General features: G+C 64.3%; 51 protein-coding genes (2 of these 51 only partly in view). 21 read left to right on the top strand and 30 right to left on the bottom strand.

Annotated elements, in window-relative coordinates; translation table 11 throughout:
* The 5 genes from SKZ59_RS12550 to SKZ59_RS12530 all read left to right on the top strand — a co-directional run.
* Positions 1–359, top strand: partial view of a hypothetical protein gene (locus SKZ59_RS12550; RefSeq protein WP_319991966.1) — the 3' portion only. 109 nt of this gene lie to the left of the window's left edge; only the last 359 of its 468 coding nucleotides appear in the window; its start codon lies beyond the left edge, outside the window; its stop codon occupies positions 357–359.
* 107 nt (positions 360–466) lie between these two features.
* Positions 467–823: a hypothetical protein gene (locus tag SKZ59_RS12545; RefSeq protein WP_319991965.1), complete on the top strand. Its 357-nt coding sequence runs from the start codon at positions 467–469 to the stop codon at positions 821–823.
* Between the two features lie 29 nt (positions 824–852).
* Positions 853–1,761, top strand: a complete 909-nt coding sequence (locus SKZ59_RS12540) for a manganese catalase family protein (RefSeq protein WP_034752585.1) — start codon at positions 853–855, stop codon at positions 1,759–1,761.
* Between the two features lie 24 nt (positions 1,762–1,785).
* Positions 1,786–2,682 (top strand): ZIP family metal transporter, encoded by an 897-nt coding sequence (locus SKZ59_RS12535; RefSeq protein WP_319991964.1) that lies wholly within the window; start codon positions 1,786–1,788, stop codon positions 2,680–2,682.
* Between the two features lie 36 nt (positions 2,683–2,718).
* A complete protein-coding gene (locus SKZ59_RS12530) occupies positions 2,719–3,174 on the top strand; it encodes a hypothetical protein (RefSeq protein WP_319991963.1) in 456 nt (151 codons plus the stop codon).
* A 22-nt stretch (positions 3,175–3,196) separates the two neighbouring features.
* Here the strand turns inward: SKZ59_RS12530 and SKZ59_RS12525 are convergent, their stop codons facing one another.
* Genes SKZ59_RS12525 through SKZ59_RS12505 form a run of 5 tightly spaced genes read right to left on the bottom strand, consistent with a single transcriptional unit; the run spans position 3,197 to position 9,919 of the window.
* Positions 3,197–3,772, bottom strand: coding sequence for a DUF1349 domain-containing protein (locus SKZ59_RS12525; RefSeq protein ID WP_319991962.1), 576 nt, complete (start codon positions 3,770–3,772; stop codon positions 3,197–3,199).
* Between the two features lie 24 nt (positions 3,773–3,796).
* Entirely contained in the window at positions 3,797–5,185 is a 1,389-nt protein-coding gene (locus SKZ59_RS12520; RefSeq protein WP_319991961.1) for a TolC family protein, read from the bottom strand.
* Positions 5,182–8,274, bottom strand: coding sequence for a MexW/MexI family multidrug efflux RND transporter permease subunit (locus SKZ59_RS12515; RefSeq protein ID WP_319991960.1), 3,093 nt, complete (start codon positions 8,272–8,274; stop codon positions 5,182–5,184). The genes SKZ59_RS12520 and SKZ59_RS12515 overlap by 4 nt, the downstream gene beginning before the upstream one ends.
* Before the next feature lie 15 nt (positions 8,275–8,289).
* Complete coding sequence (locus SKZ59_RS12510) at positions 8,290–9,390, bottom strand: efflux RND transporter periplasmic adaptor subunit (RefSeq protein ID WP_319991959.1); 1,101 nt, start codon at positions 9,388–9,390, stop codon at positions 8,290–8,292.
* A 46-nt stretch (positions 9,391–9,436) separates the two neighbouring features.
* Complete coding sequence (locus tag SKZ59_RS12505; RefSeq protein WP_070303193.1) at positions 9,437–9,919, bottom strand: DUF2165 family protein; 483 nt, start codon at positions 9,917–9,919, stop codon at positions 9,437–9,439.
* Positions 9,920–10,042: 123 nt separating this feature from the next.
* Between SKZ59_RS12505 and SKZ59_RS12500 the strand changes: the two genes are divergently transcribed.
* Positions 10,043–10,702: a helix-turn-helix transcriptional regulator gene (locus SKZ59_RS12500; protein WP_319991958.1), complete on the top strand. Its 660-nt coding sequence runs from the start codon at positions 10,043–10,045 to the stop codon at positions 10,700–10,702.
* On the opposite strand, the gene SKZ59_RS12495 is transcribed toward SKZ59_RS12500, so the two are convergent.
* Complete coding sequence (locus tag SKZ59_RS12495) at positions 10,699–11,964, bottom strand: MFS transporter (RefSeq protein WP_319991957.1); 1,266 nt, start codon at positions 11,962–11,964, stop codon at positions 10,699–10,701. The genes SKZ59_RS12500 and SKZ59_RS12495 overlap by 4 nt on opposite strands.
* A gap of 111 nt (positions 11,965–12,075) precedes the next feature.
* On the opposite strand from SKZ59_RS12495, the gene SKZ59_RS12490 reads away from it, so the two are divergent.
* Positions 12,076–12,975, top strand: coding sequence for a LysR substrate-binding domain-containing protein (locus tag SKZ59_RS12490; RefSeq protein WP_319991956.1), 900 nt, complete (start codon positions 12,076–12,078; stop codon positions 12,973–12,975).
* On the opposite strand, the gene SKZ59_RS12485 is transcribed toward SKZ59_RS12490, so the two are convergent.
* Together SKZ59_RS12485 and SKZ59_RS12480 are read right to left on the bottom strand one after the other, a co-directional pair.
* Positions 12,972–13,724 carry an SDR family oxidoreductase gene (locus tag SKZ59_RS12485; protein ID WP_319991955.1) on the bottom strand — a complete coding sequence of 251 codons (753 nt, stop codon included), beginning with the start codon at positions 13,722–13,724 and terminating at the stop codon, positions 12,972–12,974. The genes SKZ59_RS12490 and SKZ59_RS12485 overlap by 4 nt on opposite strands.
* Before the next feature lie 117 nt (positions 13,725–13,841).
* The gene (locus SKZ59_RS12480) at positions 13,842–14,873 is read right to left on the bottom strand and encodes a methyltransferase domain-containing protein (RefSeq protein WP_319991954.1); all 1,032 of its coding nucleotides are present in this window, start codon (positions 14,871–14,873) and stop codon (positions 13,842–13,844) included.
* Between the two features lie 128 nt (positions 14,874–15,001).
* On the opposite strand from SKZ59_RS12480, the gene SKZ59_RS12475 reads away from it, so the two are divergent.
* Positions 15,002–15,892, top strand: coding sequence for an AraC family transcriptional regulator (locus SKZ59_RS12475; protein ID WP_319991953.1), 891 nt, complete (start codon positions 15,002–15,004; stop codon positions 15,890–15,892).
* 57 nt (positions 15,893–15,949) lie between these two features.
* A complete protein-coding gene (locus SKZ59_RS12470; protein ID WP_319992287.1) occupies positions 15,950–16,354 on the top strand; it encodes a VOC family protein in 405 nt (134 codons plus the stop codon).
* Between the two features lie 63 nt (positions 16,355–16,417).
* Here the strand turns inward: SKZ59_RS12470 and SKZ59_RS12465 are convergent, their stop codons facing one another.
* Positions 16,418–19,288 (bottom strand): insulinase family protein, encoded by a 2,871-nt coding sequence (locus SKZ59_RS12465; protein WP_319991952.1) that lies wholly within the window; start codon positions 19,286–19,288, stop codon positions 16,418–16,420.
* A gap of 283 nt (positions 19,289–19,571) precedes the next feature.
* Here SKZ59_RS12465 and SKZ59_RS12460 point away from each other — a divergent pair, with 283 nt between their 5' ends.
* From SKZ59_RS12460 to SKZ59_RS12445, 4 genes are all read left to right on the top strand, one after another.
* Positions 19,572–20,984, top strand: coding sequence for an ATP-binding protein (locus SKZ59_RS12460; protein WP_070303184.1), 1,413 nt, complete (start codon positions 19,572–19,574; stop codon positions 20,982–20,984).
* On the top strand, positions 20,981–21,523 hold the full coding sequence (locus SKZ59_RS12455; protein ID WP_070303183.1) for a hypothetical protein: 543 nt from the start codon (positions 20,981–20,983) through the stop codon (positions 21,521–21,523). The genes SKZ59_RS12460 and SKZ59_RS12455 overlap by 4 nt, the downstream gene beginning before the upstream one ends.
* A complete protein-coding gene (locus tag SKZ59_RS12450) occupies positions 21,520–22,887 on the top strand; it encodes a sigma 54-interacting transcriptional regulator (RefSeq protein ID WP_034752548.1) in 1,368 nt (455 codons plus the stop codon). The genes SKZ59_RS12455 and SKZ59_RS12450 overlap by 4 nt, the downstream gene beginning before the upstream one ends.
* A 267-nt stretch (positions 22,888–23,154) precedes the next feature.
* A complete protein-coding gene (locus tag SKZ59_RS12445) occupies positions 23,155–23,517 on the top strand; it encodes a BON domain-containing protein (protein WP_034752546.1) in 363 nt (120 codons plus the stop codon).
* A gap of 160 nt (positions 23,518–23,677) precedes the next feature.
* Here the strand turns inward: SKZ59_RS12445 and SKZ59_RS12440 are convergent, their stop codons facing one another.
* From SKZ59_RS12440 to SKZ59_RS12410, 7 genes are all read right to left on the bottom strand, one after another.
* Entirely contained in the window at positions 23,678–25,051 is a 1,374-nt protein-coding gene (locus SKZ59_RS12440) for an FGGY-family carbohydrate kinase (protein WP_319991951.1), read from the bottom strand.
* 8 nt (positions 25,052–25,059) lie between these two features.
* Positions 25,060–25,374, bottom strand: coding sequence for an L-rhamnose mutarotase (rhaM, locus tag SKZ59_RS12435; protein ID WP_319991950.1), 315 nt, complete (start codon positions 25,372–25,374; stop codon positions 25,060–25,062).
* 3 nt (positions 25,375–25,377) lie between these two features.
* Entirely contained in the window at positions 25,378–26,415 is a 1,038-nt protein-coding gene (locus SKZ59_RS12430) for an ABC transporter permease (RefSeq protein ID WP_319991949.1), read from the bottom strand.
* The gene (locus tag SKZ59_RS12425; protein ID WP_070303179.1) at positions 26,412–27,410 is read right to left on the bottom strand and encodes an ABC transporter permease; all 999 of its coding nucleotides are present in this window, start codon (positions 27,408–27,410) and stop codon (positions 26,412–26,414) included. The genes SKZ59_RS12430 and SKZ59_RS12425 overlap by 4 nt, the downstream gene beginning before the upstream one ends.
* The gene (locus SKZ59_RS12420; RefSeq protein WP_319991948.1) at positions 27,398–28,948 is read right to left on the bottom strand and encodes a sugar ABC transporter ATP-binding protein; all 1,551 of its coding nucleotides are present in this window, start codon (positions 28,946–28,948) and stop codon (positions 27,398–27,400) included. The genes SKZ59_RS12425 and SKZ59_RS12420 overlap by 13 nt, the downstream gene beginning before the upstream one ends.
* 141 nt (positions 28,949–29,089) lie before the next feature.
* The gene (gene rhaS, locus SKZ59_RS12415) at positions 29,090–30,076 is read right to left on the bottom strand and encodes a rhamnose ABC transporter substrate-binding protein (protein WP_413774557.1); all 987 of its coding nucleotides are present in this window, start codon (positions 30,074–30,076) and stop codon (positions 29,090–29,092) included.
* Between the two features lie 103 nt (positions 30,077–30,179).
* Entirely contained in the window at positions 30,180–31,010 is an 831-nt protein-coding gene (locus SKZ59_RS12410; protein WP_319991946.1) for a DeoR/GlpR family DNA-binding transcription regulator, read from the bottom strand.
* 313 nt (positions 31,011–31,323) lie between these two features.
* Between SKZ59_RS12410 and SKZ59_RS12405 the strand changes: the two genes are divergently transcribed.
* The 3 genes from SKZ59_RS12405 (at position 31,324) to SKZ59_RS12395 (ending at position 35,934) form a co-directional block, all read left to right on the top strand.
* Positions 31,324–33,432, top strand: coding sequence for a bifunctional rhamnulose-1-phosphate aldolase/short-chain dehydrogenase (locus tag SKZ59_RS12405; protein ID WP_083292709.1), 2,109 nt, complete (start codon positions 31,324–31,326; stop codon positions 33,430–33,432).
* 52 nt (positions 33,433–33,484) lie between these two features.
* Entirely contained in the window at positions 33,485–34,780 is a 1,296-nt protein-coding gene (gene rhaI / locus SKZ59_RS12400) for an L-rhamnose catabolism isomerase (RefSeq protein WP_319991945.1), read from the top strand.
* Between the two features lie 140 nt (positions 34,781–34,920).
* Positions 34,921–35,934 carry a bile acid:sodium symporter family protein gene (locus tag SKZ59_RS12395; protein ID WP_051991317.1) on the top strand — a complete coding sequence of 338 codons (1,014 nt, stop codon included), beginning with the start codon at positions 34,921–34,923 and terminating at the stop codon, positions 35,932–35,934.
* Here the strand turns inward: SKZ59_RS12395 and SKZ59_RS12390 are convergent.
* The gene (locus SKZ59_RS12390; protein WP_319991944.1) at positions 35,886–37,349 is read right to left on the bottom strand and encodes a UdgX family uracil-DNA binding protein; all 1,464 of its coding nucleotides are present in this window, start codon (positions 37,347–37,349) and stop codon (positions 35,886–35,888) included. The genes SKZ59_RS12395 and SKZ59_RS12390 overlap by 49 nt on opposite strands.
* Positions 37,346–38,578: a putative DNA modification/repair radical SAM protein gene (locus SKZ59_RS12385; RefSeq protein ID WP_070303174.1), complete on the bottom strand. Its 1,233-nt coding sequence runs from the start codon at positions 38,576–38,578 to the stop codon at positions 37,346–37,348. The genes SKZ59_RS12390 and SKZ59_RS12385 overlap by 4 nt, the downstream gene beginning before the upstream one ends.
* A gap of 137 nt (positions 38,579–38,715) precedes the next feature.
* Between SKZ59_RS12385 and modA the strand changes: the two genes are divergently transcribed.
* From modA to SKZ59_RS12365, 4 genes are read left to right on the top strand one after another with little or no spacing between them, the layout of a single operon-like run.
* Entirely contained in the window at positions 38,716–39,474 is a 759-nt protein-coding gene (gene modA, locus SKZ59_RS12380) for a molybdate ABC transporter substrate-binding protein (RefSeq protein WP_319991943.1), read from the top strand.
* Between the two features lie 15 nt (positions 39,475–39,489).
* Positions 39,490–40,167, top strand: a complete 678-nt coding sequence (gene modB, locus SKZ59_RS12375) for a molybdate ABC transporter permease subunit (protein WP_128140678.1) — start codon at positions 39,490–39,492, stop codon at positions 40,165–40,167.
* 11 nt (positions 40,168–40,178) lie between these two features.
* Positions 40,179–40,880: a sulfate/molybdate ABC transporter ATP-binding protein gene (locus SKZ59_RS12370; RefSeq protein WP_128140677.1), complete on the top strand. Its 702-nt coding sequence runs from the start codon at positions 40,179–40,181 to the stop codon at positions 40,878–40,880.
* A gap of 25 nt (positions 40,881–40,905) precedes the next feature.
* Positions 40,906–41,673, top strand: a complete 768-nt coding sequence (locus tag SKZ59_RS12365) for a TOBE domain-containing protein (protein ID WP_128140927.1) — start codon at positions 40,906–40,908, stop codon at positions 41,671–41,673.
* Between the two features lies 1 nt (position 41,674).
* Here SKZ59_RS12365 and SKZ59_RS12360 read toward each other — a convergent pair whose 3' ends face one another.
* On the bottom strand, positions 41,675–44,755 hold the full coding sequence (locus SKZ59_RS12360; RefSeq protein WP_319991941.1) for a response regulator: 3,081 nt from the start codon (positions 44,753–44,755) through the stop codon (positions 41,675–41,677).
* 239 nt (positions 44,756–44,994) lie between these two features.
* Between SKZ59_RS12360 and fnr the strand changes: the two genes are divergently transcribed.
* Entirely contained in the window at positions 44,995–45,753 is a 759-nt protein-coding gene (gene fnr / locus SKZ59_RS12355) for a fumarate/nitrate reduction transcriptional regulator Fnr (protein ID WP_034752524.1), read from the top strand.
* Between the two features lie 3 nt (positions 45,754–45,756).
* On the opposite strand, the gene SKZ59_RS12350 is transcribed toward fnr, so the two are convergent.
* The 11 genes from SKZ59_RS12350 to SKZ59_RS12300 all read right to left on the bottom strand — a co-directional run.
* Positions 45,757–46,281, bottom strand: a complete 525-nt coding sequence (locus SKZ59_RS12350) for a FixH family protein (RefSeq protein ID WP_034752521.1) — start codon at positions 46,279–46,281, stop codon at positions 45,757–45,759.
* Between the two features lie 54 nt (positions 46,282–46,335).
* Positions 46,336–47,718: a cytochrome c oxidase accessory protein CcoG gene (gene ccoG / locus SKZ59_RS12345; RefSeq protein ID WP_319991940.1), complete on the bottom strand. Its 1,383-nt coding sequence runs from the start codon at positions 47,716–47,718 to the stop codon at positions 46,336–46,338.
* A gap of 4 nt (positions 47,719–47,722) precedes the next feature.
* Positions 47,723–48,643, bottom strand: coding sequence for a cytochrome-c oxidase, cbb3-type subunit III (gene ccoP, locus SKZ59_RS12340; protein WP_034752517.1), 921 nt, complete (start codon positions 48,641–48,643; stop codon positions 47,723–47,725).
* Positions 48,636–48,839, bottom strand: coding sequence for a cbb3-type cytochrome oxidase subunit 3 (locus SKZ59_RS12335; protein ID WP_034752515.1), 204 nt, complete (start codon positions 48,837–48,839; stop codon positions 48,636–48,638). Before SKZ59_RS12335 ends, ccoP begins: the two co-directional genes overlap by 8 nt.
* A 1-nt stretch (position 48,840) precedes the next feature.
* Positions 48,841–49,455 (bottom strand): cytochrome-c oxidase, cbb3-type subunit II, encoded by a 615-nt coding sequence (gene ccoO / locus SKZ59_RS12330; protein ID WP_034752513.1) that lies wholly within the window; start codon positions 49,453–49,455, stop codon positions 48,841–48,843.
* A 15-nt stretch (positions 49,456–49,470) separates the two neighbouring features.
* Complete coding sequence (gene ccoN, locus SKZ59_RS12325) at positions 49,471–50,898, bottom strand: cytochrome-c oxidase, cbb3-type subunit I (protein WP_034752511.1); 1,428 nt, start codon at positions 50,896–50,898, stop codon at positions 49,471–49,473.
* Positions 50,899–51,120: 222 nt separating this feature from the next.
* A complete protein-coding gene (gene ccoS, locus SKZ59_RS12320; RefSeq protein ID WP_034752510.1) occupies positions 51,121–51,297 on the bottom strand; it encodes a cbb3-type cytochrome oxidase assembly protein CcoS in 177 nt (58 codons plus the stop codon).
* Between the two features lie 2 nt (positions 51,298–51,299).
* Positions 51,300–53,738 carry a heavy metal translocating P-type ATPase gene (locus SKZ59_RS12315; RefSeq protein WP_319991939.1) on the bottom strand — a complete coding sequence of 813 codons (2,439 nt, stop codon included), beginning with the start codon at positions 53,736–53,738 and terminating at the stop codon, positions 51,300–51,302.
* A gap of 22 nt (positions 53,739–53,760) precedes the next feature.
* Complete coding sequence (locus tag SKZ59_RS12310) at positions 53,761–54,528, bottom strand: sulfite exporter TauE/SafE family protein (RefSeq protein WP_319991938.1); 768 nt, start codon at positions 54,526–54,528, stop codon at positions 53,761–53,763.
* A gap of 9 nt (positions 54,529–54,537) precedes the next feature.
* Positions 54,538–55,986, bottom strand: a complete 1,449-nt coding sequence (gene hemN, locus SKZ59_RS12305; protein WP_319991937.1) for an oxygen-independent coproporphyrinogen III oxidase — start codon at positions 55,984–55,986, stop codon at positions 54,538–54,540.
* A 24-nt stretch (positions 55,987–56,010) separates the two neighbouring features.
* Positions 56,011–56,874, bottom strand: partial view of a methyl-accepting chemotaxis protein gene (locus SKZ59_RS12300; protein ID WP_319991936.1) — the 3' portion only. Its footprint extends 804 nt past the window's final position; only the last 864 of its 1,668 coding nucleotides appear in the window; the start codon falls outside the window, past its right edge; it ends in the stop codon at positions 56,011–56,013.

Below are 56,874 nucleotides of genomic sequence, written 5' to 3'. Positions count from 1 at the left end.
TGTTCGCCGCCGTCAACGCCGTCAGCCACTGGCTGTGGGGCGACGAGGCGGCGCGCTGCGACGACGCCTCGCTCAGGCACACCCTGGTCGGCTATGTCATCCACCATTGCAGCGCCATGTTCTGGGGCGTGCTGTTCGAGCGCTATGCGGCACGCATCCTCGACCGGCGCCGCGTGGCGTCCACCGTCGCGGCGGCGGCCGGCGCGACGGCCGTGGCCTGTTTCACTGATTACCAGCTGACGCCGCACCGTTTGCAGCCCGGCTACGAGATGCGCCTGTCGCGCCCCTCGCTGCTGCTGGTGTACGGCGCCTTCGGCATCGGCCTGGCCGCCGGCGCGCTGTGGCTGCGGCGGCGCTGAGGCGCTGCGCGAGTCACTTTCCTACACGCCGGCCCGCCGCGCGCCTATCTTGCCGGCCGCTGCGCGCCAGTAGCATGGAACTTCATCCACTACCCGAGGAGAAGCGCATGCAGGACGAACACGGCAACACCCCGCAGCACCCCGCCGACCAGGGCCGCAACACGCGCATGGACAAGACCGACGCCGATAAGGCCAAGGGCGATGCGTATGCGAACCAGGGCGGCGGCAAGCTGGCCAGTGGCAATGCCAACAGCGGCCACTGGGCCAATGACGTCATCACGCCGCAGGGCGGGCCCGACCTGGTGGAGCAGGAAAACCTGCCCACCCTGACGCAGCCCGATGGCAATGCCCACGTCAAGGGCGCGGCGCAGCGTCCGCAGAGCGAAGCGGGCAAGCTGGCCGACGACCGGCCGGGCCGCAACGAGTCGAAGGACATCCACAGATCACTGAATCAGCACGAGTAGGCCGGCGTGCTGCGAACGAGGAGAACCCCATGTTTGCACACAACAAGCGACTGCAATACACGGTCAGGGTGGAGCAGCCCAATCCCGGGCTGGCCAATCTGATGCTGGAACAATTCGGCGGCCCGCAGGGCGAGCTGGCCGCCGCCTGCCGCTATTTCACGCAAGCTTTGTCCGAGGACGATCCGGGCCGCAAGGACATGCTGTTCGATATCGCCACGGAAGAACTGAGCCACCTGGAAGTGATCGGCAATATCGTCGTCATGCTCAACAAGGGCGCCAAGGGGCGGCTGGCCGAGGGCGTCGACCAGGCGGCGGAGCTGTACCGCAATATCACGGGCGCGGGCAACGACAGCCATGTGACGCAGGTGCTGTACGGCGGCGGCGCGCCTCTGGTCAACTCGGCCGGCGTGCCGTGGACGGCCGCCTACATCGACACCATCGGCGAACCGACGGCCGACCTGCGCTCGAATATCGCCGCCGAGGCGCGCGCCAAGATCGTCTACGAGCGCCTGATCAACCTGACGGACGACCCGGGCGTGAAGGAAGCGCTGGGTTTCCTGATGACGCGCGAAGTGGCGCACCAGAAGTCGTTTGAAAAAGCCCTGTATTCGATCGAGCCCAATTTCCCGCCGGGCAAACTGCCGGGCGACCCGCAGTACGCGGACGTGTATTTCAATATGTCGCAGGGGCCGGGCGAGGAACGGGGACCGTGGAACCAGGGCGGCAAGTGGCAGTACATTTCCGACCCGCGCCAGCAGATGGCCGTCGATGGCGGCACTGGCGAAGCAGAAGTGAAATTGCCGCAGGACGAACTGGCCACCGTGCAGCAGATGGCTGCGCGCACGGCGTCGAATCCCGATGCCGACCCGCTGACGGGCGCGGAGCTGGGGATGCGGCCCAACGGGCGCGATGGCGGCACCTCGTCCATGCCCTTGTAGCGCAGCTGGCCGGGCACCACCAGCGTGAATACGCCGCGCGCGCTGCAGGCCCTGGCCAGACACTGGTCCTGGCCCCAGGCACTGGGCTTTGCCTTGTGCGGCGGTGGCGCGCTGTGGTTGCTGTACGCGCTGGCGACCGAGCTGGCGCTGCGCCATGCCCATCTGGAGCCGGCCCTGATCGGCGGCAGCATGGCGGCAGCCGCCACGGCGTTGGGGACCGTGCTGGTGCTGCTGTCGCACAAATTTTCGCAGCGCAACTACGACTGCTTCCTCGGTTTTGGCGCCGGCGTGATGCTGGCGGCCACCGCGTTTTCACTGGTGCTGCCGGCGCTGGCGGCGGCCAGGCAGCGCGTGGCAACGCCCATGCACGCCAGCCTGCTGGTGGCCTTTGCCATGGGCCTGGGCATGCTGCTGATCGTGGCGCTCAACCTGGTGGTGCGCGAACGCGTGCAGCACGGCGCGCCCGTCGCCGCCAGCAGCCTGAAAAGGGTGTGGATTTTTGTGCTGGCCGTCACCTTGCACAACCTGCCCGAGGGACTGGCGATCGGCGTCGGCTATGTCGGCGTGGAGTTGGAACGCGCCAATGCGCTGGCAGCCGGCATCGCTATCCAGGACGTGCCCGAAGGCCTGGTCGTGGCGCTGGCGCTGCGCAGCGTGGGTTACAGCCGGCGTCTGTCGGTGGCCATGGGCGCCGCCTCCGGCCTGGTTGAACCCGTGGCGGCGCTGGCGGGCCTGGCCCTGATCGGCCTCTCGTCCGCCCTGCTGCCGTGGGGACTGGCGGCGGCCGCCGGCGCCATGCTGTTCGTCATCGTGCACGACGCCATTCCCGAGGCGCAGCGCAGCGGCAATGGCGGTTTTTCCAGTATCGCGCTGGTGTTTGGTTTTCTCCTGATGATGGTGCTCGATACGGCCTTGAGCTGATGGCACTGTGCGTGTGTGCGCTGCCGGGAGGTCGATGTGCGTATCATGGGCTTCTTGCACTCGGAGAAAACAAAGATGCGCATTGATACGACATCGGACTCGCCAAGCTGGACCAAGGTTTTTGACATTGGTCATGAACTGCGGCAGCTTGGTCCCTTGATGGAAGAAAAATATCCTGCCCTCGACTGGGAATTGTTTGTGTGCCTGCGCTGCGTGCCGAAAGACTTGCAGAGAAAAACCTTTTGCCGTTACTACGCCAGCGACAATATGTTCGGCCTCGATATCGCCATGGACGAAGAAGACTTCGTGCCGGTGAAAAAAGACACACCGGGGCAACGCAAATTGATCGGCGCCGCTTTCTTCACTTTTTTTGCAGCCAGCATCCGGAAATACGAGAAAAAACTCCCGGAACTCCAGCCGGTTTCAGTACAACTGACCGCCGACGTGCGGCAATGGTGTGTCGAGAATCAGTGGCTCGATTCCGCCGCCTGATCCACCACGCACACACGGCCACTCAACTGAGATCGTGCAAGTCTTTTTGCAGCGCCGGGCCGGTGGAAAACTGCGAAAACACGACTTCAAGTCCAGCGCGTTCCGGCGTGCAGCACATGGGGCCGACGAGGTAGCGCGATGCCACGGGAAACGGCGCCAGGCGCAGCAGCGGCCACAGCTTGCCATCGGTCGAATACTGCACGCGGATGGCGCCTTTTTCCACCGTCACGCGCAGCCAGAAACCGTCCGGCATGGCGGGCGCCAGGCTGACGGCCCAATCGGATGTATCGACCGTCAGCACGGTGCTCAACAAGAGCTGACCGTCGGAAAATTCGACGCCGCACTTGATCCAGTTTTCCGCATCGATGCGCACCATCAGGCCCGCCTGGTCGTACAGCGCTGCGTACTGCGCCGACACATGCAGCTGCGCCGTGAAATCGCCCTCGATGCCGGTGCCGAAAAAGTGGCCGCTGTCGCGGATAAAACCATACGAGGTCTTGCGCCAGAAATCCGTGCTGGCGTCCGTCGTCACGCGCAATTGCGCGCCGTCGGCGGACCAGTTTTCCGGTGCATTGAGCCAGCTGCCTTGCGTGAACATCGTCTCTCCTTTTGATCGAAAATACTACATAGTTTGCCCCCATCCCAGCGCCTTGTACAGGGCAATCGCATCGATGTAGGACGCCGTTTCCGCCAGCAGCGCTTCGCGCCGGATATCGTACAAGGCGCGCTGGTTTTCCAGCACGGCCTGGTAGCTGCCGGAACCACCGTGATAGCGCGTGCTGGCGATGCCGAGGGCCGCGTTGCCATGGCGCGCCGACTGCAGCAGGGACGCCAATCGCGTCTGGTTTTCCGCCAGTTGCGTGACGGCGTTTTCCACGTCTTCCTGCGCCAATAACATCGTCTGCTCATAGCGCGCCAAGGCGCCTTGCGCTTCGGCCTGCGTGCCGCGCAAGCGTGCTTTGACGCTGCCCAGGCGGAAGGCCGGATAGCTGACCGATGGCGCCACCTCGAACGCGCGCGTGCCGCCGTCGAATACACCGCTGCCGCGCAGCGCAAAGAAGCCGAGGAAACCGCCCAGGCTCAGGCGCGGATACAGGTCGGCCGTGGCGGCCCCCACGTCTTCGCTGGAGGCGGCAAGCAGGCGCTCGGCGCGCACCACGTCGGGACGCTGCTTGATCAGGCGGTTCACGTCGCCGAGCGGCAGCTGGCCCGCCAGCGGCGCCTGTTGCCGCGGCGTGGTCGCCAGCGCGATGGCGCCCGGGGTTTGACCGCTCAAGACATCGAGCCGGTACTGCGCCTGGAGTAAACCCGCTTGCAAGGGCGGCAGCATCGCTTCGCTGCGCGCCAGGTTGGCCAGCGCGTTATGGCGCTCTTCCGGCAAGCCGCTGCCGGCGCGGATGCGCGCGTCGGTCAATGCCACCGTATCGCGCCAGCTGTGCACCTGCGCCTGCGTCAGCGCCAGGTTTTGCTGGTAGCCCAGCGCCTCGTAGTAATTGCGCGCCACTTCGGCGGCGATCGTCAGCTGCACTTGCCGCAAGTCCGCCTGCGCCGCGTCGGCGCGCGCCTGCGCCGAACGGCTCATGTGCCCGAGGCGGCCGAACAGGTCGATCTCCCATTGCGCGTCGAACCCTATGCGCGTGCTGGCGCTGGCGGCGCGGCTGTCTGGCGTGTCCTGCTTGACTGCGCGCTGCCATCCTGCCTGGCCCGTGACGGTGGGCAGTTCATCGAGCCGGCGTTCGTCGAAAACGGCACGCGCGGCCAGCAGATTCGCCTGCGCCTGGGCGATATCGAGGTTGTGTTCGAGCGCGCTGGTGATCAGCCGCGACAGGCGCGCATCGTCGAAAAACGTCCACCAGGCGGCCTCGCTGACGGCACTCGCGCCGGGTGCGAATTGCGCTTGCTGCGGACTGGCCAAATGGATGGCGGGCGTGCCCGGCGTGACATAGGCGGGGCTGACGGCGCAGCCGGCCAGCACGGGGAAAAGAGAGACAAGATAGCGGTAATTTTTCATGGGGATTCCTTCAGCGCCTGCGACAAATCGCGTGCACGCGGCGTGGCATGGTCGGCCGTGTGGCGGCGGGCCAAAAAGGTGTAGACAGTGGGCAGCACGAACAGGGTAAAGAAGGTGCCGATCAACATGCCCGAGACGATCACCACACCGAGGCCGAAGCGGCTGTTGGCGCCCGCGCCCGAGGCGAACAGCAGCGGCACCAGGCCCACCACCATGGCGGCCGTCGTCATCAAAATCGGGCGCAAGCGGATCTGCGCCGCCTTGCGAATGGCCGTGATGCGGTCGAGCCGTTCATGCACCTGCAATTCGTTGGCAAATTCCACCATCAGGATGCCGTGTTTGCTGATCAAGCCGATCAGGGTCACGAGGCCGATCTGCGTGTAGATGTTGACGGTGGCGTAGCCGAGGGCCAGCGGAATCAGCGCGCCGCAGATCGACAGCGGCACCGTGATCAGGATGATCAAAGGGTCCGTCAGGCTTTCATACTGCGCCGCCAGCACCAGGTAGATGACGACAACGGCCGCAAGGAACGCCAGCAGCAGCGCATTGCCTTCCGTGGCGAACTGGCGCGCATCGGACTGCCAGTCATAGCTGAAGCCCGGCGGCAGGGTCTTGGCCACGCCATCGAGGAAGGCGACGGCGTCGCCGAGGGTCACGCCGGGCGCCGGCACGCCCTGGAAGGTGGCCGCATTTTGCTGGTTGAATTGCGTCAGCATGTTCGGCTCGATCTGTTCCGTCACCGAGACAACGGCGGACAGGGGCAGCAGGCTGCCATCGTCAGCGCGCACGTACTGCTGCGTCAGGGCTTGCGCCGTGAGCCGCTGTTCGCGCGGGCTTTGCGCGATGACGTCATACGCGCGGCCATCCATGCCGAAGCGGTTCAGGTAATTTTCACCCACCAGCACGGCCAGCGATTCGCCGATATCCTGCATGCGGATGCCCAGGCTGTTCGCCTTGGAGCGGTCGACGCGCACTTTGACCACCGGGTTGTTGTAATCGAGGTCGCTGTCGACGACGGCAAACAGGCCGCTATCGCGCGCACGCTGCTTGACGTCTTCCATGGTGCGGAACAGGGTGGCGTAATCCTGCGCGCTGCGCAGCACCATCTGCACGGGCAAGCCGCCGCTCGATCCCGGCAAGGGCGCCAGCTGGAAGGCGAAGATGCTCGTGCCTTCCACGTCGCCCACGGCATGCTGCAATTCGGCCTGGATGACGGCCGCGTTGCGCGAACGTTCGGCCCACGGCGTGAGGTTGATGCCGCCGATGCTCGATGCCGGCCCTTCGCCGCCGTTGATGATCCAGCGCGAGTCCGTTTCCGGGATATTTTTGTAGATGGCATCGAGCTTGTAGGAAAAGCGCTCCACGTAATCGAGGTTGGCGTGCTGCGGCGCCTTGATCGCCGTCAGCACGCTGGCCTGGTCTTCCGCCGGCGCCAGTTCGCGCTGCGGCAGCAGGTATAAAAACGGCAAACTGACCATCACCAGCGCGGCGAAACCGGCACTGAGCCAGCGGTGGTGCAGCGAGCGGTCCAGCAGGCGCGCATAGCGGCTGGTGAGACCTTCGAAGAAATGCTCGGCGGCGCGCGCCATGCGTCCTTCCGATTGTTTGGGCTGCAGCAGCAATGAGCTCATCACGGGCGACAAGGTCAAGGCCACCACGCCCGACACCACCACGGAGCCGGCCAGCGTGAGCGCGAATTCCTTGAACAGCGCACCCGTGAGTCCCCCCATCATGCCGATCGGCGCATACACGGCGGCCAGGGTGATCGTCATGGCGATCACGGGGCCGGCCACTTCGCGCGCGCCGACGAGGGCGGCCGCCACGGGCGTCTTGCCTTCCTCGATATGCCTATGGACGTTTTCCACCACGACGATGGCATCATCGACCACCAGGCCCACGGCCAGCACCATGGCCAGCAGGGTCAATAAATTGATGCTGAAGCCGAAGGCCAGCATCAGCGCCGCCGCGCCCAGCATCGACAACGGGATCGTCACGACGGGTATCAGCACGGAGCGCAAGGAACCCATGCACAGGTAGATGACGATGACGACGATCAGCAGCGCTTCGAGCAGGGTGTGCGCCACCTCGTCGATGGACGACTGGATGAAGCGCGCCGTCTCGAACGCCAGTTCGACTTTCACGCCCGGTGGCAGGGTTTTCTGGATTTCGGGCAGCAGCTTCTTGATACCGTCGACGATCACCAGCGGATTGCCGCCCGGGGTGGGCGACAGGCCCAGGTACACGGCCGGCACGCCGTCCATGATGCCGCTCGTCTCCGTGGCGGCCGCGCCCAGTTCCACCGTGCCCACGTCTTTCAGACGCACGAGTGACGCGCTGTCATCGCCGCCCTTGCGTATGACCATGTCGCGGAACTCCGCCACGCTGGTCAGATCCGTGTTGACGCTGATGTTCGAGACGACGAATTGTCCTTTGACTTTGCCGGGCGCCGCCTGGTAGTTATTGCGCCGCACGGCGTCGGCCACGTCGGCCGCCGTCAATCCGCGCGCCGCCAGTTTCGCCGGGTCGATCCACAAACGCATGGCCAGTTGCTGGCCGCCATACACGTCGACCTTGGCCACCCCGTCGATGGTGGCGAACATCGGTTGCACGACGCGCGCCAGGTAATCCGTCAGCGCGGGCGCGGACACGCTCTCGCTGGCAAAGCCGACATAGGCGACGGCCGAGGAATCGCCGGCCGAGCGCTCGATGACGGGGTCAAAAGCGCCTTCGGGCAGCTTGTAGCGCACCTGGTTGACCTTGGCCATCACTTCCGTCAACGCCTGCGTGGAATCGCGGTTCAGTTCCATGCGCACGGTCACCGTGCTGCTGCCCTGCACCGACGACGAAGTGAGGTAATCGATGCCTTCCACCGACGATACGGCTTGCGCGATCGGCTGCGTGACAAAGCCCTGCATCAGTTCCGCCGAAGCGCCCGGATACGTGGTTTTCACCGTGATGGTCGACGATTCGAGCATCGGGTATTGACGGATCGGCAGCTGCAGGATGGCGATCACGCCCAGCATCAGTATCAAGGTGCTGATCACCAGCGCCAGCACGGGGCGGCGTACGAATAAATCGGTAAATTTCATGGTGATGTCTTTCCTTTACGAGCCGGCTTTGGGCGCGGCGCGTTTTACTTCGTCCAGGGTATTGGCGACCGCTTGCACGGCCATGCCATCGGCCAGTTTCAGCTGGCCCGAAGCGACCACGCGCTGGCCCTCGCGCAAGCCGTCGAGGATGGCGATCCGGCCCCCTGCCCGCTCGCCCAGTTTCACGCCCACGCGCTTGACGGTGAGCGGCTGTTTTCCCTCCTGCTGCGCGACAAAGACCGTGTCGCCATACGCGCTGTAGGTCACGGCCGTTTCCGGTACCGTCAGCTGCTGGCCCGCCTCGCGCGCCACGCGCACGTTCGCGTACATTCCCGCCTTGAGCGCGCCGCGCGGATTGGCGAGCGCCGCTTGCACCTGCACCATGCGCGAACGGGCGATCAGCGGATCGATGGCGTTGATCTTGGCCGTGAAGATGTCATCGGGATAGGCGTCCACCAGCACTTGCACGGCCTGGCCTGGCGCCAGTTTCGCGCTGCTCTGTTCATCGAGGGCGAAGTTCACCATCAGCGACTGCGTGTCGATCAGGCTGGCCACCGTGTCGGCCGCGTTCAGGTACTGGCCCGCGTGCACCTTGCGGATGCCCAGCTGTCCGGCGAACGGCGCGCGGATGGTCTTTTGCGCGATCAGCGCCTCCGTCTGGCGCACGTCGCCCAGCGCCGCATCGCGCGCGGCCAGCGCACTATCGAGCTGTTCCTGCGTGGCTGCCTTTTCCTTGACCATCTGCGCGGTGCGCGCATGGCTGCTTTCCGCATTCTTCAGCTGCGCGCGCTGGCGCAGCAGGGCTGCCTGTTCCGGCGCATCATTGAGCTGCACCAGCACGGCGCCGGCCGCCACGCTTTGCCCCGATGCGAAGCGGATCTGCGTGATGCGCCCGCCCGTTTCGGCCGCCACCTGCACCTGGCGCGCCGCTTCCAGTTCGCCTACGCCAGCGAAGTAGCGCTCCTGCGTGCCCAGCACGACGGGCACCAGCGCCACCTTGGTGGCGGGGTAGGCGGCGGCATCGGCCGCATGCGAGTCCGCGCGCGGGGTCAGCGCGGCGCCCGCGACGGCCAGGGCGATGGCCAGCGCGCAGGCGCCGACGATTTTCGTATTCATGATGAAGTCCTTTACAACTGGGAAGAAGAGGCGCAGCGGAGGCTGATCAGGTCCGCTGCGCGTTGAAAAGAAAGAACAGGCCGATGGTCCACAGCAGCAGCACCAGGTGCGTCGTCTGCAAGCCTTCCTGTGCGATCCAGTAGCCGAACCACAGGCCGCCCAGGTGCATCAGCAGCAAAAAGGCGGCCATGGCGCACAGGGCCAGGTTCAGCCAGGGCAGCGCCTGCGTCAGCGAGGCGCCGAAGAACAGCGCCACGCCCGTCCAGGCGGCGATGGCGGCCAGCAGTTGCAAGGTCAGCACCACGCCCAGCGACAGCCGGTGCAAGGTCAAGGACGTGAGCGCGCGGCGCAGCAGCGGCGTCTGGATGGTCGGGTCCTGGCGCAGCGGGTCCATGCGCATGGTGTTGCCGATGGCCCAGACGGAGCCGTGGAAGGCGTGCAGGTTGTTGATGGCGGCCAAGGTCAGCCAGATGGCCAGGCCGGTAGCGAGAATGGCGTGAAACAGCCAGATCGAGTGCTGCAGCTGCATGGGATTCCCGTCCAAAGAGTGTCTTGCCGGCATACGGACGTGGAAACTCCTCGACAGCGGGGAGCTACCGGCCTATTATGCAAGCAATTAGTTGGTTAACTGGCCCCATGATAGTTGAGTGAAATGAATTACACAAGTAAACGTTTGGATAATAGCGAAGCGCCGCAAACGACGGAGCGCATCCTGTATTTCATCAAGACCAAGGGACCCGTCTCCACGGCGACCCTGGCCAAGACCCTGGACATGACGGGCGAGGCGGCGCGCCAGCAAGTGCAAAAGCTGGTGGCGGCGGGCTTGATCGAGGGGCGCCAGGAAGCGCAGGCGGGTGCCGGCCGGCCGCGCCAGAACTGGGTCTTGACGGAAGCGGGCAATGCGCGCTTTCCCGACACGCATGCGCAGCTGACGATCAAGCTGATCGGATCCGTGCGCCAGCTGTTTGGCGAGGCGGGGCTGGACAAATTAATTACCCAGCGTGAAGAGGAAAGCCGCGGCGCATATGCGCTGGCGTGCTCGGCGCCGGACTTGTCCACGCGGCTGCGGCAACTGGCGGCCGTGCGCGACGAAGAGGGTTATATGGCGCGCGTGGAGGCGGACGGCGACGACTGGCTGCTGATCGAAGACCACTGCCCCATCTGCGCCGCCGCGCGCACCTGCCAGGGCTTTTGCCGCTCCGAATTGCAGCTGTTCCAGGAAGTGGTGGGACCGCACGCCAGCATCGTGCGCGAGCAGCACGTGCTGGCCAATGCGATGCGCTGCGTGTACCGGATCCGGGCGCTGCCCTAGGCTTTCGGAAACAGCGGGCGGGCCAGCAGCGCCACCAGCCCCGCCAGCCACCACACGACGGGCCAGTTGCTGGCCGCCAGCAAATGCGGGATGGCAATTGGCGTGAGGAACAAGCCCACGTAGACGGCCGTGTTCGCCATGCCCAGCGCCGTGCCCGCGTTGGCGCCGCCCGCTTCCGTGGCCAGCTCCGTGTAGGCCACGCCATGCCAGGCGGACACGGCGATGCCGGCCAGCACCACGGCGGCCATCAACAGCCAGCCCGGCGCATCGCACGCGGCGGCCATGCCCAGCAGCATGAACGTGGCCAGCGCCACCAGGGCCGAGCCGCGCAGGTAGGCGGGCCGGTTCGCGTGGCGGTCCGTGTGGCGTCCGCTCCAGATGCGCATCACCATGGCGCCCACTTGCAAGGCCACCATCACGGCCGTGATTCCCGCCAGGCCCAGGTGGCCATGGTCGTGCAGGAACACGGTGGCATAGCTGAGCACGGCAAACTGCGGCACGCACAGCAAGCCGATGGCGGCCACCATGCGCCAGACCTTGCGGTTTTTCAGGGGCGATGTTGCCTGGTCTTTCATCAGGCCCGTGGGTGCGTTGTGCGGCCCCGTGGCGGCCTCGGCAGAGAAATCGGGCTCATGCATCCAGCGCCACGTAAAAAACGCCGACAGGCCGCATACGAGGGCCAGGGCGCCAAACACGGGCATGAAGCCATAGCGTGAAGCCAGGCTGGGCAGGACGAGGGCGCCGAGGCCACCGCCGAACGGCACGGCCGTCTGGCGGATGCTCATGGCGAAACCCCGTTCGCCGGGGCCGAACCAGCGCATCACGGCGCGGCCGCTGGCGCCATTCACGCTGCCGCCCAGCACGCCGACCAGGGCCAGCCCGGCCGCCAGCGCCCATAGGGGCGGCACGGCGCCGTCAGCAGGCGTGATCCACAGCAGCAAGGACAACAGCGCCAGCATGGTGCCCAGCAAGCCGGTCAGCAGCACGGGCCGGTCGCCCCAGCGGTCGGTGGCCATGCCCCACGGCAATTCGGTCAGGGCCACACCCAAGCCCATGGCGCCCAGCGCCACCCCCAGTTCCGTATTGCTCAGGTGATAGCCGCTGCGCAGCCAGATGGCCGTGGTGGGCATGCCGTTGGCGGCGGCGGAAAAGCTGGCATTGGCCGCCACGCCGACGGCCAGTACTTTCCAGCGGTGGGCGTCGCCCGGCGCGGGCACGGTGGCGGAGACAGGAACAGGAACAGCTTGGCAATTGGTGCTCATGGCGGGACAGGAAAGTGGTTGACCCTGACAGTGTTGCGCAGTACGATCATTCTGAATATCAGATAATTTACGTTAAACCATCCCATAAAACCGGACGATTGTATTGATGCCATGAGCTTGCTTAATTTCGACATCGCCTTTCTGCGCAGCTATGTGGCTGGCATCGAGCTGGGCAGCTTTGCCCGCGCGGCGGACAAGGTGGGGCGTTCCACCTCGGCCGTCAGCGCCCAACTGAAAAAACTCGAGGAGCAGGCGGGCATGCCCCTGTTCCGCAAGGATGGGCGGGGGCTGGCGCTGACGCCGGCCGGCGAAGTTTTGCTCGGCTATGCGCGCCGCCTGCTGGAACTCAATGACGAGGCGGCCGTCGCCTTGCGCGGCGCGGAACTGGAAGGCTGGATCAGGCTGGGCTTGCAGGAGGATTTTGGCGAAGCCTTGCTGCCTGACGTGCTGGGGCGTTTTGCCCGCGCGCATCCGAAAGTGCGGATCGAGGCGCACGTGGCGCGCAACACGGCCTTGATGGAAGGCCTGGCCATGGGGCAGCTCGACCTGGCCCTGCTGTGGGGCGGCGCGTGCATCGCTGACGTGGCTGAGTATCCGCCGCAGCAGCGCCAGCATATTGCGGAACCGGCCATGCGCTGGATCGCCTCGTCCAGCCTGGCCTGGCGGCCCGAATCGGGCGAGCCTTTGCCGCTCATTGCGTTCGACCGCGAATGCCTGTTCCAGCGCTGCGCCACGCAGGCGCTGGACCGGGCCGGCATCGCCTGGCGCACGGCGTTTACCAGTCCCAGCCTGGCCGGACTGTGGGCGGCCGCAGCAGCGGGGCTGGGCGTGACGGTGCGCACGGGCCTGGGCTTGCCGTCATCCGTATGCGCGCTCGATCACGTAGAGGCGGGCTTGCCCGCCCTGCCCCCGCTGTCGCTGGAACTGCTGCGTGCGTCACAAGTGAGCAGGCCGCCCGTCGAGCGGCTGGCGGACCTGATCATCGAGTCGCTGCAGCAAGACGCGGCTTAGAACGCCTGCGCCGTCGGGCGCAGCACGATTTCATTGATGTTCACGTCGTCCGGCTGCTCGATCGCATATGCGATGGCGCGCGCCACCGAAGCGGCGGGAATGGCGATCTCGTAGAACTCCTTGACGGCCTTGGCGCTCTCGGCGTGGCTGCTGCCCTCGCTCAATGGCGTGTCCACGGCGCCCGGTGCAATGACGGTGGTGCGGATGGTACCGCCGCTGGCCGCCAGCTCATGGCGCAAGCCTTCCGAAATGGCGCTGACGGCAAACTTGGTGCCGCTGTAGACGGTGCCGCCCGGACTGAAGACTTTTTGTCCCGCCACCGACGAGATATTGATGAAGTGGCCGCTGTTTTGCGCCTGGAAATACGGCAGGACGGCGGCGATGCCATTCAACACGCCTTTGATGTTGATATCGATCATGTTGTTCCACTCGTCGACTTGCAAGGCGCTCATCGGTGCGATGGCCATCAGGCCCGCATTGTTGATCAGCACGTCGACCTTGCCGAACACGGCCAGGGCCGTGTCGATCAGATTCTTGACGTCGGCAGGCACCGTGACGTCGGTCTGGGCGATGGCGGCCTGGCCACCGGCCGCCGTGATTTCCTCGGCGATGGTATTGAGCAAATCCATGCGCCGTGCACCGAGCACGACGCTGGCACCCAGTGCGGCCAGATGGCGTGCCGTGGCTTCGCCCAGGCCGCTGCTGGCGCCGGTGATGACAACGACTTTCCCTGCGATATGTAGACTCATGATGGATTCCCTGTGGAGGCAGCGGAGTGCTGCGGATGACATCGATCAATGCTGGCACAGCTTAGCGCATTTGCATCCTTTTTTGCTATAAAAAAGATAATTACTAAATGGTAATTGTTAGGCGCGAGCAATCAGCACTTGCACGGGCGCCATGGGAAAATCGCTGGCGCCGTATTGCTCCACTTGCTTCCAGCCCGTGTCGCGCAGCAACTGCGCCAATTCACCGTGCCGTGTCACCGTGCGGCCCAGCATGCGCATCGGCAAGTAGTACGGCAGCACGCGCGCCGCGTCGCTAGGCGCCGGGGCGATTTCCGCCTGCACACAGACGAGTACGCCACCGGGTTTTAACGCTGCCTGCATCTTGCGCAAGGCGGCCTCCATGTCGGGCACGAAATGCAGCACGGACGAGCACCAGATGAGGTCGTAGCCGCCGCCGATATCGTCGCAGCCCAGATCGCCACCCACCGTTTCCAGGCGGTCGGATAGTTGCGCATGGGCGATGTTGGCGGCCGCCACGGCCACCGTTTCCGGCCAGTCGAAAATGCAGCCGTGCAAGCCCGCATGGGCTTGCGCCAGCGCAATGGCAACCCAGCCCGGCCCGCCGCCCAAGTCGAGCAGGCGCAAGGGCGTGTTGCCGTCCGCAAACGGGGCGATGCGCTGCATCACGGACAGGGCCGCGCGCATGGTGACGGCGCGTTGTTCCTGACCAATTTGCTGCTGCGCGGCGGCGGCCCAGTTGATCCCGTTGGCCGTGCTGTACGGCGTTGCTTTGCCGCCGTCGCGCACCAGCGTACTGAGCTGCGTCGCGAAGTGGCGCAGCGCATGCAGCCGGTACAGCCAGGCGTCGCCGCAAAAGGCCACGGAGTTGCGGCAGAAATACTGCAAGGTGGCGGCCGTGCAGCGGTAGTGCTGGGCATCTGCGTCGGCCCCGTCGCGCTCCAGCAGCTGCATGCTCCAGAGCAGTTCCAGCAGCAGCGCCGTGTGCGGCGCATGCAGCGACAGGGTGTCGGCCAGTTGCGCCGGCGTGTGCGGTGTGGCCAGCACATCGAAAATGCCCAGTTCCAGGGCGGCGGCCAGCCCGTCCGCCTGCACGGGCGCGACGGCCAGGTCCCAGTACGGTTGCAAAGTGTGTTGCGACGTGAACGGCATGGTGCTTCCTTTCGGCGAGATGGGCATGGAAGCTATTTTATGTAACAATGAGAATAATTATCATTTGCATTTGTATGCGGCACGGCGCATTTCGTATGCGCGACGGCGCGCAAGGACAGGGAGGAGCGATGAGGGAACAGGACAGGGAAGCGGCAGGCTGGACGCGGCGCCAGGTGGACCCGGGCATGGGCGAGTGCCGCGCCGACCAGCGCCAGGTCGATCAGGGCTTGCTGCTTGTGCATTCCGATTACCGCCCGCGGCTGGCGCTCGTCGAGCAATCGAAGCATGACGACGCGGGCGGCATGGTGATTACCATCGGCCTGGAAGGCGCGTCCGCCTACGTCACGCGCGATGGCGAACAATTGCGTTTCCGGGGCGGCCATACGACGGTGACGGCGTTTCGCCACACGAGCGGCGAGCGCCGGTTCGAGGCGAATCAGCGGGCGGCGCAATTGCGCGTGCTGGTGGGTGAAGAGGCGCTGGCGCGCTACTGGCCGGAAGGTCTGGCGTCCCTGCTGCCCGACGGCGGCGCGCGCCAGCTGGCGCATGCGGCCACGACGCGCAGCAGCGCCCTGCACGCCCGCGCGCTGCTGCGCGCGACGGACCCGCTGGCCGTGCATATCGGCGTGCTCAGCCTGCTGGCGGAACAGCTGCGGGCACTGCGGCCGGCGCCCTCTGCCGTGCCGCGCTGGTCCGAGACCGATATCGCCAAACTGGAACGCGTGCACGCGCTGATGCAGGAACAGATGGCGCAGGAACTGACGCTCGATTACCTGTGCGCGCAAGCGGGGCTGAGCTTGTTCAAGCTCAAGCAGGGATGGCGCTACCGCTACAACGACAGCCCCCAGCGCACCCTGCTGGCGCTGCGCATGCAGCGGGCAAAATTACTGTTGGAAAATGGTTGCCAGGTGGCGCAGGCGGGCTGGCAAACCGGCTATCGCCACCCAGCCAATTTCAGCGCCGCGTTCAGCCGCTATTTCGGCTACGCGCCGAAGACCGTGGCGCGCGCGAAGGGCTGAATAGCCGGTGTAGAATCGGCGGGCAGCACATACTCATACGACCCACAAGGAGACATGATGGCCCGCAAAATCTTTGTCAATCTGCCCGTCCAGTCGCTGGAACGTTCCGTCGCGTTTTTCACGGCGCTGGGCTTCAGTTTCAATGCCCATTTCACGGATGAAACGGCGACGTGCATGATCGTTGCCGACGACATTTTCGTCATGCTGTTGACGCACGACAAATTCAAGCAATTTACGCCCAAGCAGCTGTGCGACACCAAGGTGGCGACGGAAGTGCTCGTGTGTTTGTCGGCAGAGAGCCGCGGCGAAGTCGATGAGCTGGTGGCGAAGGCCGTCCAGGCGGGCGGCAGCATCTACAAGGAGCCGATGGATTTCGGCTTCATGTATGGACACAGTTTCCAGGATCCCGATGGACACCAGTGGGAATTGATGTATATGGAACCGAGCGCAATATCGCAATAGCAGTAGCGTAGGTCGGATTAGCGGCGGCACGCCGCGTAATCCGACACGATCCGCCTGCCCAGCTTAGGAAGCCAGCGCCAGCAGATCCACCACTTCCAGCCCGGCCAGGTCTTGCGTCGTATTGCCCGCAAACGCGGCGCGGCTCGGCTGGCCGTTTTTCAGCCAGGTGCGCGTGACTTCCTTGATCTGGTCCAGGGTGCAATTGAGCACGCCGGTGCGGAATTGCTGGCGCACGGCTTCCGTCGTGCCGCGCTGCTGCATGTTCCACGCCGTCAGCGCTTCCGCGTACGGCGAATGCGGCTTGTCGAGGCCCTTGATGACGCAGATGATGGCTTCTTCCACTTGTTCTTGCGAGAAATCGCCGTCGAGGATTTGATCGAGCGTCGTGCCGAAGTCGGCGAACGTGCCGGCCAGACGCGGATCGCGGTAGGAACTCAATGTAAACGTGCCGGCGCCGGCCGCATAGCTGGCGCTGCCGCCATATGCGCCGCCTTTTTCGCGCAGGGCCGTATGCAGCACCTGGTTGGTCATCAGTTCGGCGGCGACGGCCAGGGCCGAAGCGTCCGGATTGTGCACGCCCGGCACGGCCCAGGAAACGAAGCAATGGTTGATCTGGCTTGTCGCATGCAGGGCCGTGTTGGCCAGCGGCAAAGCGGCCGGTGCGACGGTTTCCGCCGGTGCGATGGCATCTGTGCTCGCTGCCGGCAATTCCAGCAAACGCGCCAGGGTGATGCCATCCTGTTCCAGGCCGGCGCACAGCACGGTCGGCTGCTGGGCGATGATGTGCGCGTGCAAGGTGTCGAGTTCGCGCGCGATTTCCTGCAAGCCTGCGGATGTTTTGCTCAGCTGCTGCAAACGGCGGTAGAACGGCAAGGCGGCCGGGCCGCCGACGATGTCGTCGAAGCGGCGCGTGGGCGACAGCGGTGCTGCCGAGGCCAGCATGGCGTAGCGGTTGCCGGACTCGGCCAGGCTGGAGAGTTTGTCTTGCACTAGGCTTTCGATCAGGAAAGCCAGGCGCTCTTCTTCATCGAAGCGGGGCTTGGCGATCCAGGCCGACAGCACGGCGGCGATCGCCGCGTGTTCTTCGCGCAAGCCGCTGGCCGAGAACGACAGTTCCACGCGCATCGCTTGTTGCGGGCGGGGAATGGCTTCCAGGCCAATGTGGAACGAGGGCACCATGCTCTGGCGCCAGGCGCTGGCGTCGTCGAACGACATGTCGCCCACGCCCAGTTCCGGCGCCAGGTCCGTGTACAAACGCAGCCATGGCCATGACGCTTCCGGCAGATTCGACACGTCGTACAGCACGTTGGCATAGCTGATGCCGTTCGAGGCGATACTGAACGCCACGGCGCCATCGACGGCGGCCGGAATCGGCAAGGCCGGGCGCGGCAAGGCGCTGACATCGCCAGGGCGGATACGCGGCAAGACTTCGGAATTCGATGGCAGTTGCTGATGCGCTTCCAGCGCGGCGGACTCGGCCACGATGTGCTCGCGCTCGGCATCCGTCAGCGTCGCTTGCAGGGCCGCCAGCTTGGCGTCTTCCTGCGCGGCGCGGTCCGTGAAATAGGCGCTGTCGGGCACCACGTGCGTCGTCAGGCGGGTCGGATTGGCGATCAGCTCGCGCACCAGCTGCTTGAAGAAGGCCGGGTCGTCGATCTGCTGTTCCAGGGTTTCCAGGATGGCCGCATTGTCGAAGGCGTCCATCACGTCGCCGCCATACATGGCCAGCGGCAAGGCGTGCAGCAGGCGTCCCAGGCCGTAAGGCATGCGACCGCTGCTGATTTCGCGCTGGCTGTACTTGATGTCGCGCAAGGCGGCGTGCAGCACGGCGGCGGGAATGCCCTCTTCCGCCGTCTCTTCCAGCGCCGTCCAGATACGCTGGTGCGCGTCGGCGATCTGTTCCTGGGTCAAACCTTCCATGCCAATATGGAACACCATCTGGCGGATGCCCGCGTCGCGGCCATTCATGTCCGATGGGCGGCCATAGCCGGCCGATTCCATGGCCCGCATGACGGGCGCCGACGATTCGCCGAGCAAGCCGTGCGACAGCAGATGTGCGTGGTAGTAGGCGATGGGGTCGCTCGACTCACCCATCAGCCAGGCGAATTGCAGGCCGAACTCATCGTCGCGCGCTTCCTGCGACGGAATCTTGACGATATTTTCCTGTGGCGCCGTCCATGCGGGCGCCAGCTGCGGCAGGCGGCGTTCGGAGAAACCGCTGAGCTTGGACAACACGCGCTCGGCGACTTGTTCCTGCACGGCCGACGCTTCGATATTGCCGGCGGTCATGATCACGGCTTGCGACGGATGATAGTGGCTGGCGTGGAATGCTTTCAGCATGTCATGTGTCAGCTCGGGGATGTCGAGCGGGTCGCCGCCCGATTCCACTTCATACGTCGTGCCCTTGAGCAAGGCGCTGGCGATGCCGCTGTCGAGCGCGCGCATGGGGCTGTTGAAAGCGCCCTTCATTTCATTGAAGACGATGCCCTGGTACACGAGCTTGTCGCCTTCGAACGCATGGCGCCAGCCTTCCTGGCGGAAATTCAGGTAATCGAGGTTCGGGAAGAAGGCCGCATCGAGGTACACGTCGAGCAGGTTGAAGAAATCCTTGCGGTCGGTGCTGGCGAACGGGTACACGGTGCGGTCCGCATAGGTCATCGCATTCATGAACGTGGCCGTCGAGCGGCGCAGCATCGAGAAGAACGGGTCGCGCACCGGGTAGCGCGACGAGCCGCACAAGGCCAGGTGTTCGAGAATGTGGGCGCGCCCGTCGCTTACTTCCGGCACAGTGGGAAAGGCCACCAGGAACACCATCTCAGCCTGCTCGGTATGCATGTGGATATGGCGCATGCCCGTTGCTGGCTCGACATATTGCTCGATGGTTGCCTGCAAGACTGGAATGAAGTTGCTGCTGACTTTTTCAAATGTGCTCATGCGGTATGGGATCTCTGCGGTAGGTGATTCGGAGTGTCGGTGGGGCTGCATCACATGTGGGGGCAAAGTGGCGCAATGCCAGGGCCGGCGGCCACTTTGATGCCTGTATGAAGTTTTTCCCTATTGTACTAGGAGTATCTGCGCGCCGCCGCCGACGCTTGCTTGTCGGACGCAAAAGCAACAAGGTTGCCAAATCGGCTATTTTTGACAGCTGGCGCCCCGCAATGGAGGCTTAGCGTACCATGCGCCTTTTGCATTCCAGACTGAACCGAAGGCGCCTACCTTGTCCCGACTTTCCTTTCGCCAACTGTTATTTGCCGCCTTCATTTTGACGACGGGCATTTTGACGGCCACCTCCGTGCAAGCCCTGCTGACCCTCGAACACCTGGCGCGGCTGGGGCGTGAGACGGCGGCGCAGGCGATTGCCCTGACGGAACAGTCGCAGCGCCTGTCCGAGCGCACCCTGGCCATGGAGCGCAGCGCGCGCCAGTTCCTTGTGCTGGACGACCCCGTGTTCCGCGAGCGTTTCGCGGCGGCCCGCGACGAAGCGACGGCGGCGCTGCAAGTGCTGAACCGCGCCACGCCCGAGTTCGCTCCCCAGCTGGCCGACGAATGGACGGTGCAGGCGCAATCGGCCTGGGAAGTTTTACAGGCAGGCAAGCGCCGCAAGCGCGATGGCCACGCCGTCGTGTACCGCGCGTTTGCCCGCATGACGCAGATCAATGACAGCCTGGCGCGCGAAAGCAAGACGGAAATCGGCAGCCGCAACGACGCCCTGCTGGCCGAGCTGGAACGCCAGCGCCGCCTGCTGGGCGTGCTGGTGGGCGGCGCCGTGCTGCTGGCGGCCGTGCTGGCCACCTGCTTCGGCTTCCTGCTGTCGCGTCCGCTGCGCCGCATCGAGACGGCCATCGAGCGCCTCGGTGACAAGCGCTACGACCAGCCCATCGTCGTCGGCGGCCCGGCCGACACGCGCCGCCTGGGCCAGCAGCTGGACTGGCTGCGCCAGCGCCTGGCCGACCTCGATGCCGACAAGGAACGTTTTCTGCGCCACATCTCGCATGAGCTGAAAACCCCGCTGGCGGCCCTGCGCGAAGGCGTGGCCTTGCTGGAAGACGAGGTGGCAGGCAAGCTCAGCGACAGCCAGCGCGAAATCGCCGGCATCCTGCAGCAAAACACGGCGTCCCTGCAAACCCAGATTGAGGACTTGCTGCGCTACAATACCGCCGCTTTTGACGCCCAGCACTTGGCGCACAGCAAGGTCGATTTGCTGGTCTTGCTGCAAGATGTGGTGGCCGGGCAGCGCCTGCAATGGCTGGCGCGCCGGTTGACGGTCGAGGTGCAGGGTGTATCCCTGATCGTGCAAGCCGACCGCGACAAGCTGGCGACAGCCCTGGCCAATTTGCTGTCGAACGCCGTGCGCTTCAGCCCGGAAGGCGGCACCGTGCGGTTTGCCCTGTCTTGCGCAGGCGGCCGCGTGCGCATCGATTGCATCGACGAGGGCGCCGGCGTGGCGCCCGAGGATGCCGCGCGTATTTTTGAACCGTTTTACCAGGGAGTGCGCCAGGCGGCCGGCGCGCGTAACGGCAATGGCATCGGCCTGTCCATCGTGCGCGAATATATCGCCGCCCACGATGGCAGCGTCACTCTTTTACCGCGCCCCGCCGGCGCGCATTTTCGGATAGAACTGCCCTTATGATGACGAGAATTTCCCTGGCCGCCATGGCCGCCTGCGTATTGCTGTTGGGCGCTTGCGCCGCCAAGCCCCCCGTCCAGACGCCCGTGCTCGTGCAAACGCCGCCGCGCGTCGTGGTGGTGGCCGATCCCCAGCTGACCGAACTGCTCGCGTATCAAAGCGCCCTGCGCCTGATGACGCCGTCGGAACTGGTAAAAGCGCAACTGGACCTGGCAAAAGCCGACCATGCGCCGCACAACACCATACGCCGTGCCATGCTGCAAGCGGCCTTGCGCGGCCCTGGCGACCTGGCCCGCGCGCAAGCCTCGCTGGAACCGCTGGCCACGGCCACGGGCAAGGATGCGCAACTGCTGGCGCCGCTGGCGCAATTGCTGGGCAGCCAATATGCGGAGCTGCGCCGTCAGGAAGAGAGCATCGACAAGCTCAACACGCAGTTGCGCGACGCCCAGCGCCGCATCGACTTGCTCAATGAAAAACTCGAGGCGCTGAAAAACATCGAGCGCAGCCTGTCCGTGCGCCCTGCCGCGGGAGCGCCGAAATGAGCGAGCATGCCCACATCTTGTTGGTCGACGACGATCCCGACCTGCTGCGCCTGCTGACCATCCGCCTGAAGGCGGGCAATTATCGGGTCACGGCCGTGGGCAGCGCGGAAGCGGCGCTGGCGCGCCTGGCCGTGGAATTGCCGGCCCTGGTCATTACCGACGTGCAATTGCCGGGCCGCGACGGCCTGGCCCTGTTCGATGAAATCCGCCGCCAGCATTCGGCCCTGCCCGTCATCCTGCTGACGGCCCACGGCACCATTCCCGACGCCGTCGACGCGACGGCGCGTGGCGCGTTTGCCTACCTGACGAAACCGTTCGACGGCAAGCTGCTGATGGAAAAAGTGGCGTATGCCATCAACTTGTCCACCGTCATGCCGGCGCAAGCGTCCGGCGACGAGAGCTGGCGCGCCGAGCTGATCAGCCGCAGTTCACAGATGGCCGAGCTGCTGGCCGAAGCCAAGCTGGTGGCGGGCTCCGACGCCAGCATCCTGATTCGCGGCCCCAGCGGCACGGGCAAGGAGTTGCTGGCGCGCGCTCTGCACAATGCCAGCCGCCGCGCCAAGGCGCCATTCATCGCCGTCAACTGCGGCGCCATTCCCGAGCAGCTGCTGGAATCGGAACTGTTCGGCCACGTGAAGGGTTCGTTTACGGGCGCCGTCGGCAACCGCGAAGGCTTGTTCCAGGCGGCCGATGGCGGCACCCTGTTTTTGGATGAGATCGGCGACATGCCGCTGCCGCTGCAGGTGAAACTGCTGAGGGTGCTGCAGGAGCGGGCCGTGCGCCCCGTCGGTGCCGACCAGACGCGTCCGGTGGACGTGCGGCTCTTGTCGGCCACGCACCGCGACCTCGACGTGGCAATGGCCGAGGGGCAATTCCGCGAAGACTTGTATTACCGGCTCAACGTCGTGACCTTGACCTTGCCGCCGCTGGCCGAGCGCCGCGAAGACATCGCCTTGCTGGCGAACCATTTCCTGCAGAAACTGGCAGCCAAGTATCAAAAACCGTTGAACGGCTTCGCGCCCGATGCCTTGACGGCCCTGGTGGCGGCGCCATGGCCCGGCAATGTGCGCCAGCTGGTTAATGTCGTCGAGCAAGTGTGCGCGCTGGCCACGGCGCCGCTGGTGCCCTTGTCCCTGGTGCAGCGTGCGCTGCGCGTACCGTCCCTGGAAGCGCTCAGCTACAACGAAGCCAAGCAGCGCTTCGAGCGCGACTACCTGATTCAGCTGCTGCGCCTGACGGATGGCAACGTGGCCGACGCGGCGCGCCTGGCCGACCGCAACCGCACGGAGTTCTACCGCTTATTGCAGAAATACGAGCTGACGCCGGCCCTGTTCCGGGCCGATGGCGACCCTGTCGCTGAATAGCGACAAAAATAAAGCGTTAAAAATCAGGGGTTTGGCGTAAAACATTGTCGTTCTTGCCACAAGCTGTCGCTGCCAGGCGACAAAAAACCCCATTTTTCCGGCCAGATCGCCGCAAAACGGGCTGGAAAAATCGAGTTGGAATGTAAGTCCTTGATTTTAAATGTAATTTAAAAGCTGGCACGGCGCTTGCTGTATGGGTAGATGTGACGCTTCAAAGTGTTGCTTTATCCAAGTAAGAAGCTTTTAACTTCATTGAGAGGAACTACCATGCAAACATCGAAACTGTTCAATACCCTGGTTGCCGCTATCGTACTGTCGGGCGCCTCGATCACCGCTTCGCATGCCGCTGACTCCGCACCAAAAGCACAAGCTCCTGCTGACACCGTCGTGGCCGCCAACGCTGCCGCAGCCGTCCCTGATGAAACCATCACTTCCTCGGCCAAGGCCGCCCTGAGCGCCGATGCGCAAGCCGCCGCCCTGCCAGTCAAGGTAGCAACCCAGCAAGGTGTGGTCGTCCTGTCGGGCGACGTGCCGAGCGCCGAAGCGGGTGACCGCGTCGTGCAGATCGTCGCTTCCGTGAGCGGCGTGAAAGAAATCAAGAACGAGCTGAAAGTCAAAGCCGCCGGTTAATCCCCTCGCGCTGTACTTTACTCCGGGTTGCCCTGTCTGCGGACAGGGCATTTTTTTGCCTGGTTGAAAACATTAGGTAGGTCGGATTAGCGCAAAGCGCGTAACCCGACAACATTGTTGGCCAGCGCTGGTGGTGTTGTCCGATGACGATCCTGCGGACCTAATCCGGCCTGCAAATCGCCCTCCATTGCGCACGGTACGCGGTCAAACCAGCCACTTCCATCATGGGCTCCACCGTCGCCTCCATCGCCGGCACCTCGCCCCAGCGGTGCAGCATCCAGCCGCCGCACGTCGTGCCGCTGGCGTCTTGCGACACGCTCACTTCCTGCCCTGGCCGCAAGGCCGCCAGCAGGGCGGCGAAATGCGGGTTGTCCGTGAAGCTGCCTTCCACCGTCACGGCCCCCTGGGCATCGAGGGCATCGAGGCAATAATCGCTCATCAGCGCGCAATACAGGGTGGCCAGCGCATAGCGTTCCTGGGCCGTACGTGGTGCCGGTCCGGCGATGCGCCCCGCCTGTCCGACGAAGGGGCCGCCGGACTCGGCAAAACAGGGCAGCGCCAGGCTACCCTGCTTGACCAGGCGGGCGATATCGTCCACGCCGCACACTTGAGGTTCGCTGCCCGCCAGCACGGCAAATTCGCGCCCGCCCATGAAGCGCATGCAGGCCACGGGTTGGCCCAGCGCATGCACATTGGCCAGCATGTCGGCCGTTTCATCGAGCCGGCCGAGGGGCGCGCCGAAGGCGGCGGCAATCGCCCAGGTGCCGGTCGACAAGACCGTGCGCGGCTGTGCCTGCTCTTGCGCATCGAGATAGCGCAGCAGCGAGGCATTGCTGTCATGGATGCCGCACAGCACCTGGCAATTGGGCAGCAAGCCATTGCTCTCGCGCCACTGCGGCAGCACGGGTCCCAGCGCCGTCCATGCCGCTTGCAGTGGGGGAAACAACGGCGCCCAATCCATCGTCTCCACCAGTGACGAATAGGCCCCTTGCTGCGGCTGCCACAAATCCGTATGGCAACCGAGCGAGGTCACTTCGCTGGCGGCCACGCCCGATAGCCGCCAGGCCCAGTATTGCGGATAGGTCAGGATATGGCGCGCGCGGGCAAATTCTTGTGGGTAAGTCCTGGCGAGCCAGAACAGTTGCAAGCCCAGGTTCAGGCCGCAGGGCAATTGCGGCGACAGGCTGTTGGCAAAGGCCGGCCGCAAGCTTGCATACTCTGCCGCCAGCGATTGCGGCAAGCTGGACTCATAGTCGAGGATGGGCAGCACCAGGCCGGCATCGTCGACCAGCGCCGCCGTGGCGCCGTGCGTGACGGGCACGATGGCGGTGACGTGCGCCAGGCGCGCAAAGGCGGCCAGGCCCGTTTGCAGCCAGTCCCACAGCCCTTCCGTATCGTGGTGCGGGTACGGTCCTGTTTGAATGATGCGGTTCGGGCGGCGCTCTTCGGCCAGGATGGCGCCGGCGGCGTCGAGCAGGGTCAGCTTGGCATTCGTCTTGCCGATATCGAGTACTACGGTGGCGTCGATGGTCACGGCCGTCCTTATGCGAGGTGAAACATGGGGGTTAAAGGCACGGCGACGGGCGACGCATCGGCTTGCGTTTCCATCAGGTCGGCCATATGCGCCCACCAGCGGCGCATCACGGGATGCTGCGGCAGCGCCTCCATCGTGTGGCCGTCCACCCTGCGCAGCACGGCGAACAGCGCGCCCGTCTCCGCATCGAGAAAGATGCTGTAGTCGCGCACGCCGGACTCCTGCAGCAGGCTGGCCAGCTCGGGCCAGATGGCGTCGTGGCGGCGCCGGTATTCGGCGGCATGGCCGGGTTTCAACTGCATCTTGAAAGCGATCTGTTGCATGGTTTATTTCCGTGTGTGCTTGCGGTTCAACAGGCGCGGCAGTGCAATCGTGATCAAGAGCAAGATGCCGACGACAATCGTCATGATGACGCCAGGAATATTGAGCAGCGCCAGGCCATATGTCACCATGCCCAGCAGCAGCACGGCCAGCAGCACGCCGCCGATGCTGCCCTTGCCGCCGGCGATGCTCACGCCGCCCAGGATGACCATGGTGATCACTTCGAGTTCCCAGCCCATGGCGATGTTCGGGCGCGTGCTGCCGATGCGTCCCGTCAGCAGCCAGGCGGCCAGGCCCGCCATGGCGCCGGTGGCCACGAACAGGGCGAAGCGGTAGCGGTCCACGGCCACGCCGGAAAAGCGCGCCGCGCCCGGATTGCAGCCGATGGCAAAGATGCGCCGGCCCCAGCTGGTCGCATGCAGCAGCACGGCAAACAGCGCGCAAAACACGAGCAAGATGACGAAGGGGCGCGGCACGATGTCGAAGAAATAGCCTTGCCCCCAGTCGATCAGCAGTTGCGGATAGCCGGTGTAGGCCTGGTCGCCCAGGATCACGCTGGCCAGGCCGCGGAACAGGGCCACGGTGCCGATCGTCACGACGATCGACGGCAGGGCGAAGCGCGTGACCAGCACGCCGTTCAGGCAGCCGCAGAGGGCGCCCATGGCCAGGGCGACGAACAGCAAGCCTTGCGGCGGCACGCCGTGGTGATGCGCAAACCCCATCGCCACCGAGGACAGCGCCAGGATGCCGGAGACGGAAATGTCGATCTCGCGGCAAATGATCAGCAAGGCCATCGGCAGCGCAATCAGCGCTTTCTCGCTGAAATTGAAGGTGCTGTCGGCCAGATTGTAGGCGTCGAGGAAATTCGGCAGCAGCACGCTGTTGGCCGCGAAGACGGCGATCAGCAGCAGCGCCAATAACGCTTCCCAATGGGCAAAATACTGGCCGATGCGGTGCGCCTTGCGGTCGAGGATGGTGTAGCGCGAGCGCACGGGTACGCTGTCCGGCGCTTCGCTATGCAAGGTCTGTGAAGTGGCGTTCATGCGGCGCTCCTGCGGGTCGAGGGGGCTTGCAGCGTGAGCGGCAAGATCTGGCGGCCCATGTTCCTGGTGCCGCGCGCATTGAGCAGCACGGCCGTGAGGATCACGATCCCTGTTAGCGCGCTTTGCCAGAAGGGCGAGACCTTGACGATGGGCAAGGCATTGTTGATGACGGCCAGGAACAGCGAGCCGAGCACCGCGCCGCCCACCGTGCCGGCGCCGCCGGCGATGCTGATGCCGCCGATCACGCAGGCGGCGATCACGGTAAATTCAAAGCCATATGCGATTTCCGAATACGCCACGGCGTAGCGCGCCACCCACAGATAGCCGCACAGGCCGGCCATCAGGCCCGACAGGCCATACGTCCACAGCAGCCGGCGCGCCGTGGCGATACCGACATAGCGGGCCGCCTGCGGCTGGTTGCCGATCGCATACAGGTCGCGGCCGAAGCGCGTGTAGCGGGCCAGGAAACAGGTTGCCAGGATGGCCGCCAGCGCGATCCATACGAGGTGCGTCACGCCCAGCAGGCGCGCCAGCGGAAAGTCGATGAAGGCGGCCGGCATCTGGTGCGACGACACCCAGGCGCCGCCCGACAGCACGAATACCAGGCCCCGGTACACGCTCATGGTGCCCAGCGTCACGACGATGGGCGGCAGGTCCAGGTAGCCGATCAGGTAACCGTTGATCAGGCCCAGCAGCAGGCCGATGCCCAGCGCCGCCAGCACCACCAGCGGCAGCGGCAAGTGCGGATACTGCACGGCCAGCAAGGCCGACAGCATGCCCGACAGCGCCAAATTGGATGCCACCGACAGGTCGATGCCGCGCGTAATGATGACGAACATCTGCGTCAGCGCCAGCATGATCAGCAAGGTGCTGTCGGTGAGCAGGTTGGCCAGGCTGCCGGGGGTCAGGAAAACGGGCGAACGCAGGCCCACCAGCAGCACCAGCAGCACGATCAGCAGTGCCAGCTGGATTTCACGTTGCTTCAGATAACGCATGTCAATTCCTCGATCGGATGGCCGCTGCCGGACGCGGCGGCGACGACGTTTTCCGGGGTCGCCTGGGCGCGCGGAAAGACGCGGTGGATATGGCCCTGGTGCATGACCACGATGCGGTCCGCCATGCCCAGCACTTCCGGCAACTCGGACGAGACGAGGATCACCGACAGGCCTTGCGTGACGAGCTCGCTGATGAAGCGGTGCACGGCCGCCTTGGAACCGATATCGATGCCCTTCGTGGGTTCATCGAGAATGATCACGCGGGGCCTGGTGGCCAGCCACTTGGCCAGCACGACTTTTTGCTGATTGCCGCCCGATAGTTCCGACACCATCTGCGTAAAGTGGCTGGCCTTCAATTCCAGCTGCTCGCTCAGGTGGCGCGCGATGGCCGTCTCCTGCGCGCGCCGTGGCCGCAGGAAAAAGCCGATGCTGTCCAGAATCGGCAAGGTGATGTTTTGCACGATGGACATCGACAGGTGCGCGCCCTGGTGCTGGCGGTCTTCGGGCACATACGCGATGCCGTGCCGGATGGCGTCGCTGGCGCAGCCGATGCGCACTTCCTCGCCGGCGATGGTGATCGTGCCCCGCACGCCCTCGGTCAAGCCGAACAGCGCTTGCATCACTTCCGAGCGGCCCGCGCCGACCAGGCCGTAGAAGCCGACGATCTCGCCTTGCCGCACGGAGAAACTGACGCCGTGAAATTCCGTCGCATGGCACAGTTGCGACACTTCCAGCAAGGTTGGCCCCAGGGGGACGTCGACCTTGGGAAACACTTGCTGAATGGTGCGCCCGACCATCAGCGATACGAGCTGCGGCTCGCTGATGTCTGCCAGTGCGCCGGCGGCGACGAAATGGCCGTCGCGCAGCACCGTATAAGTGTCGGCGACGGTAAAGATTTCATCGAATTTGTGCGAAATGAAAATCACCGCCGTGCCTGCCGCGCGCAGCTGGGCGATGATGCGGTACAGCTCATGGATTTCGCGCTGCGACAGCGAGGCGGTGGGCTCGTCCATGATCACCACGCGCGCCTCTTGCGACAGGGCGCGCGCGATTTCCACGAAGTGGCGTTGCGCCACGCTCAGTTCCTTCACCTTGGCCAGCACGGGCAGCTGCACTTCCAGGCGCGCGAAGATCTGCTCGGCCTCGGCCGCCATGCGTGGCCAGTCTATGCGCGGCGGGAAACCCGTTTGCGGCTGGCGCCCGATATAGATGTTTTCGGCCACCGTCAGTTCGTCGAACATCATGGTTTCCTGGTGCACGGCGGTAATGCCGGCATCCATCGCATCTTGCGGATTGGAAAACAGCACAGCCTTGCCGCCCAGTTCCATGCTGCCCGCATCCGGTTGATAAATGCCCGTCAACGTCTTGACCAGGGTCGACTTGCCGGCGCCGTTTTCACCGATCAGCGCCATGACTTCACCGGCGCGTACCGTCAGCGCCACGTCTTTCAGCGCGGTGACGCCATGGAAGTGCTTGCAGATGCCATGCAGGCGCAACACCGGCGCCGCGTTCTGCGCAATAGGGGGATTCTGTGACATAGCCATTCACACTTGAGAGATATTCGCAGGTCGGGTTAGCGCGCCAGCGCGTAACCCGACAATATTGTTGGCTTTACCGGTGATGCCGGATTACGGCGCTTCGCGCCTGATCCGACCCACGGCCGTCGGTACACAAACAAATCAGAATATCTTCGAGAACTTGTCGACGTTATCCTTGTTGTAGGTGAACGGCGGCGCCAGCGCCGCTTCGCCGCTGGCATCCAAAGTCAGCTTGCCCATGCGGCCGACGGCGATGCTTTCGCCCGGCTTGCCGCTGGCCTTGCCGGTGACGAATTGATGGGCGGCATACGTGGCGGCGTAGCCGAGGTCGATCGGGTTCCAGATGGCAAAGCTTTTCACGGCGCCGCTTTTTACGTGGCCAGCCATTTCCGACGGCAAGCCCAGGCCCGTCACATACACCTTGCCCACCAGTTTCTCGTCGACGACGGCCTTGCCGGCCGCATTGATGCCCACGGTGGTTGGCGCGATGATGGCTTTCAGGTTCGGGTTGCTGCGCAACAGGCCGATCGCTTCGCGGTAGCTCTTGTCGGACTGGTCGTCGCCATACACGGTGGCCACCAGCTTGATCTTGGCGTACGCGGGCTGGGCCAGCGTTTTTTTCATTTCGCCGATCCAGATGTTCTGATTCGTCGCCTGCGCCGTGGCCGACAGGATGGCGATGTCGCCGGCACCGCCGATGGCGTCGGCCGCCATTTCAATCTGCTTCTGGCCGATCAGCGCGGGGCTGGACGGATTCAGCTGCATCAAACGCCCCTCCTTGGCCAGGCCGCTGTCGAAGGAAATGACCTTGATGCCGCGCTGCATGGCTTTCCTGGTGATCGGCACGAGCGCATTGGCGTCGTTGGCGGAAATGACGATGGCGCTGACCTTCTGGCTGATCAGCGAGCTGATGATTTCGATCTGCCCTTCCGCCGTCGCCGTGGTGGGCCCCGTGTAAATGACTTCCACGCCGCCCAGCTGCTTGGCGGCCTCGTTCGCGCCCTCGTGGGCGGCGTCGAAGAAGCCGTTGCCCAGGCTCTTGACGACCATGGCGATCTTGATTTTTTCCGCCGCCTGCGCGCTGGCGGCCAGGCAGCCGATCATGCACATGCTCAATGCCGTCACCATCATTTTGTTCAATTTCATGCCGCGTCTCCTTTTTTATTGTTGCTGCCGGGGCGGTAGACACCATGTCTCCAGCCCTCTGTTTTTTCCACTGACTAGGTATTGCCTATTGCTCTTGCCAAGCCTGCTCCGCCGGCGACAGCGGCGCCGCCATCGCCTCGGGGGCGACGGCCAGTACCTTGACGCCCGACTGCTCCAGCATCTGCACGGCCGCGTCCGAAGCGCCCGTGTCCGTGATGACGCAGGACACGCGGTTCAGGCCGCACAGGATCAGGCCTGCCTTCCTGGCAAACTTGGAACTGTCAGCCAGGACAATCAACTCCTCGGCCTGGCTGATCAGGCGTTTCTCGGCCTGGATCAGCAAGGGATCCGCTTCCATCAAGCCCAGCATCGACAGGCCGTACACGCCCATGAACATTTTTCCTGCGTAATGATGCTGGCTGATGTCGTTGTCGAAGGGACTCAGGATGACGTTTTGCTCGCGATACACCTTGCCGCCGGGCAGGATGATTTCATTCTCGCTGGACATCAGCAGGCGCTCGGCCATCAGGAATGAATTGGTGAGGATTTTCAGCCGCTTGTCGACCAGGAACTCGACCATGCGATAGGTGGTGGTGCCGCCATTGATGATGATGGTGTCGCCATCGGCGCACAGGCCGCAGGCGTGGCGGGCGATGGCGCGCTTTTGCGCGGCGCAGCGGTCCAGGTTGTTTTGAAAGGTTTCGCCCGACAGCGCAAACGTGCGCTGTTTTTTTTGCGGCAGGCTCTCGGCGCCGCCGCGGGTGCGGGTCAGCAAATTGCGCTCGGCCAGCCAGGCGATATCGCGCCGCACCGTCGCCGGCGAGGAATTGAGCCAGCCGACCAATTGGTCGACGCTCGCCACGCTATGTTCGGCGAGTAGTTTCAGCAAGCCTTTGCGGCGTTTGTGATTAACCACGTTGTCTCCTTTTTGAGTCCTCTCCCGTACCAGCTGCCCGGGGACGACTTCTTTATCGGTGAGCCAGCCTAAGCAGTTGAGCAGTGCATGTCAACAATCAATCAATCAACATCGTGATTATTTGGATAGCGCGCAAATGCGTGATCGGAGTTCCAATCAACCTGGTGATTATTTGCGTTTCCCTCACGTTTTTGATTGCTTGTTGATTGACATGATTGGCACGCTGGCTTCTACTGAGTGCTGCCGTCATGGCGTCCCGCACACAGATGCGGCCATGGCGATCCGCACGCATAACCAAGAATGGAGACACTGTATGACCGCCACGATGGACACCACACCACCTGCGCCCATGGCCTCGCTATGGGACGATGCGCACGCCGCGACCTTGAGCGAACCGGAGCTTTTGCTGTACCGTTCCAACCTGCTCGGTTCCGACATGCGCATCACCAATTTCGGCGGCGGCAATACCTCGGCCAAGATCCGCATGACGGATCACCTGACCGGCGACGAGGTCGAGGTGCTGTGGGTGAAAGGCTCCGGCGGCGACCTGGGCAGCATCAAGCTCGATGGCTTTTCCACCCTGTACATGGACAAGCTGCGCGCGCTGAAGGGCCGCTACCGTGGCCTGGCGCTGGAAGATGAAATGGTTGCCTACCTGCCCCATTGCACTTTCAATTTGAACCCGCGCGCGGCCAGCATCGACACGCCCCTGCATGCGTATATCGCGCGCAAGCATGTCGACCATATGCACCCGGACGCCGTGATCGCGATTGCCGCCTGCGCCAATAGCCAGGCATTGACGCACAAGATTTTCGAAGGCGAACTGGGCTGGCTGCCGTGGCAGCGTCCCGGCTACGACCTGGGCCTCAAACTCGAAGCGCTGTCGCAGTCGCAGCCGCATTTGAAAGGCATCATCCTCGAAGGCCATGGCCTGTTTACCTGGGGCGACACGGCCAAGTCCTGCTACGAAACCACCTTGGCCATCATCAAGCGCGCGGAAGACTGGCTGGCCGCCAACACCAAGCAGCCGGCGTTCGGCGGCGCCAAGTCCGCACCCTTGCCGGCGCACGAGCGCGCGGCCCTGGCGCAGCGTTTGATGCCTGTGCTGCGCGGCAAGATCAGCCAGGACGAGTACAAGCTGGGCCACTTCGACGACAGCGCCAACGTGCTCGAATTCGTTTGCAGCGCCGACCTGCTGCCGCTGGCCGCGCTCGGTACCTCGTGCCCCGACCACTTCCTGCGCACCAAGATCCGCCCCTTCGTGATCGACTTCGATCCGGCCTATCCTGATTTTGACCGTTTGGTCGCCGGCCTGGACGAGGCGCTGGCCGCCTACCGCGCCGACTACCTCGCCTATTACACGCGCTGCAAGCACGACAACAGCCCCGCCGTGCGCGACGCCAACCCCATCATTTATCTGATCCCCGGCGTGGGCATGCTGTCGTTCGCCAAGGACAAGGCGACGGCGCGCATCGCCGGCGAGTTCTATGTCAATGCCATCAATGTGATGCGCGGCGCCAATGGCGTCGACACCTATGTGGGCTTGCCGGAACAGGAAGCGTTCGACATCGAATACTGGCTGCTGGAAGAAGCCAAGCTGCAGCGCATGCCCAAGCCCAAAAGCCTGGCCGGGCGCATCGCGCTGGTGACGGGCGGCGGCGGCGGCATCGGCCAGGCCGTGGCGCGCCAGCTGCTGCAGGAAGGCGCTTGCGTGATGCTGACCGATATCGACGGCGCCGCGCTGGAAGAGGCCGAGCAGAGCCTGCTGAAGGTGGCGGGACGCGACAATATCGCCACGGTGCGGGCGAATATCACGGCCGAAAACGACGTCGAGGCCATCCTGAACGCGGCCGCGCTGCGCTTTGGCGGCATCGACCTGCTGGTGTCGAACGCCGGCATCGCCTCCTCGGCGCCGCTGGAAGAAACGACCCTGGAGATGTGGGAACGCAACCAGTCGATTTTGGTGACCGGGTACTTTCTCGTCAGCCGCGCCGCTTTCCGCATCATGCAGCAGCAGAAGCTCGGTGGCAGCATGGTGTTTGTCGCCAGCAAGAACGGTCTGGTGGCATCGGCCGGCGCCTCGGCCTATTGCACCGCCAAGGCGGCGGAAATCCATCTGGCCCGCTGCATCGCGCTCGAAGGGGCGCCGCACGGCATCCGCGTCAACGTGGTCAACCCCGATGCCGTCATTCGCGGTTCGCGCATCTGGGATGGCAAGTGGAAGGAAGAGCGGGCCGCCTCGAACAAGATCGAGACGGGCGACATCGAGGAATTCTATCGCCAGCGCAGCATGCTCAAACGTAGTGTGCTGCCGGAAGATATTGCCGAAGCCGTGTATTTCCTTTCCAGCGACAAGGCTGCCAAGAGCACGGGCAATATCATCAATGTCGACGCGGGCAACGCGGCCGCATTTACACGTTAATCTAAAAAAACGACGCAGCCGGCCATGGCGCCGCTGCGCGCAAGGAGACAAGATGCATACCATGATCGACAGCGGCCTGGTGGCCGACCACAATGCCAAGCTGCAAGCGAACCTGGACGCCGACTATGCGGCCCTGGGCGGCGTGCTGGCCCGCCGCGGCCAGGATATCGAGCAATTGACGGCGCTGGCGCAAACCTTCGCCGTGGCCGTACCCAGCTGGGGCACCGGCACGGGCGGCACGCGCTTTGCCCGTTTCCCCGGCCTGGGCGAACCGCGCAACGTGTTTGAAAAGCTCGAAGATTGCGCCGTCATCAACCAGCTGACGCAAGCGACGCCCGCCGTCTCGCTGCATTTTCCATGGGACAAGGTCAGCGACACGGCCGCCCTGCGCGAGACCGCCCAGGCTTACGGCCTGGGCTTTGACGCCGTCAATTCGAATACCTTCCAGGACCAGGCCGGACAGGCGCAGTCGTACAAATACGGCAGCCTGACGTCGCACAGCGCGGCCGTGCGCGCGCAGGCCGTCGAGCACAATATCGAATGCATCGAACTGGGCCGTGCGCTGGGCTCGACGGCGCTGACGGTGTGGGTGGGCGATGGCGCGAATTTTCCGGGCCAGCACAATCTGCGCGGCGCGCTCGAGCGCTACCTCGACAGCATGCGCGACATCTACGGCGCCCTGCCCGCCGACTGGCAATTATTTATTGAGCACAAGCTGTTCGAGCCGGCCTTCTACGCCACCACGATCGCCGACTGGGGCACCAGCTTTGCCTGCGCCAGCGCGCTGGGACCGAAGGCCAAATGCCTGGTCGACCTGGGCCACCATGCGCCGAACACGAACATCGAAATGATCGTCGCGCGCCTGGCGCAGTTCGGCAAACTGGGCGGCTTCCATTTCAATGACAGCAAGTACGGCGACGACGACCTCGATTCGGGCAGCATCAACCCTTTCCAGCTGTTCCTCGTGTTCAACGAGCTGGCCGATGCGGCCGCGCGCGAGGGCGCCGCCTTCAACCCTGCCTACATGCTGGACCAGTCGCACAATGTGACGGACCCCATCGAAAGCCTGATGAGCAGTGCCGTCGAGGTGCAGCGCGCCTTCATCCAGTCCGCGCTGGTCGACCGCGCCGCCCTGCGCCACTACCAGGAAGCCAACGATGTGCACGCCTCGGCGCAAGCACTGAAACAGGCGTTCCGCACCGATGTCAGCGCCATCCTGGCGATGGCACGCCAGCGCTCGGGCGCCGCCATCGATCCTGTGGCCTGCTATCGCGGCAGCGGCTACCGGGAGCAGCGCGGTGTGGCGCGCCCACCTAGGGCAGGCGCCAGCAGCAGCGGCATCGTGTAAGGAGGGGCCGGAAGAGGAGCATTGCTGCTTCCGGGCAAGCTGCCTGGAAGCAGGTAGAATGGCTGGCACTGGCGCCGCTCCCGGCGCCGTTTGTCATCCCCGGCACAGCGTGCAAGGCTGCGCCGTTACCAGGCTACCGCATGTCTTCTTTTTCTCCCGCTGCCCTGCTGCGCAATCTGAAACCCGATAATTTCACCATCGCCCTGCTCGTCACCGTGGCGCTGGCCACCTTCCTGCCCTGCACGGGCCAGACGGCCGTGGTCTTCGGCAACATCACCACGGTCGCCATCGGCGCCCTGTTCTTCCTGCATGGCGCCAAGCTGTCGCGCGAAGCCGTGGTGGCCGGCGCCATGCACTGGCGCTTGCACTTGCTGGTGCTGGCCAGCACCTTTGTCCTGTTTCCTCTGCTGGGCCTGGCCCTGCGCCCGCTGGCGCTGACCTTCCTCACGCCCGACCTGTACATGGGCATCTTGTTCCTGTGCGCGCTGCCGTCGACCGTGCAATCCTCGATCGCCATGACGGCCATGGCGCGCGGCAACGTGCCGGCCGCCATCTGCAGCGCCTCGGCTTCGAATTTCATTGGCATCTTCCTCGCCCCCATCCTCGTCGGCTTGCTGGTGGCCAAGGGCGCGGAAAGCAAGTCGTCCGTGGACGCCGTGCTGTCCATCGTCATGCAGCTGCTGCTGCCGTTTTTGGCCGGCCAGTTCCTGCGCCGCTGGATCGGCCGCTGGGTCGACCGCCATAAAGCCACCTTGAAATACGTCGACCAGGGTTCGATCTTGCTGGTGGTCTACACGGCCTTCAGTGAAGCCGTCAGCGAAGGCCTGTGGCATACGATTTCCGTGGAAACCCTGGTCGCCCTGGGCCTGATCAGCACCTTGCTGCTGGCGCTGGTGCTGGGTATCTCCACCTTCGTCAGCCGCCGTCTAGGCTTCAACAAGGAAGATGAAATCGCCATCGTCTTTTGCGCCTCGAAGAAAAGCCTGGCCAGCGGCGTACCGATGGCCAAGGTGCTGTTTTCCACCCGTTCGCTGGGCATGGTGATCCTGCCGCTGATGCTGTTTCACCAGATTCAGCTGATGATCTGCGCCGTGATCGCGCAGCGTTATGCGCGGCGCGATGAGGGACAGGATGTGCCGGCCACGACGCTGTGATGGCTATCCTGCTCTAGCCGCAGCGCCTGCCGCAGCCCCGCCAATATGACCGCGTAAGCCTGCCGCCGGCTGGACTCATCCGGCGCGCGCAGCACATACGCCGGGTGATACACGGTCACCACCGAGCGTCCCGCATGCTGGACCGGCGTGCCGATCAGCGGCGTCATGCTCGTCGCGCCATCCTGCAGGATGGACTTCAAGGCCGTGCTGCCCAGCGCCACGATCACCTGCGGCTGGACGCGCTCAATCTCTTCTTCCAGCCAGCCATGACAGGCGAGGATCTCGCGTTGCGCGGGCGTCTTGTGCAGGCGGCGCTTGCCGCGTGGTTCCCATTTGAAATGCTTGACGGCGTTGGTCAGATAGATGCTGTCGCGCGCCATGCCCGCTTCCTGCATGGCTTGCTCGAGCAGCGCGCCGGCCGGGCCCACAAACGGCAGTCCCGCCAGGTCTTCCTGGTCGCCCGGCTGCTCGCCCACGAGCATGATGCGCGCCTGTGCCGGGCCAATGCCGGGCACGGCTTGCGTGGCGCTTTTCCACAGTTCGCAGCGGCGGCACTGGTCCAGGCTTGTCGCTACCTCGCGCGCCGGCTGGGCGCGCTCGGCGGCAATCGGGATCATGGCCGCGCCGCTGCGCTGGCCCACGCTGGCCGTCTGGCCCGTGCGGCGTTCGCCGTTGGCGGCGCCGCTGAGCATGGCGGGCACGATGGCGCCTTCCGGCAGGTTTTTCCAGAAACGCGAGGGGATATGGCTGTGCAGCAAATCCGCATTCACGCGCGCGGGATTGAAGATGCTGCGGTAGTAGGTCAGCCATAGCGCTTCGCCCGCATCGTCGATGTCGGCCGCGCCTTGCATCAGTGCGGGGCCCGCGTGCAAGGTCGTGCCATCCCACAGCATGCTGGCGGCGGGCGTGGCGATCATCCAGCTGGTAGCTCCCATGCGGCGGGCAAAGTGGCGCGCCACCTGCGGCAGCACCTCGTGCACGGGTTCGAACCAGGCGACAAAACGGGGCGCGCCCTCGCATTCTGGCCGCTCGCGAAAGCGCACATACGCATGCATGTCGTGCTCCTCGCGGTGCACGGCCTTGACCATGGCGTGCAGGCGCGCGCCGTCCGCGTCGGCCGGCGACATCACGTCGTGCTGGCCCAGCTGCCAGCGCCACAGCACCTGGTACAAAAAGGCCCAGCGGTCAGGCACGTTGAAGCAGGCGGCCGCCTGCAGCAGTTCCACCAGGGGACGAGGCAGCCGCAGCCGTGGCGCACTGGTATCCGTGGCATCCGGCGCGGCGGAAAACAGGTCGCCCTCACCGCCTTGCGACTGCCAGGCAACGTCGGCAGGTGGCACCCCAAGCGTGATCAGTTCGCGCGCCGCCGCGCGCCACTCGTCGAACGATTGCGCCAGCCGCACCACCGTACTCATGCCGCCTGCAGCTCCGGCCACAGATTCATCTGCTGAGGTGCCTCCGCCATGGCGCGCCGCAGGTGTTCGGAGGCGGTGGTGTCGCGCGCGGGAAAGTAGTCGGCCGTGATGATGAAGGGCGCAATTTTCTTCATGCTGCAGCGCAGGCGCGACAGATCGGCGTAGCGCACCTGCCGCAGCCTTCGCAGGTCGACGATGCGCTGGGCATTGCGCAGGCCGATGCCGGGCACGCGGGCGATCATGTGCTGCGCCGCGCGGTTCAAGTCCAGCGGAAAATGTTCGCGGTGCGCCAGCGCCCACGCCAGTTTCGGATCGATATCGAGCGCCAGGTTGCCGCCCGTGGCGGGCAGCAATTCGCTGGCCTGGAAACCATAGCTGCGCAGCAGGAAATCGGCCTGGTACAACCTGTGTTCGCGCAGCATCGGCGGCGGCGCCAGCGGCACGCTTTTCGGACTGTCGGGGATCGGGCTGAAGGCCGAGTAGTACACGCGCTTGAGTTTGTAACTGCCGTACAGGGTCTCGGCCGTGGAGAGGATCTGCTGGTCGTCGCTGGCATCGGCGCCGACGATCATCTGCGTGCTTTGCCCGGCCGGCGCGAAACGGGGGGCGCGCGGTTCTTCCGCTTTCTCGTCGAGCTTGCGGCGTATCGACCCCATCGCCAGCTTGATCGTATGCACGCTCTTTTCCGGCGCCAGCTTTTGCACGCTGTCCTGTGTCGGCAGTTCGATGTTGACGCTGAGCCGGTCGGCATAGCGGCCCGCCTGCGCGATCAGGGCCGGATCGGCGTCGGGAATGGTTTTCAGATGGATGTAGCCGCGGAACTGGTGCACCTCGCGCAGCTCGCGCGCCACCTGCACCAGCTGCTCCATCGTGTAGTCGGCCGACTGGATGATGCCGGAACTGAGGAACAGGCCGTCAATGTAGTTGCGCAGGTAAAAGTCGCTCGTCAGTTTCACCACTTCGGCCACGGTAAAGCGCGCGCGCGGCACGTTCGACGTGCGGCGGTTGACGCAGTACTGGCAGTCGTACAGGCAGTAATTCGTCAGCAGCACTTTCAGCAGCGAGACGCAGCGCCCGTCCGGCGTGTAGCTGTGGCAAATGCCCATGCCCGAGGTGGCACCAAAGCCATCCTTGCCGATGGAATCGCGCTTGGGCGCGCCGCTGCTGGCGCAGGACGCGTCGTACTTGGCCGCGTCGGCCAGGATTTCCAGCTTGTCCGTCAATTCCATGGCTCACCTCAATATACTGTGTTTATATACAGTATATCAGGGAATGCAGCTTGCGCTGGCTTGACCTGTGCGATGGCAGATCGCTATATATCGGTGTATATTACGGACCTGGTTCTCTTCTCATCAAGGATACGATCATGCGCCTCACCTCCCTCGCCACACTGCTCGGCGCCGCCCTCTTCGCCACCGCCGCCTCGTCCGCCCTTGCCGGTGAAGTGGTCGTGTCGGCCGCGGCCAGCCTGACGAATGCATTCAAGGAGGCGGCGCAAAGCTACGAGGCGCAGTATCCGGGCAGCAAGGTATCCCTGAACTTCGCCGCTTCGGGCGTGCTGCTGCAGCAGATCGTCAAGGGCGCACCCGTGGACGTGTTTGCCTCGGCCGACCAGGAAACCATGGATGCGGCGCAAAAGCAGGGCCTCGTCTTGCCGGCCGAGCGCATGGACTTCGTCGGCAACAGCCTGGTGCTGATCGTGCCGCACGATAGCAAGCTGGGCATCAAGAGACTGGCTGACCTGACGCACAAGGGCGTGACCCGCGTGGCCATCGCCAATCCGGCCAGCGTGCCCGTCGGCCGTTATTCCGAAGGCGCGCTGAAGAAGGCGAAGCTGTGGGACGCCGTGCAACCGAAAGCCATCGGCACGCAGAACGTGCGCCAGTCGCTCGACTACGTGGCGCGCGGCGAAGTCGATGCGGGCTTTGTCTACGCGACCGACGCGGCCATCATGAAGGACAAGGTGAACGTGGTGCTGGAGGTGCCGCTGGACGCGCCCGTGCTGTACCCGATCGCCACCATCAAGGGCAGCGGCAATGGGGCCGAAGCGAAGCGCTTTGTCAGCTATTTGCAGACGACGCCGGCGCAAGCCATCCTCGCCAAGTACGGTTTCAAGAAACCATAAAGCAAACGACTGCGCATGGATATCGCCTGGACCGCGCTGGCCCTGTCGCTCAAAGTGGCGGCGTGGGCCACGGCACTCAACTTGTTGCTCGGCATCGGCACGGGCTATCTGCTGGCGCGCACGCGTTTTCCCGGGCGCGAGCTGCTCGACGCCCTGTTGACCCTGCCGATGGTGATGCCGCCCACCGTGCTCGGCTACTACCTGCTGGTGCTGCTGGGCCGGCGCGGCACCCTGGGTATCTGGCTGCAGGACAACTTCGGCATCAACCTCATCTTTACGTGGCAGGGTGCCGTGATCGCTTCCACCGTGGTCGCTTTCCCTCTCGTCTTCAAGCCCGCGCGCGCCGCCTTCGAGGCCGTCGACGGCCAGCTCGAGCAGGCGGCCCGCGTGCTGGGCATTTCCGAGCTGGCGATTTTCTTTCGCGTCACGTTACCGCTGGCCTGGCGCGGCATCCTGGCCGGCGTGCTGCTGGGATTCGTGCGCGCGCTGGGCGAGTTTGGCGCCACCCTGATGGTGGCCGGCAGCATTCCCGGCAAGACACAGACCCTGTCGGTGGCCGTGTATGAAGCCGTGCAGGCGGGCCAGGACGACGTGGCCAATACGCTGGTCGTGATCATCTCGGTGGTCTGCATCGTGGTGCTGCTGTCGGCTGGCCGCCTGGCGCCCGGGCGCGTCGCGCACAAAGGACGCTGAGGATGACGCCCATGCAACTCGACCTCGACATCCGCGCCACCTTGCGCTCCGGCAAACGCCGCTTCGACCTGCAGGTGCAATGTACGTCCGGCAGCCAGCGCATCGCCATGTATGGCCCGTCCGGCGCCGGCAAGAGCATGACCCTGAAAGCCATTGCCGGACTCTTCACGCCGGACGAAGGCCATATCCGCCTGAACGGGCGCACCCTGTTCGATTCGGCCGCCGGCATCAATTTGCCGCCGCAGCAGCGCAACGTCGCCTATCTGTTCCAGGATTACGCGCTGTTCCCGCACCTGACGGTGCGCCAGAACGTGGGCTTTGGCCTGAGCCGGGGATGGTTCAATCCGCGCGCGCGCGAAAAATTGCAGAAGGTCGAGCATTGGCTCGATGCCTTCCACTTGCAGGAACTGGCGCACCAGTTCCCCGACGAGTTGTCCGGAGGCCAGCGCCAACGGGTGGCGCTGGCGAGGGCGCTCGTGGCCGAGCCGTCCGCGCTGCTGCTCGACGAGCCGTTCGCCGCCCTCGATCCGGCCCTGCGTGTCAAAATGCGGCTGGAACTGAGCCAGTGGCAACAGCGCCTGGACGTGCCCATGATCCTGATCACGCACGATCCGGAAGATGCGCGCATCCTGGGCGAGCACGTGCTGTACTTGCGCGACGGACAGATCGATAACAGGGAAGACCACATGGCATTGGGTGAACGCATTGGATAAAATCGGCTTGCAAGGCTCGCTATGGATGACGGTGGGCGGGGAAAACCTGGGCGGCGCCGGCAGGGTGGAATTGCTGGGCGCCATCGCCGAATGCGGCTCCATCACGCAGGCGGCCAAGTTGGTAAAGATGAGCTACAAGGCGGCCTGGGACGCCATCGACGCGATGAACAACCTGGCCGGCGAACCGCTGGTCGAGCGCCTGACGGGCGGCAAGGGCGGCGGCGGCACGCGGCTCACGCAGCGGGGACGCCAGCTGGTCGACAATTTCCGCATCATCGAACGCGAGCATGCCCGCTACCTGCGCCAGCTGGGCAGTCAGGCCGAAGGCATCGCCGACGATCTTTTACTCATACGGAGAATGGCCATGAAAACGACGGCGCGTAATCAATTCCTGGGCAAGGTGGCCGAACTGAAACAGGGTGCCGTCAATGACGAAGTCACCCTGGAATTGCCCGGCGGCCAGCACATCGTGGCCATCGTCACGCAGGGCAGCAGCGCAAGCCTGGGCCTGGTGCCGGGCGCGGAAGCGTTTGCGCTGATCAAGGCTTCGTCCATCATCCTCGTGGCCGATAGCGAAGGCGCGCGCTTTTCCGCCCGCAACCAGCTGGCCGGCACGGTCACGCGCGTGCAGACGGGCGCCGTCAACACGGAAGTGGTGCTGGACTTGCCGCGCGGCGGCACGATCGCCGCCATCATCACCAACCAGAGCAGCACGGACCTGGGTATCGAACTTGGCGGCAGCGTGACGGCGATGTTCAAGGCGTCCAGCGTGATTCTGGGCGTACCCGCGTAAATTAATCCTTCAACCGCGACAACCAATCCGCCGCCGCCGCCAGCGCCAGTTCCAGCTCCTGCGCCGTGTGCGCCAGCAGGCTTGGGACTTCGTCCAGGCGGCCAGCGTCGATGGCTTCCTCGGTGGCGAACGCGGCGCGGATCAGGCGTTTCGTGCCCAGGGTGCCGACGGAGCCGCGCACGCTGTGCAGGATACGCGCCACGTCGCTGTGGCGGCCTGCCTGCAATGCTGTTTCCGCGTCGCGTACGGGCGTCATGCCCTTGTTCAGCGCGTCTTCGACCATGCGCCGCAGTACACCGCGCCCCTTCGCGTCACGTCCCATCACGCGCATCAGCGGCGCCATGGAAAACACCTCTTCATCGGCGACGCGTACGGGCTCGGCCGTCTGCACTGGCGGGCGCTTGGGCAGGTGGCGCAGGATGACTTCCATCATCTCTTCCACCACCACGGGCTTGGCGATGAAGTCGCTGATGCCGGCCGTCATGCAGCGCTCGCGCTCGGACGCCAGCACGCCGGCCGTCATGGCGATCACGGGCAGGCTCAGGCGCAGCTCCGTGCGGATGATGTGGGTGGCGCTGAAACCGTCCATGACGGGCATCTGCATGTCCATCAGCACGATGTCGTAGCGCAGCGCTTCCGTGCGCAGCCGTTCCACGGCTTGCAAGCCGTCGCCCACCACGTCGAGGGTGGCGCCCATGTGTTCGAGGATGCCGCGCGCCACGGCCTGGTTCAAATGATTGTCTTCCACCAGCAGGAAATGCACGCCGGCCAGTTCCGTGCCCAGTGGCTGGTGCAGGATGCGCTGCTCGCCGCCGTCGTTCTTGGTGATCAGTGCCTGGTGCAGGGCATCGAACAGGCTCGATCCCGTGATCGGTTTCATCAGCACGACGTCGGCCTCGGCCGCGCTGGAAATTTCCTCGAGGTGGTTGCGGGCGAAGGCGTTGACCATCACCACGATGGGCTGGCGCTGGCCGCTGGCCGCCTGGCGGATGGCCTTGGCCGTGGCCAGGCCGTCCATGACGGGCATGTGCCAGTCGGCCAGCACCACGTCGTACGGTTGCTGCTGCGCCAGGCGTTCGCGGTACAGTTCGATGGCGGCAAAGCCGGAATCGACTTCGTCGGCCAGCCAGCCCCACGCCTCGATCAGCTTGACGATCAGTTCGCGCGTGGTGCGGTTATCGTCGGCCACCAGCAGGCGCAGCTGGCCCAGTGCCGGCGTGCGCCGCGTTTCGGCTGGCTGCGCCAGCATCTCGAACGGCACGCTGAACCAGAAGCGGCTGCCCTTGCCTTCGCTGCTGGCGACGGCGATGTCGCCGCCCATCATGTGGATCAGCTGCTTGCTGATGGCCAGGCCCAGGCCCGTGCCGCCGAAGCGGCGCGTGATGCTCTGGTCGCCCTGCGAAAACGCGGCAAACAGCTGCTGTTGCTGCAGTTCCGTCATGCCGATGCCCGTGTCGCGCACTTCGAAGCGCAGCCAGGCGCGGCCGCTCTCGCTCCTGCTCTCGGCCAGGCTGACGGCCACCACCACTTCGCCGTTCTCCGTGAACTTGATGGCGTTGCCGGCCAGGTTGACGAGGATTTGCTGCAGGCGCTGGGCGTCGCCCACGAGGCGCCGCGGCACGTCGGGCTCGACGGCGATGGCCAGTTCCAGCTCCTTTTCGCCCGCATTCATCGTCATCGTCGTGGCCAGGGTATTCATGACTTCGTCGAGGTCGAATTCGACGGGCGACAGTTCCATGCGCCTCGCCTCGATCTTCGAATAATCGAGCACGTCGTTGAGGATACCCAGCAGCGACTGGCCCGCCACGCGCACCATGGTCAGATACTTGCGCTGTTCCGTATCGAGCTTGGTATTTCCCAGCAAATACACCATGCCCAGCACGGCATTGAGGGGCGTGCGGATTTCATGGCTCATGTTGGCCACGAAATCGCTCTTCGCGCGGTTGGCGGCCTCGGCCCGGTCGCGTTCCTGCTCCAGTTCGGCCGCGCGCGATTCGAGTTCCTGCTGCAGACGGTCGCGCTCGCTCATCAGGCCGTTGAACGCCTCCGTCAGTTCGCCGATCTCGTCGCGCTGCTGCACCGGCACGGGGGTGAAACGGCTGCCGCTGGTGCGCAGGGCCAGCAGGGTGTTGCGCAGGCGCACCAGCGGCGACAGCAGGCGCACGGTGACCCAGCCCAGAACAAATGCGGCCAGCAGCGAAGCGAGGATGCTCCACAGCACCAGCCGGTACAGGACGCCATCGAACGGTTCGAAGGCGTCCGCGACGGGCAGCGAGGTAGCCAGCAGCCAGTTCACCGATTTCAAACGCTTGAAGCTGTTGACGGCCGTGATGCCGCGGCTGTTGGTGCTGACCATGCTGCCTTCGCCATCTTCCTTCAGCAGCTGGGTGGTCGTCAGGTTGGCGCTCGGCTGGCGCGGCTGCAGCAAGCGGCTGGTATCGGGATGCAGCACGTAGCGCGGCACGGCGCCGCGCGTGAGGATGAAGTAATAGCCGCTCTTGCCGATCTTTTCCGAGCGCAGGCGTCCCAGCAGGTTGTCCTTGTACAGGCGCAGCACGCCGATCACCACGCCGGCCACCTGGCCATCGGCGGCCAGCACGGGCGCGACCATCTGCACGATGGGCATGCCGCTCGACTTGCCGAGCATCGGCTCGGTGATCATGGGCTGGCGCGTGCGCAGCACGGTCTGGAAATACTCGCGCTCGGCAACGTTGATGCCCGTGCGCCCCGCCACTTCCGGCATGTCGGCCACGACGGCGCCATGTGCATCGAGCACCAGCACGTCGTCGAACAGCACCAGCATCGAGCGGCGCGAATAGTATTCGCGCAATTGGGCCGGCTGGGCCATCAGTTCCGGCGGCTGCTGCCTGGCCGTCAGGGTGACGATCTGCAGCAGCATGCCCAGCTTGTCGTCGAGCTCGGCAGCGGTGCGGCTGATCAGGGACGACTGCTGGCTCAGCAGTACTCGGGTGAAGTCGTCGCGCATGTGCTGCACCTGTATCATGGTGACCAGCGCGATCATGGCGATCGAGGTCAGGCTGGTGGCCAGCGCGACTTTTGCTTTGATGCCGAGAGGCTTCATGATTTCCTTTTCAGTACCGGGCGGCACAGGCGGCAGATAATGCTGTTAGGAATTTTCCTATCAATACATCAAGTTGGCAAGCGGCGCCGCGCAAATGACCCTCCCCGCATGGGCTTTTGACGATGTTGCCATATAATTAAAGGCTGGACGTCGTTTATTCGCCGAAATTGCGGTGAAATTGGCACACGGCAACCCTGTATGCAGTAAACTTGTTGTTGCATTTTCTAAAAGGTACCGACATGACTGAAGCGCTACTCACTCCAACCTTGCCCACAGTGACCGTGGAAGCGTTGCGTGCGCGATGCTCGACCTGCAGCATGCATCAATTGTGCCTGCCGATGGGCCTCGATATGGGCGACATGGACAGGCTGGACCAGATCATCGGCCGCCGCCGCAAGATCGTGCGCGGCGCCTCGCTGTTCCGCATCGGCGACTCGTTCCAGAACCTGTACGCGATCCGCCTGGGACACTTCAAGACGTACCAGATCAATCCCGGCGGCGAAGAGCAGGTGACGGGCTTCCAGATGGCCGGCGAACTGCTGGGCATGGACGCCATCAGCGCCGACCGCCACCACTGTAATGCGGTGGCGCTGGAAGACAGCGAAGTGTGTGAAATCCCGTTTTCCAGCCTGGAACAATTGCTGGGCAATATGCCGACTCTGCTGCGGCATTTCCACCGCATGATGAGCCAGGAAATCACGCGCGAGCAAAGCGTGATGCTGTTGCTGGGCAATATGCAGGCGACGCAGCGTTTTGCCGCCTTCATCGTCAACCTGGCGTCGCGCTATGAAGCGCGCGGCTATTCGAGCAGCAAATTCCAGCTACGCATGTCGCGCGAGGAAATCGGCAACTACCTGGGCCTGACCATCGAGAGCGTCAGCCGCCTGCTGTCCAAATTTAAGAAGGAAGGCTGGCTGCGCGTGTCGAACCGCGAGATCGAGATCCTGCAACCAGCCAAGCTGAAAGCCATTACGGCAGGCACGGACGTCTGCAAGTAAGGCTTATAGCTCTTCGTCCGCATGCAGCGCGATGCTGCGCTGCACGGGCCAGGTCCAGATGCCGGACAGGCGCCACTCGCGCTTGTCGTTTTCCACCAGCACCTGCCAGCGGCTGCGCTCGAGCATCGGCAGCGCGACCGAAAAATTGCCGGCCGCATCGGGCTGCACCAGCAGCTTGATATCTTTTTCCGGCAGGGTCGCATGCGCCAGGTGCAGCTGCAGCGGTCCCTGGTAGGCCTTGCCGAAGCTGTGCACGGAACCGCTCAGGCGCGCTTGCGCCACGTCGTACGCCAGGCTCGTATCCATGGCCAGGTCGCTGGCGATCGTGTCGCGCTTCAAATCCTGGTTGATCGCCTTGCCCTGCTTGTAATAATCGCCCACCACCAGCGCATCGGGCTGCGTAAACGCGATATAGCCCATGAAGCTGCCGACGACCACGGACAGGCCGGGACCGATCATCAGCAGCCATGGCCAGCGATGCTTGTACCACGGTGCAACGGGAGGCTGCAGTTTCAGACTGTCGGACATGGTATTTCTCCTCTGTAAACGGCCAGCCCCCGTGCGGGGACCGGCCTTCCTGCATCACCGCGGCACGATGAAGACCGCGCTTTCACGCACATGCAGCGACGGGTTGTCCAGCGATTGCAATTCGATCGCAATCTTGTTCGACCCCTTCTCGCCCACGCCGTGCGGCACGCGCAGGCGGATCGGCCAGCCCAGCGTTTCCGTCGGCTGCAAGGTCACTTCTTCGCGCGTCAGCAAGGTCAGGCCCGGCAAGCCGGAGGCGCTGATCTTGAAATGCTGGCTTTGCTCGGACGTGTTCATGATCTGCAGGCGGTAGACGTTTTCGATCATGCCGTCTTCCACTTCGCGTCCCATCGAACCGCGGTCGCGGATCACGTCCATTTTCAGGGGCGTGCGCAGGGCCAGCGAGGTACATACGGCGATGATGATCAGGGCCAGGATGGAAGTGTAGATCAGGACGCGCGGGCGCATGGCGCGCTGGCGTATCTGCTTCGAATTGAAGTTGTTTTCCATCGCATGGTCGGTGCTGTAGCGTATCAGGCCACGCGGCCGCTCGACCTTGTCCATCACGCTGTTGCAGGCATCGACGCAGGCGGCGCAGCCGATGCATTCATACTGCAGGCCGTTGCGGATATCGATGCCGGTCGGACACACCTGCACGCACAGGGTGCAGTCGATGCAATCGCCCAGCTTGTCGTTGTTGCCGGCCTTCTTGCTCATGGCGCCGCGTGGTTCGCCGCGCTTGGCATCGTAGGTGATGATCAGGGTGTCCTGGTCGAACATGGCGCTCTGGAAGCGCGCGTAGGGGCACATGTATTTGCACACCTGCTCGCGCAGCCAGCCCGCGTTGCCGTAGGTTGCCAGGCTGTAGAACAAGACCCAGAACCATTCCCAGGGACCGAAATTCAAGGTGACCACCGATTGCGCCAGTTCCTTGATCGGCGTGAAGTAGCCGACAAAGGTAAAGCCCGTCCACAGGGCGATGGCGCCCCATACCAGGTGCTTGGCCGTCTTCTTGAATGCCTTGCGCACGGACGGGCCCTGCTTGTCGAGGGCCATGCGCGCGCTGCGCGTGCCCTCGATGCGGCGTTCGACCCACAGGAAAATTTCCGTGTATACCGTTTGCGGGCAAGAGAACCCGCACCACACCCGCCCGGCAATGGCCGTGACGAGGAACAACAAATACGCACAGATGATCAGCAGGGCCGCCAGATAGATGAAATCCTGGGGCCACAGCACGACGCCGAAAATGTAGAACTTGCGCGTGGTCAAGTCGAACAGCAGGGCTTGCCTGCCATTCCAGGTCAACCACGGCAAGCCGTAGAACGCGAGCTGGGTAAGCCATACGCATACCCATCGCCAGGTAGCGTAGCGTCCTTTGGCCTCGCGAGGGTAGATCTGCTCGCGGGCCGCATACATCTTGATGACTTGAGGTTCCATTACATCATTTCACGGGCGTCTGAGGATTCGACAGGCTCCAGACATACGCCGACAGCACGTGTACCTTGGACTCGCCGAGGAAATCGCTGAAGGCCGGCATGGTGTTGCTGCGTCCCTTGCGTACGGTTTCCATGATGGTATCGGCGCTGCCGCCGTACAGCCAGACCTTGTCCGTCAGATTCGGCGCGCCGAGCATCTGGTTGCCCTTCGCATCGGCGCCGTGACAGGCCATGCAGGCGCCAAACTTGGCCTTGCCCAGCACCGACTTGACGGGATCCGAGGTCGAACCGGACAGGCTGAGCACATAATGGGCCACGTTCTCGACGTCCTTTTCGGAACCGAGGGCGGCGCCCATCGGTGGCATCTGCCCATTGCGGCCGTGCAGGATGGTGGTCTTGATGATGTCGGGTTCGCCGCCATACAGCCAGTCCTTGTCCGTCAGGTTGGGGAAGCCCTTGTTGCCGCGCGCATCCGAACCGTGGCATTGCGCGCAGTAGGTCAGGAACAGGCGCTGGCCGATGGCTTGCGCCTGCGGGTCGGCGGCCACCGTCTTCAAGTCCTGGCTCAGGTACTTGTTGAACAGGGGGCCGTAGTCGGCTTCCGCCTTCTTCAGCTCTTCCTCATACTGGCCCGTCGATTTCCAGCCCAGGCTTCCCGCATAATTGCCCAGGCCCGGATACAGGAACAGGTAGGCCAGCGCGAAGACGATGGTGATGTAGAACAGCCACATCCACCAGCGCGGCATCGGCGTATTGAGTTCCTTCAAGTCCTCGTCCCAGACGTGGCCCGTGGTGCCGTCGGCGGGGGCGCCGGCGACCACTTTCACTTTCGACTGCGAGTACAGCAGCACGCCGCAGCCGATGATGCCCAGCAGGGACAGCACGATGATGTAGATATTCCAGAAGCCATTGGTAAAGTCAGCCATGGTTATGCTCCTTCGCCAGGTTCATCTCGGCCTCGGCCGGATAGTCGAGCGCGTCGTCGGCGAACGGCAGGCGTGCCGCCGCGTCGAAGTCGCTGTTGCTGCGGCTGAACGTCCACCACAGGATGCCCACGAACGTCGTAAAGGAAACCACCGTCATGACGCTGCTGGCGCTGTCAAACAGGTTTTCGATTGCCATGCTAATTCCTTGTTTTGATTAATGTACCGAGGCCTTGCAGATAGGCGACCAGGGCGTCTTCTTCCGTCTTGTCCTGCAGCTGCGCGGGGCCGGCGGCGATTTCTTCCTCGCTGTACGGCTGGCCCAGGCGCTTCAGGGCGCGCATCTTCGGCACGATCTCGTCAGGCACCAGCTTGGTCTTCGCCAGCCAGGGGTAGGACGGCATGTTCGACTCGGGCACCACGTCGCGCGGGTTGTTCAAGTGCGTGCGGTGCCATTCATCGCTGTAGCGGGCGCCCACGCGGGCCAGGTCGGGCCCCGTGCGCTTGGAACCCCACTGGAACGGACGGTCGTAGACGAACTCGCCGGCGACCGAATAGTGGCCATAGCGTTCCGTTTCCGCGCGCAGCGGACGCACCATCTGCGAGTGGCAGTTGTAGCAGCCTTCGCGCACGTAGATGTCGCGGCCCGCCAGGCGCAGCGGCGAATACGGTTTCAGGCCGGCGACCGGCTCCGTCGTGCTCTTCTGGAAGAACAGGGGGACGATCTCGACGGCGCCGCCGATGCTGATCACCACCGTGACCAGGGCGATCAGCAGCCAGGGGTTTTTCTCAATCCATGCATGTGAAAATTTCATTTGCTTTTGCTCCTATCAGGCGTGCGCCGCGTTCAGTTCCGGAATGCGGGCGACGGGGAGTTTGCTGCCGCGCAGGGTCATCCAGGTGTTGTAGCCCATGATGCACATACCCGACAGGTACAGCAGGCCGCCGGCCACGCGCACCACGTAGTACGGATACGTCGCTTTCACGCTCTCGACAAAGGTGTAGGTCAGGGTGCCGTCCGGATTGACCGCGCGCCACATCAAGCCCTGCATCACGCCGGCGATCCACATGGCGGCGATGTACAGCACGATGCCGATGGTGGCCACCCAGAAGTGCACGTCGACCAGGCGCGTGCTGTGCATCTGCGTGCGGCCAGCCAGGCGCGGCAGCAGGTAGTAGATCGAACCCATGGTGATGAAGCCCACCCAGCCCAGAGCGCCCGCATGCACGTGGGCAACGGTCCAGTCGGTGTAGTGCGACAGCGAGTTGATGGTCTTGATCGACATCATCGGACCTTCGAAGGTGGCGATGCCGTAGAACGACAGCGAGACGATCATGAATTTCAGGATCGGGTCGGTGCGCAGCTTGTGCCAGGCGCCCGACAGGGTCATGATGCCGTTGATCATGCCGCCCCAGCTTGGCGCCAGCAGGACCAGCGAGAAGACCATGCCGATCGATTGCGTCCAGTCAGGCAATGCCGTGTAGTGCAGGTGATGCGGGCCCGCCCACATGTAGGTGAAGATCAGCGCCCAGAAGTGGACGATCGACAGACGGTACGAGTACACGGGGCGCTCGGCCTGTTTCGGGATGAAGTAGTAGACCATGCCCAGATAGCCGGCGGTCAGGATGAAACCCACCGCGTTATGGCCGTACCACCACTGGATCATGGCGTCCTGCACGCCCGCATAGGCGGAATACGACTTGGTGAACGAGGCTGGCATGACGGCGCCATTGACCACGTGCAAAATCGTCACGGCCAGGATGTAGGCGCCGAAGAACCAGTTGGCCACGTAGATATGCTTGACCTTGCGCTTGATCAGGGTGCCGAAGAACACGATGGCGTAGGCGATCCAGACGACGGCGATGAGGATGGCGATAGGCCATTCCAGTTCCGCGTATTCCTTGCCGCGCGTCATGCCCATGGGCAAGGTAACGACGGCGCACAGGATCACGGCTTGCCAGCCCCAGAAGGTGAAGGCGGCCAGTTTGTCGGAAAACAGGCGCACCTGGCAGGTGCGTTGTACAACGTAGTACGAAGTAGCGAACAGGCCGCAGATGCCGAAGGCGAAAATCACCGCATTCGTGTGCAGCGGACGCAGGCGTCCGTATGTCAGCCATGGTATGTCGAGGTTCAGGGCAGGCCAGGCCAGCTGAGCGGCGATGATAACGCCAACCAGCATGCCGATGATGCCCCATACCACAGTAGCGACCGCGAATTGCTTCACGATCTTGTAGTTATAGTTCAGCGATTGATCCACAAAGACTCTCCCTGGAATTACTATTTATGATGGTGGCCAGAGAGTAAGTGTTTGACCGTGAAAAAACTTTGATGTGGATCAAAATTCCCCGGATGAAATAAGCGTAGCGAACTGGCATCGAAATAAAGCGGTATTTCGGTCAAATTCCGCTCAAAAAAGCCATACAAGATCCCTGCAATCCGGGCGGATTGGGGGGCAGACGCGCCGGCCGGGCTGGTGCGGTCAGGGATGCGGTTCGCCGGGCGCCGGCTGAGGCGGCGTGTCGTCGTCCTGCAGCACGCGCAGGCCCGGTCCGACGAGGTCGTCGAACTGGCCGCCGTCCGAGGCCGTGAAGTAGACCCACAGGGCGATGAAGACGACCACGACGCTCAAGGGGATGAGGAGATACAGTGCTTCCATGTTCAGGCTTTCCGCAGGCGCAGGGCGTTGGCGATGACGACGGCCGAGCTGGCAGCCATGCCGACGCCGGACAGCCAGGGGTTCAAGAAACCCAGCGCGGCGGCCGGGATGGCCGTCAGATTGTACAGGGTGGCCCAGCCCAGGTTCTCGCGGATGATGCGCATGCTGCGCGCGGCCGTTTTCGCCGTGTCGAGCACGGACACCAGTTGGCTCGACAGCAGCACCGTGTCCGCATGCGCCTGCGCCAGCGCGGCGCCGGAACCCATGGCGAAGGACACGTCGGCGCCGCTCAGCACGGCGGCGTCGTTGATGCCGTCGCCCACCATCGCCACGACGGCGCCCGTCGCCTGCAACTGCTGCACGAAATCGAGCTTTTCATCGGGCAGGCACTCGCCGCAGGCCGTGTTGATGCCCAGTTCCGTCGCCACGCTTTGCGTCAGCGCTTCCTGGTCGCCGCTGAGCAGCACGACCTGCTTGCCGCACCGGTGGAAATACGCGACCACGTCGCGCGCTTCCGGGCGCAGCGCATCGCTGAGCAGGAAACGCGTGAGCCAGCGGCCCTGCGTGCCCAGGTACAGCGGCGTCATGCCCTGCATGCCGACGGCCGTGTCGCCCAGCGGCGGCCCGGCGATGGCGGCGACAAAGGCCGCATTGCCCAGGCGGTAGCGCACGCCATCGACGACGCCTTCCAGGCCCTGGCCTTGCACTTCCTGCAACTGTTGCGCATGTGTGCGCGGTTGCTGTTTTGGCAACCCATCCGCTGCCGCCAGGATCGCCTGCGCCAGCGGATGGGCGCTGCCCGCTTCCAGCGCGGCGGCCACTTGCAGGCAATCGTCCTCGCTCAGGCTGCCGAGCCCTTCGATTTGCCGCAGCACGGGCCGGCCCAGGGTCAAGGTGCCCGTCTTGTCGAAGACGATGTGGGTGGCGCGGTGCAGGGTTTCCAAGACGTGGGGCTGGACGATCAGCACGCCGCGCCGCAGCAGGCTGTCGGTGGCGGCCGCCAGCGCCGTCGGCGTGGCCAGCGACAGCGCGCACGGGCACGAGACAACCAGCACGGCAATGGCCACGGGCCAGGCTTGTGTCGGGTCGTGCCAGCTCCAGAAGGCGAACACGGCGACGGCGAACAGCAGCAGGCCCAGCACGAACCAGGCGGCGACCTTGTCGGCCCACTGCGCGATCTGCGGCTTGCCGCTGCCGGCCCGCTCGATCAGTTTCAATAAATCGGAAAGCGTGCTTTCGCGCGCCGGTTTCAGCACGCGCAGGATGAGCGCCGCGCTGGCGTTGATGGCCCCGCCCGGCACCTGTTCACCTGTCTTGCGTCGCTGGGCCGCGCTTTCGCCCGTCAGCAGCGATAAATCGAGCGCGCTCGTACCTTCGATGATGACGCTGTCGGCGGCGATCGCTTCGCCCGGCTTGACCAGGATGATGTCGCCCACGGCCAAGCTGCCGGCCGGCACCAGGGTGGTGGCGTGGTTGTCGGGAAAGCCCGCCATCAAGGACGCGGAGGCAGGCAAGGCGTGCTGCAGGCGCTCGAGCGCGGAAGCGGCCTTGCGGCGCGCCTGCAGCTCGAAATAGCGGCTGCACAGCAGCAGGAAGATGAACATCGTGGCCGAGTCGTAATACACCTCGCCGCGGCCCGTGAAGGTCGCCACCACGCTGCCGAAGAAGGCCGCCAGGATGCCCAGTGCGACGGGCACGTCCATGCCCAGGGTGCGCGCGCGCAAGCTGGCCCAGGCGCCCTGGAAGAACGGCATGGCGGAGTAACAGATGGCGGGCAGGGTCAGCAGCAAACTGGCCCAGCGCATCAGGCTGGCCATATTGTCGTCCAGCGTGCCATCCTCGGCCAGGTAGGCGGGCGCCACGTACATCATCACCTGCATCATCGACAGGCCGGCCACGAACAGCTGGCGGCCCAGGGTCTTGCTGGCTTTTTGCAGGCGCTCGCCATGGCGCACGGCGTCATACGGATAGGCCGTGTAGCCGACTTGCCGCACGGCTTGCAGGATGTCGCCCGGCTCGCACTGGGCGCGGCTCCAGCGCACGTACAGGCGCTCCGTGGCGACGTTCAGGCTGGCCGCCTGCACGCCAGGCAGGCGTGTCAGTTGACGCTCGATCAGCCAGACGCAGGCGGCGCAGCGGATGCCTTCGACGGACAGGGTCGCTTCGCAGCTGCTGGCGTCGCGCGCGAATTGCGCGTCATCATTGCTGTACAGGCGCAGTTCGGGCGGCACCATGGTCGCATCGGCCGCATTGACGGCATATTCGTCGCGGTCGCGGTAGTAGGCGCTCTGGCCGATGTCGACGATGGTTTGCGCCACGGCTTCGCAGCCGGGGCAGCACATGGCGCGCGGCACGTCGTCGATGGTGACGTTCCAGCTGGAGCCTGCGGGCACGGGCAAGCCGCAATGGAAGCAGGCGGAGGGTTGTAAAACAGCATTCATAGGTTTGTTTTCAAGCGTCTTTTCATGGATGGCCCGTGACGCACAGGGCGTCGAGCCAGCCCAGCGAGACGCCATTCGCGGCGCGCAGCAGGCCCAGCAAGCCAAAGCCCAGCACCAGCAAGCCGCTGGCGATGCGCACGGGACGGCGCTGCATCTGCGTGCGCAAGCGCGTGCCCAGCAAACCCATGCCCAGCAAAGTGGGCAGGGTACCCAGGCCGAAGGCGGCCATCGTGGCCGCGCCGTTCAGGGCAGAACCCTGCATCATGGCCGTCAGCAGCGCGCTGTAGACCATGCCGCACGGCACCCAGCCCCACAGCCCGCCCACGGCCAGCGCTTTTAACGGCGTATCCATCGGCATCAACGGTTTCAGCAGGGGGCGCACGCGGCGCCAGACGACGTTGCCGGCCGCTTCCAGATGGGCCAGGCCGCGCCAGGCATCCATCAGGTACAGGCCCAAGGCAACGAGCATCAGGTTGGCTAGCCAGTAGCCGGCCACTTGTAGTGACGCCAGGTGCAGCATGCCCGCGCCCGCCAGGCTGCCGGCCAGGGCGCCGGCCAGCATGTAACTGCCGATGCGCCCGCCGTTGTAGGCCAGCACGCGCAGTACGTTCGTTTGCAAGGTTGTCTGCAATGCCGGCCGTGCCACGGCAATGGCGATCACGGGCCGTGTTGGGGCCGGTGCGCCGCCGCCCAGCGACAGAGCGCCCACGATGCCGCCGCACATGCCGATGCAGTGCACGCTGCCGGCCAGGCCGACGAGGAACATGGGCACGAGGCTGAGGGCGTTCATCGCGCTGCGCTACACCGTTTTCGAGTAGCGCAGCGGCTGCACCGCGTCCGGTGCCGTATTGGCGCGCGCCATGGTCAGGTAGCGGTCGAAGACCATGCAGATATTGCGGATCAACAAGCGCCCTTTCGGCGTCACCGTCAGCCAGTCTTCCTCGATGACGAGCAAGCCGTCACGGGCCAGTTCGCGCAGCTTGTCCAGCTCGGCGGCGAAATAGCTGCGAAATTGCACGGGGTGCGCTTGCTCGATGCTGGCGATCGACAATTCGAAATTGCACATCAGCATCTGGATGATGATACGGCGCAACAAATCGTCCGTGTCGAGCTTGATGCCGCGCGCGATCGGCAGCACGCCTTCGTCGAGCTTTTCATAGTACGCGTCGAGCGTCTTTTCATTCTGGCTGTAGACGGCGCCGACGGAGCTGATGGCCGACACGCCGCAGGCGATCAGGTCCGCTTCCGCGCGCGTGGAATATCCCTGGAAGTTGCGGTGCAAGCGGCCCTGGCGCTGCGCCACGGCCAGGTCGTCCGTCGGCTTGGCGAAATGGTCCATGCCGATGTAGACATAGCCGGCGGCCGTCAGGCGCGCGATGCACAGGCCCAGCATGGCCAGCTTGGTGGCGCTGTCGGGCATGTCGGCGTCGAGGATGCGGCGCTGCGGCTTGAACAGATGCGGCATGTGCGCGTAGTGGTACAGGGCGATGCGGTCGGGGCTGGCGTTGATCACCTTGCGCAGCGTTTCCGTCATCGTTTCCAGGTTTTGCTTCGGCAAGCCATAGATCAGGTCGATGCTGATCGAGCGGAAACCGGCGTCGCGCGCCGCCTGCATGATGGCTACCGTTTCCGCTTCCGGCTGGATGCGGTTGACGGCTTTTTGCACGTCGGCGTCGAAATCCTGCACGCCCAGGCTGATGCGGTTGAAACCTTGCGCGCGCAGCGAAAACACGCGCTCGCGCGACACGGTGCGCGGGTCGATCTCGATCGAATACTCGCCGTCTTCATCGGAAGCGAATTCGAAATGCTGGCGCAAATGCGCCATCAGTTCGTCCATCTGCTTTTCGCTCAGGTAGGTGGGCGTGCCGCCGCCGAAGTGCAATTGCTCGATCTGGTTCATGCCGGCAAACAGCTTGCCCTGCATGGCGATTTCCTGCTTTAAATAGCTGAGATAGGTGGCGGCCTTGCTGCGGTCTTTCGTGATGATCTTGTTGCAGGCGCAGTAGTAGCACAGGGTGTCGCAGAACGGCACGTGCACGTACAGCGACAGCGGACGGCGGCCGCCGCGCATGCGCAGTGCGGCCAGCGCTTCAAGGAAGTTGCCATAGCCAAAGTCGGCATGGAAACGGTCTGCGGTCGGGTAGGACGTGTAGCGGGGGCCGGACTGGCTCATCTTGCCGATGATGACCGGGTCGAATTCGACGACCGCGTCCAGGTCGGCGGAAGCACTGCTGAGTAGTGTAGGCATGATGTGTATGAAGTCTTGAAAGGTTTAGGCGGCCAGGCGTTTCATGGCGGGCTTGCCGGCGTTCGCGGCACCCGCAGCACCCGACTTGCCGCCGGGCGTGGCGACGCGGCGCGGTGGCGGCATCTTGCCGAAATTGAACAGGCTTACGGCTTGCGACAGGCTGGCCGCTTCTTCCGCCAGGCGCGTGGCCGCCGCAGCGGCTTCTTCCACGAGGGCCGCGTTCTGCTGCGTCACCTGGTCCATGTGGGCGATGGCCTGGTTGACCTGATCGACGCCGATGCTCTGTTCGCGCGAGGCAATGGAAATTTCCTGCATGATGGCCGTCACCTGCTTGACGGAGCTGACCACCTGTTCCATGGTGGCGCCGGCGCGGTTCACCTGCAGCATGCCGGCGCCCACCTTGCCGACGGAAATTTCAATCAGTTGCTTGATGTCCTTGGCCGCCACGGACGAGCGCTGCGCCAGGTTGCGCACTTCGCCCGCCACGACGGCAAAGCCCCTGCCCTGCTCGCCGGCACGCGCCGCTTCCACGGCCGCGTTCAGGGCCAGGATGTTGGTCTGGAAGGCGATGCCTTCGATCAAGCCGATGATGTCGACGATTTTCTTCGACGAGGTGTTGATGTCGTCCATGGTGGTGATCACTTCGGAGACGATCTCGCCGCCCTGCACGGCCACTTTCGAGGCGGCCACGGCCAGCTCGTTCGCCTGCACCGAATTGTCCGCGTTCTGTTTCACCGTGGACGAGAATTCTTCGATGCTCGAAGCCGTCTCTTCCAGGCTGGCCGCCTGCGATTCCGTGCGGCCCGAGAGGTCCATATTGCCGACGGCAATTTGCTTGGTGGCCACGGCCATGGTTTCCACGTTGATGCGCACGTCGCGGATGGTGGC

Source organism: Janthinobacterium sp. GMG2 (assembly GCF_033949445.1).
In the GTDB taxonomy this organism is placed as follows: domain Bacteria; phylum Pseudomonadota; class Gammaproteobacteria; order Burkholderiales; family Burkholderiaceae_D; genus Janthinobacterium; species Janthinobacterium aestuarii.
The sequence above is the reverse complement of the archived record's forward strand: the minus strand, read 5'-3'. Positions and strand labels throughout refer to the sequence as shown.

Bases quoted from the DNA above. Each gene is read 5' to 3' on its own strand.
- SKZ59_RS12545 (WP_319991965.1), top strand. From the start codon at position 467: ATGCAGGACGAACACGGCAACACCCCGCAGCACCCCGCCGACCAGGGC.
- SKZ59_RS12540 (WP_034752585.1), top strand. From the start codon at position 853: ATGTTTGCACACAACAAGCGACTGCAATACACGGTCAGGGTGGAGCAG.
- SKZ59_RS12525 (WP_319991962.1), bottom strand. From the start codon at position 3,772: ATGTTCACGCAAGGCAGCTGGCTCAATGCACCGGAAAACTGGTCCGCC.
- SKZ59_RS12520 (WP_319991961.1), bottom strand. From the start codon at position 5,185: ATGAAAAATTACCGCTATCTTGTCTCTCTTTTCCCCGTGCTGGCCGGC.
- SKZ59_RS12515 (WP_319991960.1), bottom strand. From the start codon at position 8,274: ATGAAATTTACCGATTTATTCGTACGCCGCCCCGTGCTGGCGCTGGTG.
- SKZ59_RS12510 (WP_319991959.1), bottom strand. From the start codon at position 9,390: ATGAATACGAAAATCGTCGGCGCCTGCGCGCTGGCCATCGCCCTGGCC.
- SKZ59_RS12505 (WP_070303193.1), bottom strand. From the start codon at position 9,919: ATGCAGCTGCAGCACTCGATCTGGCTGTTTCACGCCATTCTCGCTACC.
- SKZ59_RS12500 (WP_319991958.1), top strand. From the start codon at position 10,043: ATGAATTACACAAGTAAACGTTTGGATAATAGCGAAGCGCCGCAAACG.
- SKZ59_RS12495 (WP_319991957.1), bottom strand. From the start codon at position 11,964: ATGAGCACCAATTGCCAAGCTGTTCCTGTTCCTGTCTCCGCCACCGTG.
- SKZ59_RS12490 (WP_319991956.1), top strand. From the start codon at position 12,076: ATGAGCTTGCTTAATTTCGACATCGCCTTTCTGCGCAGCTATGTGGCT.
- SKZ59_RS12485 (WP_319991955.1), bottom strand. From the start codon at position 13,724: ATGAGTCTACATATCGCAGGGAAAGTCGTTGTCATCACCGGCGCCAGC.
- SKZ59_RS12480 (WP_319991954.1), bottom strand. From the start codon at position 14,873: ATGCCGTTCACGTCGCAACACACTTTGCAACCGTACTGGGACCTGGCC.
- SKZ59_RS12475 (WP_319991953.1), top strand. From the start codon at position 15,002: ATGAGGGAACAGGACAGGGAAGCGGCAGGCTGGACGCGGCGCCAGGTG.
- SKZ59_RS12470 (WP_319992287.1), top strand. From the start codon at position 15,950: ATGGCCCGCAAAATCTTTGTCAATCTGCCCGTCCAGTCGCTGGAACGT.
- SKZ59_RS12465 (WP_319991952.1), bottom strand. From the start codon at position 19,288: ATGAGCACATTTGAAAAAGTCAGCAGCAACTTCATTCCAGTCTTGCAG.
- SKZ59_RS12455 (WP_070303183.1), top strand. From the start codon at position 20,981: ATGATGACGAGAATTTCCCTGGCCGCCATGGCCGCCTGCGTATTGCTG.
- SKZ59_RS12450 (WP_034752548.1), top strand. From the start codon at position 21,520: ATGAGCGAGCATGCCCACATCTTGTTGGTCGACGACGATCCCGACCTG.
- SKZ59_RS12445 (WP_034752546.1), top strand. From the start codon at position 23,155: ATGCAAACATCGAAACTGTTCAATACCCTGGTTGCCGCTATCGTACTG.
- rhaM (WP_319991950.1), bottom strand. From the start codon at position 25,374: ATGCAACAGATCGCTTTCAAGATGCAGTTGAAACCCGGCCATGCCGCC.
- SKZ59_RS12430 (WP_319991949.1), bottom strand. From the start codon at position 26,415: ATGAACGCCACTTCACAGACCTTGCATAGCGAAGCGCCGGACAGCGTA.
- SKZ59_RS12425 (WP_070303179.1), bottom strand. From the start codon at position 27,410: ATGCGTTATCTGAAGCAACGTGAAATCCAGCTGGCACTGCTGATCGTG.
- SKZ59_RS12420 (WP_319991948.1), bottom strand. From the start codon at position 28,948: ATGTCACAGAATCCCCCTATTGCGCAGAACGCGGCGCCGGTGTTGCGC.
- rhaS (WP_413774557.1), bottom strand. From the start codon at position 30,076: ATGGTGACGGCATTGAGCATGTGCATGATCGGCTGCCTGGCCGCCAGC.
- SKZ59_RS12405 (WP_083292709.1), top strand. From the start codon at position 31,324: ATGACCGCCACGATGGACACCACACCACCTGCGCCCATGGCCTCGCTA.
- rhaI (WP_319991945.1), top strand. From the start codon at position 33,485: ATGCATACCATGATCGACAGCGGCCTGGTGGCCGACCACAATGCCAAG.
- SKZ59_RS12395 (WP_051991317.1), top strand. From the start codon at position 34,921: ATGTCTTCTTTTTCTCCCGCTGCCCTGCTGCGCAATCTGAAACCCGAT.
- SKZ59_RS12390 (WP_319991944.1), bottom strand. From the start codon at position 37,349: ATGAGTACGGTGGTGCGGCTGGCGCAATCGTTCGACGAGTGGCGCGCG.
- SKZ59_RS12385 (WP_070303174.1), bottom strand. From the start codon at position 38,578: ATGGAATTGACGGACAAGCTGGAAATCCTGGCCGACGCGGCCAAGTAC.
- modA (WP_319991943.1), top strand. From the start codon at position 38,716: ATGCGCCTCACCTCCCTCGCCACACTGCTCGGCGCCGCCCTCTTCGCC.
- modB (WP_128140678.1), top strand. From the start codon at position 39,490: ATGGATATCGCCTGGACCGCGCTGGCCCTGTCGCTCAAAGTGGCGGCG.
- SKZ59_RS12370 (WP_128140677.1), top strand. From the start codon at position 40,179: ATGCAACTCGACCTCGACATCCGCGCCACCTTGCGCTCCGGCAAACGC.
- SKZ59_RS12365 (WP_128140927.1), top strand. From the start codon at position 40,906: ATGACGGTGGGCGGGGAAAACCTGGGCGGCGCCGGCAGGGTGGAATTG.
- SKZ59_RS12360 (WP_319991941.1), bottom strand. From the start codon at position 44,755: ATGAAGCCTCTCGGCATCAAAGCAAAAGTCGCGCTGGCCACCAGCCTG.
- fnr (WP_034752524.1), top strand. From the start codon at position 44,995: ATGACTGAAGCGCTACTCACTCCAACCTTGCCCACAGTGACCGTGGAA.
- SKZ59_RS12350 (WP_034752521.1), bottom strand. From the start codon at position 46,281: ATGTCCGACAGTCTGAAACTGCAGCCTCCCGTTGCACCGTGGTACAAG.
- ccoG (WP_319991940.1), bottom strand. From the start codon at position 47,718: ATGGAACCTCAAGTCATCAAGATGTATGCGGCCCGCGAGCAGATCTAC.
- ccoP (WP_034752517.1), bottom strand. From the start codon at position 48,643: ATGGCTGACTTTACCAATGGCTTCTGGAATATCTACATCATCGTGCTG.
- SKZ59_RS12335 (WP_034752515.1), bottom strand. From the start codon at position 48,839: ATGGCAATCGAAAACCTGTTTGACAGCGCCAGCAGCGTCATGACGGTG.
- ccoO (WP_034752513.1), bottom strand. From the start codon at position 49,455: ATGAAATTTTCACATGCATGGATTGAGAAAAACCCCTGGCTGCTGATC.
- ccoS (WP_034752510.1), bottom strand. From the start codon at position 51,297: ATGGAAGCACTGTATCTCCTCATCCCCTTGAGCGTCGTGGTCGTCTTC.
- SKZ59_RS12315 (WP_319991939.1), bottom strand. From the start codon at position 53,738: ATGAATGCTGTTTTACAACCCTCCGCCTGCTTCCATTGCGGCTTGCCC.
- SKZ59_RS12310 (WP_319991938.1), bottom strand. From the start codon at position 54,528: ATGAACGCCCTCAGCCTCGTGCCCATGTTCCTCGTCGGCCTGGCCGGC.
- hemN (WP_319991937.1), bottom strand. From the start codon at position 55,986: ATGCCTACACTACTCAGCAGTGCTTCCGCCGACCTGGACGCGGTCGTC.